General features: G+C 72.1%; 45 protein-coding genes (1 of these 45 cut by a window edge). 17 read left to right on the forward strand and 28 right to left on the reverse strand.

Features of this window, described 5'->3' with window-relative positions; all coding sequences use genetic code 11:
• From ACFYW7_RS16580 to ACFYW7_RS16610, 7 genes are all read right to left on the reverse strand, one after another.
• Positions 1 to 1,600, reverse strand: partial view of a GH92 family glycosyl hydrolase gene (locus ACFYW7_RS16580; protein WP_389502600.1) — the 5' portion only. 1,679 nt of this gene lie to the left of the window's left edge; 1,600 of the gene's 3,279 nt are visible here — the first part of the coding sequence; it begins with the start codon at positions 1,598 to 1,600; the stop codon falls past the left edge of the window.
• 500 nt (positions 1,601 to 2,100) lie between these two features.
• Complete coding sequence (locus ACFYW7_RS16585) at positions 2,101 to 3,177, reverse strand: lytic polysaccharide monooxygenase (protein WP_389502602.1); 1,077 nt, start codon at positions 3,175 to 3,177, stop codon at positions 2,101 to 2,103.
• A 737-nt stretch (positions 3,178 to 3,914) separates the two neighbouring features.
• The gene (gene acnA / locus ACFYW7_RS16590) at positions 3,915 to 6,629 is read right to left on the reverse strand and encodes an aconitate hydratase AcnA (RefSeq protein WP_389502604.1); all 2,715 of its coding nucleotides are present in this window, start codon (positions 6,627 to 6,629) and stop codon (positions 3,915 to 3,917) included.
• A gap of 414 nt (positions 6,630 to 7,043) precedes the next feature.
• A complete protein-coding gene (locus ACFYW7_RS16595; RefSeq protein WP_389502606.1) occupies positions 7,044 to 7,826 on the reverse strand; it encodes an ABC transporter permease in 783 nt (260 codons plus the stop codon).
• Positions 7,823 to 8,839, reverse strand: a complete 1,017-nt coding sequence (locus tag ACFYW7_RS16600) for an ATP-binding cassette domain-containing protein (RefSeq protein WP_389502757.1) — start codon at positions 8,837 to 8,839, stop codon at positions 7,823 to 7,825. Before ACFYW7_RS16600 ends, ACFYW7_RS16595 begins: the two co-directional genes overlap by 4 nt.
• A 347-nt stretch (positions 8,840 to 9,186) precedes the next feature.
• A complete protein-coding gene (locus ACFYW7_RS16605; protein ID WP_389502608.1) occupies positions 9,187 to 10,044 on the reverse strand; it encodes a DUF4097 domain-containing protein in 858 nt (285 codons plus the stop codon).
• A gap of 164 nt (positions 10,045 to 10,208) precedes the next feature.
• The gene (locus tag ACFYW7_RS16610; protein WP_389502610.1) at positions 10,209 to 10,745 is read right to left on the reverse strand and encodes a hypothetical protein; all 537 of its coding nucleotides are present in this window, start codon (positions 10,743 to 10,745) and stop codon (positions 10,209 to 10,211) included.
• Positions 10,746 to 11,732: 987 nt separating this feature from the next.
• Between ACFYW7_RS16610 and ACFYW7_RS16615 the strand changes: the two genes are divergently transcribed.
• The 7 genes from ACFYW7_RS16615 (at position 11,733) to ACFYW7_RS16645 (ending at position 18,135) form a co-directional block, all read left to right on the forward strand.
• Entirely contained in the window at positions 11,733 to 11,927 is a 195-nt protein-coding gene (locus ACFYW7_RS16615) for a DUF4236 domain-containing protein (protein ID WP_389502612.1), read from the forward strand.
• A gap of 228 nt (positions 11,928 to 12,155) precedes the next feature.
• The gene (locus ACFYW7_RS16620; RefSeq protein WP_389502615.1) at positions 12,156 to 13,685 is read left to right on the forward strand and encodes a helix-turn-helix domain-containing protein; all 1,530 of its coding nucleotides are present in this window, start codon (positions 12,156 to 12,158) and stop codon (positions 13,683 to 13,685) included.
• Positions 13,686 to 14,001: 316 nt separating this feature from the next.
• The gene (locus ACFYW7_RS16625; RefSeq protein WP_389502617.1) at positions 14,002 to 14,619 is read left to right on the forward strand and encodes an NUDIX hydrolase; all 618 of its coding nucleotides are present in this window, start codon (positions 14,002 to 14,004) and stop codon (positions 14,617 to 14,619) included.
• Between the two features lie 409 nt (positions 14,620 to 15,028).
• Positions 15,029 to 15,634 (forward strand): RNA polymerase sigma factor, encoded by a 606-nt coding sequence (locus ACFYW7_RS16630; protein WP_389502619.1) that lies wholly within the window; start codon positions 15,029 to 15,031, stop codon positions 15,632 to 15,634.
• Between the two features lie 11 nt (positions 15,635 to 15,645).
• Entirely contained in the window at positions 15,646 to 16,602 is a 957-nt protein-coding gene (locus tag ACFYW7_RS16635) for a CU044_5270 family protein (protein WP_389502759.1), read from the forward strand.
• 318 nt (positions 16,603 to 16,920) lie between these two features.
• Positions 16,921 to 17,448 (forward strand): hypothetical protein, encoded by a 528-nt coding sequence (locus ACFYW7_RS16640; protein ID WP_389502621.1) that lies wholly within the window; start codon positions 16,921 to 16,923, stop codon positions 17,446 to 17,448.
• A 288-nt stretch (positions 17,449 to 17,736) separates the two neighbouring features.
• Positions 17,737 to 18,135, forward strand: a complete 399-nt coding sequence (locus tag ACFYW7_RS16645; RefSeq protein ID WP_389502623.1) for a hypothetical protein — start codon at positions 17,737 to 17,739, stop codon at positions 18,133 to 18,135.
• Positions 18,136 to 18,243: 108 nt separating this feature from the next.
• Here ACFYW7_RS16645 and ACFYW7_RS16650 read toward each other — a convergent pair whose 3' ends face one another.
• On the reverse strand, positions 18,244 to 18,669 hold the full coding sequence (locus ACFYW7_RS16650; protein WP_389502625.1) for a DUF6299 family protein: 426 nt from the start codon (positions 18,667 to 18,669) through the stop codon (positions 18,244 to 18,246).
• Between the two features lie 281 nt (positions 18,670 to 18,950).
• On the opposite strand from ACFYW7_RS16650, the gene ACFYW7_RS16655 reads away from it, so the two are divergent.
• Positions 18,951 to 19,145, forward strand: a complete 195-nt coding sequence (locus ACFYW7_RS16655; protein WP_389502627.1) for a DUF5999 family protein — start codon at positions 18,951 to 18,953, stop codon at positions 19,143 to 19,145.
• A 19-nt stretch (positions 19,146 to 19,164) separates the two neighbouring features.
• Here the strand turns inward: ACFYW7_RS16655 and ACFYW7_RS16660 are convergent, their stop codons facing one another.
• Positions 19,165 to 19,563 (reverse strand): RidA family protein, encoded by a 399-nt coding sequence (locus ACFYW7_RS16660; protein WP_389502629.1) that lies wholly within the window; start codon positions 19,561 to 19,563, stop codon positions 19,165 to 19,167.
• On the reverse strand, positions 19,560 to 20,708 hold the full coding sequence (locus ACFYW7_RS16665) for an acyl-CoA dehydrogenase family protein (RefSeq protein WP_389502632.1): 1,149 nt from the start codon (positions 20,706 to 20,708) through the stop codon (positions 19,560 to 19,562). The genes ACFYW7_RS16660 and ACFYW7_RS16665 overlap by 4 nt, the downstream gene beginning before the upstream one ends.
• Before the next feature lie 149 nt (positions 20,709 to 20,857).
• Here ACFYW7_RS16665 and ACFYW7_RS16670 point away from each other — a divergent pair, with 149 nt between their 5' ends.
• Together ACFYW7_RS16670 and ACFYW7_RS16675 are read left to right on the forward strand one after the other, a co-directional pair.
• Entirely contained in the window at positions 20,858 to 22,561 is a 1,704-nt protein-coding gene (locus ACFYW7_RS16670; protein ID WP_389502633.1) for an AMP-binding protein, read from the forward strand.
• Between the two features lie 15 nt (positions 22,562 to 22,576).
• On the forward strand, positions 22,577 to 23,419 hold the full coding sequence (locus ACFYW7_RS16675; RefSeq protein WP_389502635.1) for a PaaX family transcriptional regulator C-terminal domain-containing protein: 843 nt from the start codon (positions 22,577 to 22,579) through the stop codon (positions 23,417 to 23,419).
• Between the two features lie 72 nt (positions 23,420 to 23,491).
• Here ACFYW7_RS16675 and ACFYW7_RS16680 read toward each other — a convergent pair whose 3' ends face one another.
• Positions 23,492 to 25,945 (reverse strand): bifunctional salicylyl-CoA 5-hydroxylase/oxidoreductase, encoded by a 2,454-nt coding sequence (locus tag ACFYW7_RS16680; protein WP_389502637.1) that lies wholly within the window; start codon positions 25,943 to 25,945, stop codon positions 23,492 to 23,494.
• Positions 25,946 to 25,952: 7 nt separating this feature from the next.
• Positions 25,953 to 26,780, reverse strand: coding sequence for an enoyl-CoA hydratase family protein (locus tag ACFYW7_RS16685; protein ID WP_389502639.1), 828 nt, complete (start codon positions 26,778 to 26,780; stop codon positions 25,953 to 25,955).
• 501 nt (positions 26,781 to 27,281) lie between these two features.
• Between ACFYW7_RS16685 and ACFYW7_RS16690 the strand changes: the two genes are divergently transcribed.
• Entirely contained in the window at positions 27,282 to 27,737 is a 456-nt protein-coding gene (locus ACFYW7_RS16690; protein WP_389502641.1) for an ATP-binding protein, read from the forward strand.
• Here the strand turns inward: ACFYW7_RS16690 and ACFYW7_RS16695 are convergent.
• From ACFYW7_RS16695 to ACFYW7_RS16705, 3 genes are all read right to left on the reverse strand, one after another.
• Positions 27,694 to 29,151 (reverse strand): amino acid permease, encoded by a 1,458-nt coding sequence (locus ACFYW7_RS16695; protein WP_389502643.1) that lies wholly within the window; start codon positions 29,149 to 29,151, stop codon positions 27,694 to 27,696. The two genes, ACFYW7_RS16690 and ACFYW7_RS16695, sit on opposite strands and share 44 nt — an antisense overlap.
• A gap of 139 nt (positions 29,152 to 29,290) precedes the next feature.
• Positions 29,291 to 30,298, reverse strand: coding sequence for an ornithine carbamoyltransferase (gene argF / locus ACFYW7_RS16700; RefSeq protein WP_389502645.1), 1,008 nt, complete (start codon positions 30,296 to 30,298; stop codon positions 29,291 to 29,293).
• Positions 30,299 to 30,661: 363 nt separating this feature from the next.
• Positions 30,662 to 31,885, reverse strand: coding sequence for an arginine deiminase (locus ACFYW7_RS16705; protein WP_389502647.1), 1,224 nt, complete (start codon positions 31,883 to 31,885; stop codon positions 30,662 to 30,664).
• 162 nt (positions 31,886 to 32,047) lie between these two features.
• On the opposite strand from ACFYW7_RS16705, the gene ACFYW7_RS16710 reads away from it, so the two are divergent.
• The gene (locus tag ACFYW7_RS16710; protein ID WP_389502649.1) at positions 32,048 to 33,127 is read left to right on the forward strand and encodes an SPFH domain-containing protein; all 1,080 of its coding nucleotides are present in this window, start codon (positions 32,048 to 32,050) and stop codon (positions 33,125 to 33,127) included.
• Entirely contained in the window at positions 33,124 to 34,017 is an 894-nt protein-coding gene (locus tag ACFYW7_RS16715) for a hypothetical protein (RefSeq protein ID WP_389502651.1), read from the forward strand. Before ACFYW7_RS16710 ends, ACFYW7_RS16715 begins: the two co-directional genes overlap by 4 nt.
• A 473-nt stretch (positions 34,018 to 34,490) precedes the next feature.
• Here the strand turns inward: ACFYW7_RS16715 and ACFYW7_RS16720 are convergent, their stop codons facing one another.
• The 3 genes from ACFYW7_RS16720 to ACFYW7_RS16730 all read right to left on the reverse strand — a co-directional run bounded on the left by ACFYW7_RS16720 (position 34,491) and on the right by ACFYW7_RS16730 (position 39,435).
• On the reverse strand, positions 34,491 to 37,034 hold the full coding sequence (locus ACFYW7_RS16720; protein WP_389502653.1) for a polynucleotide kinase-phosphatase: 2,544 nt from the start codon (positions 37,032 to 37,034) through the stop codon (positions 34,491 to 34,493).
• A complete protein-coding gene (locus tag ACFYW7_RS16725) occupies positions 37,031 to 38,506 on the reverse strand; it encodes a 3' terminal RNA ribose 2'-O-methyltransferase Hen1 (RefSeq protein WP_389502655.1) in 1,476 nt (491 codons plus the stop codon). The genes ACFYW7_RS16720 and ACFYW7_RS16725 overlap by 4 nt, the downstream gene beginning before the upstream one ends.
• A 287-nt stretch (positions 38,507 to 38,793) precedes the next feature.
• Complete coding sequence (locus tag ACFYW7_RS16730; RefSeq protein WP_389502657.1) at positions 38,794 to 39,435, reverse strand: TetR/AcrR family transcriptional regulator; 642 nt, start codon at positions 39,433 to 39,435, stop codon at positions 38,794 to 38,796.
• An 87-nt stretch (positions 39,436 to 39,522) separates the two neighbouring features.
• On the opposite strand from ACFYW7_RS16730, the gene ACFYW7_RS16735 reads away from it, so the two are divergent.
• Together ACFYW7_RS16735 and ACFYW7_RS16740 are read left to right on the forward strand one after the other, a co-directional pair.
• The gene (locus tag ACFYW7_RS16735) at positions 39,523 to 40,236 is read left to right on the forward strand and encodes an SDR family oxidoreductase (RefSeq protein WP_389502659.1); all 714 of its coding nucleotides are present in this window, start codon (positions 39,523 to 39,525) and stop codon (positions 40,234 to 40,236) included.
• 338 nt (positions 40,237 to 40,574) lie between these two features.
• A complete protein-coding gene (locus ACFYW7_RS16740; RefSeq protein WP_389502661.1) occupies positions 40,575 to 41,498 on the forward strand; it encodes an LLM class F420-dependent oxidoreductase in 924 nt (307 codons plus the stop codon).
• Positions 41,499 to 41,545: 47 nt separating this feature from the next.
• Here the strand turns inward: ACFYW7_RS16740 and ACFYW7_RS16745 are convergent, their stop codons facing one another.
• The 4 genes from ACFYW7_RS16745 to ACFYW7_RS16760 form a co-directional block, all read right to left on the reverse strand.
• The gene (locus ACFYW7_RS16745; RefSeq protein ID WP_389502663.1) at positions 41,546 to 42,025 is read right to left on the reverse strand and encodes a DUF6099 family protein; all 480 of its coding nucleotides are present in this window, start codon (positions 42,023 to 42,025) and stop codon (positions 41,546 to 41,548) included.
• A 192-nt stretch (positions 42,026 to 42,217) separates the two neighbouring features.
• A complete protein-coding gene (locus ACFYW7_RS16750) occupies positions 42,218 to 42,550 on the reverse strand; it encodes a nucleotide pyrophosphohydrolase (RefSeq protein ID WP_389502665.1) in 333 nt (110 codons plus the stop codon).
• Positions 42,547 to 43,740, reverse strand: coding sequence for an AAA family ATPase (locus ACFYW7_RS16755; protein WP_389502667.1), 1,194 nt, complete (start codon positions 43,738 to 43,740; stop codon positions 42,547 to 42,549). Before ACFYW7_RS16755 ends, ACFYW7_RS16750 begins: the two co-directional genes overlap by 4 nt.
• A gap of 116 nt (positions 43,741 to 43,856) precedes the next feature.
• Entirely contained in the window at positions 43,857 to 44,246 is a 390-nt protein-coding gene (locus tag ACFYW7_RS16760; RefSeq protein ID WP_389502669.1) for a cell division protein SepF, read from the reverse strand.
• A gap of 175 nt (positions 44,247 to 44,421) precedes the next feature.
• Here ACFYW7_RS16760 and ACFYW7_RS16765 point away from each other — a divergent pair, with 175 nt between their 5' ends.
• Positions 44,422 to 44,841: a molybdopterin-binding protein gene (locus tag ACFYW7_RS16765; protein ID WP_389502671.1), complete on the forward strand. Its 420-nt coding sequence runs from the start codon at positions 44,422 to 44,424 to the stop codon at positions 44,839 to 44,841.
• Between the two features lie 222 nt (positions 44,842 to 45,063).
• Positions 45,064 to 45,861, forward strand: a complete 798-nt coding sequence (locus tag ACFYW7_RS16770) for an SDR family NAD(P)-dependent oxidoreductase (protein ID WP_389502673.1) — start codon at positions 45,064 to 45,066, stop codon at positions 45,859 to 45,861.
• A 36-nt stretch (positions 45,862 to 45,897) separates the two neighbouring features.
• Here the strand turns inward: ACFYW7_RS16770 and ACFYW7_RS16775 are convergent, their stop codons facing one another.
• The 6 genes from ACFYW7_RS16775 to ACFYW7_RS16800 all read right to left on the reverse strand — a co-directional run bounded on the left by ACFYW7_RS16775 (position 45,898) and on the right by ACFYW7_RS16800 (position 53,392).
• Complete coding sequence (locus ACFYW7_RS16775) at positions 45,898 to 47,160, reverse strand: VWA-like domain-containing protein (protein ID WP_389502675.1); 1,263 nt, start codon at positions 47,158 to 47,160, stop codon at positions 45,898 to 45,900.
• Entirely contained in the window at positions 47,157 to 48,497 is a 1,341-nt protein-coding gene (locus tag ACFYW7_RS16780; protein ID WP_389502678.1) for an AAA family ATPase, read from the reverse strand. Before ACFYW7_RS16780 ends, ACFYW7_RS16775 begins: the two co-directional genes overlap by 4 nt.
• A gap of 275 nt (positions 48,498 to 48,772) precedes the next feature.
• Entirely contained in the window at positions 48,773 to 50,227 is a 1,455-nt protein-coding gene (locus ACFYW7_RS16785) for a hypothetical protein (RefSeq protein ID WP_389502679.1), read from the reverse strand.
• Between the two features lie 237 nt (positions 50,228 to 50,464).
• On the reverse strand, positions 50,465 to 51,787 hold the full coding sequence (locus ACFYW7_RS16790; RefSeq protein ID WP_389502681.1) for a hypothetical protein: 1,323 nt from the start codon (positions 51,785 to 51,787) through the stop codon (positions 50,465 to 50,467).
• Between the two features lie 215 nt (positions 51,788 to 52,002).
• A complete protein-coding gene (locus ACFYW7_RS16795; RefSeq protein ID WP_389502683.1) occupies positions 52,003 to 52,536 on the reverse strand; it encodes a hypothetical protein in 534 nt (177 codons plus the stop codon).
• A 370-nt stretch (positions 52,537 to 52,906) separates the two neighbouring features.
• Positions 52,907 to 53,392 carry a DUF2867 domain-containing protein gene (locus ACFYW7_RS16800; protein WP_389502685.1) on the reverse strand — a complete coding sequence of 162 codons (486 nt, stop codon included), beginning with the start codon at positions 53,390 to 53,392 and terminating at the stop codon, positions 52,907 to 52,909.
• Positions 53,393 to 53,594: the final 202 nt, after the last annotated feature.

Raw genomic sequence — 53,594 nt, forward strand, 5'->3', positions numbered from 1 at the left:
AGATCGCGAAGTCCGCGCCGGACATCTCCAGGGTCTCGGCCGCGCCACCCCAGGCGTTGGACACGGACGGCATGTAGTGGTGTTCCAGGTACTTGTCGAGCGAGGGCCGCTGACCGGCCGAGAGCACGGGTTTGCCCGCCGGGGAGAGGTCCCCCTCGGTCGGTACGGTCGCCGCCTTCACCAGGGAGGCGAGCGCGCCGCGCAGGTCGAAGTCGCTGCCGCCGAAGGCGCGGATGCCGGCGAGGGCGGCCGGCGAGGGGTCGCCGTTCATGACGTGCGTACCGCTCGCGCCGTGCAGCCAGCGGTCCCAGACTCCCCCGTTCTGCCGGGCGAGTTCGAACAGGGACTGCGCGATGTCGGATCCGATGTCGGGGTTGAGCAGGGTCAGCAGCTGGACCTGGGAACGGTAGACGTCCCAGCCGGAGAACGTGCCGTACTGCGCCTCGTGGCCCCGTCCGACGGTGTGCACCTTGTCGTCGGAGCCCCGGTATCTGCGGTCGGCGTCGCTGATGACGTTCGGGTGCAGGAGCGCGTGGTAGAGCGCGGTGTAGAAGGTGGTGCGGTCGGCGTCGGTGCCCCCGCCGACGCCGATCGCGCCGAGCCGCTCGCGCCAGTCGCGGTGGGCGGCCCGCCGGACCGAGTCGAAGGAGCGGGACGGCGGGTTCTCGGCCGCGAGGTTGGCGGCCGCGCCGTCCTGACTGACGTACGAGATGCCGACCTTGACGTTCACCGGGTCGGCGGAGGGCTCGAACTCCACATAGCCGCCCGCGCCCTTGCCCGCGACGGGACGGCCGCCCTGCCCGAAACCACCGGTCCCGCCGCTCGCCTCGGTGCTCCCCGGACTCAGCCGGTCGTCCTGCCAGGTGCCGGTGGCCGCGAAGTCGCGGTCGAAGCGGGCGGTGAAGTAGAGCGTGTAGTAAGAGCGTTGCCCCTCGGGGTCGAGGTAGCCGCAGAAGTTGCCGGAGGTGACGGACCCGGAGACCGTGCGGGTCTCGGGGTCGATCCGCACCGTGGAGTCGGTCGATCCGACCTCGGAGTTGGCGGTGCGGATCAGCAGCGAGGCGGGCTTGTCGGCCGGGAAGGCGAAGCGGCCCGAGCCGGTGCGCGCCGTGGCCGTGAGGTCGGCGCTCACTCCGGAGGCGAGCCCGACCTTGTAGTGGCCGGGTTCGGCCTGTTCGTCGGCGTGCGCGAAGCCGGACGCGTAGACGGCGTCCTTGGTGTCGCTCGCCGGGGAGGACGTGACCGCACCGGAGAACGGGAAGATCGGGATGTCGCCGCTGCCGCCCGCGCATCCCGTTCCGGACATGTGGGTGAGGCTGAAGCCGCGGATGCGCGGGGCGTCGTACTGGTAACCGCCGGGCGCGGCCGTGCGGGTGGCGTCCCCGCGGGTGTTCTCCGGGCTCCAGGAGAGCATGCCGAAGGGGGTGACGGCGCCCGGGAAGACGTTGCCGCCGTTCTTCGTGCCGATGAGCGGGTCGACGTACGCGGTGGGGTCCTGGACGAGTTCCGGTGGACCTGACGGGGGTGCGGCGAGCGCCGGAGTGGCACCGGCCACCGTCAGGACGACGGCCAGCAGGACGGATGACGGACGGAAACGCATGACGCGGCCCCTCCTCCTTCGGACGGGTCGCGCACCACAGGTCGCACAAGCCGCAGGGACAGTAACGTGCGCCACGGGTACCACGGAAGAGCGCCTGCCCGGCCGGGGACGCGCCCGCCGTACCCCCCGATGGCCAGGACCGCCCGACCTCACCGGACGCGCCTGCTGCACCCGCGACGTCCATGCCCCCCGACCTCCACGGACACGCCCGGCCCGCACCGACGCCCCGTCCGTCCGTACGGCCGCGGTCGCGCCCGGCGCCGCCCCGACGCGTTCGGCGTGCCCCGGCGCCCCGACTTCTGGGCGTTCGGCCGTCAACTTGCTTGACATCGTTGTCCGTTGAGGCGATAGAGTCGTGACCAGACCGTACGACAACGTTGTCGCACACCACGGTCGACACAAGCCGTACCATCCCGGGCCGGGCCTCCCCCGACCTGTCCGGGCTCGCGGACCGGGCGGGTCGGAACAACACCCGCCCGGTCCGCCCCGAGCCGGCCCGTTCAGCCGACCCGACAGGGCAGGGCCGTCGACGGATCGTCGCCCGAGCCAGAGACGACGTATCCGAACGTCGTGCTCGCGCCCGGACTCAGCGAGCCGTTCCAGTCGGCGTTGTGCACCATCACGTCCTGGCCGCCGTAGGTCGCGTTGCCGTTCCACAGACTGGCCACCGACTGACCGCCCGGCAGCGACCAGTCGACCATCCAGCCGAGCATCGGGACGTCACCCGTGTTGGTGACGGTCACCTCGGCCTGGTAGCCGCCGGACCAGCTGTTGGTGGTGCGGCGGGTCGCGGAGCACACGCCCGGCGGGGGCTCGGTCGAGTCGCCGGGGTCGTGGATCCCCGTGACCTCCCCGTTGCCGCCGTCGAAGACGACGTCGGAGCAGGAGTAGAAGGTCTCCGCGCTGTCCGAGCGCTGCCAGACCATGTAGACGATGTGCCGGCCGGTCTTGCCCGCCGGCAGCCGGCCGCTCCAGGAGTAGTTCGCCGCGACCGTGCCCGGGGTGCCGTTGAGCGCCGGGTGGTCGACCGTGAGGAACGGCTGGTCCTCCATGGCGTCCCAGGTGAGCGTCCGGGCCGGGTCGAAGCCGTCCTTGGTGATGTAGACGTAGAACCAACCGGGGTGCGCCGCCCAGGCGTTGTACGCGAAGTCGACGGTCGCGCCCGAGGTCAGGTGGGTCAACGGCCAGTCGGAGCGCGGCAGGTCGAAGCCCGTGAAGTTGGGGTTGCCGCCGCTGCAGAGCGAACCGTCGGGCACGAAGCCGCGGGTGCGCCCCGCGCCGTCGGAACGCAGGACCGAGAACCAGTTGTAGAACGGCGTGGTCCCGCTGACCTGTTGAGCCGCCTTGCAGGCGGGGTTCACGGGTTTGATCTCCCCGGTGTCGGTCAGCCCGTCCTGCCAGCACAGGAACGTGCGGCTGCCGGGCTTCATGGGAGTGCCGTGCGCCTCCGCCCGGCCGCCGGTCACGACGATGAGGGTGAGGGCCGGAAGAGCGGCCAGCAGGGCGAGGAGGACCAGGAAGGGGGTTCTGCGACGGGCGAGGCGTTGTAATCGCGGGGACAGGATTGTAAGGCGCATGACAAAGATCTCCTTCGTCGAGTGCCGTGCGGATGCGGGGCGAGGCGGGAGCGGCCCCGGGGCGGGTTCCGGTCCGCCGGATGGGAGCGCTCCCACCTCACTCGGAAATTAGCGCGCACGGGAACCCCTGTAAACGCCTCGCACACGGCGCGCGCGTCGGGGCCGGGATCACATCGCGGTCGTAGCCGCAGGAATCAGGGCGCACCGCCCGCCCGAACGTGGGGCACTCCGTCCGGGACTGGGCACTCCGTCCGGGGTCCGTGGCGCCGGGGCGGTGCCGTCCGGGGGCGCCGTCCGCCCGGATGCCCGCGAGGGCGGAGCGCTGGACGGCGTCGAGGCCGCGCGGGGAATCGGCGGCCCGCGGGGAGCCCTTGCAAGGGCAGCCGGTTCGGGGACGGTTGATGCCGGTGTTGCCAGTGCCGGTTTTGCCAGTGCCGGGGTTGCCGGGACGTGGGCAGGCGGGGTGGGGGGAAGACGCCGACAGGGATCGTGTGCGGACGGATCGCTGCGGCAGGGATCGGCCGCGCGGGTGTCCGGTCCACAGGCGGCCGGTCGGGGAACCCTGTGTTCCACCTGCGCACGGCCGATGTCCTGGGACCGGCGGCGGGGCGACGGCGAAGGGCCGCACCCCCGGCTACCGGGGATGCGGCCCCAGGCCGCCTCGGGCCGTCCGGAGACCGCCCTACCGCGTCCTGCTGCTGCAGTACTGCCGTACCTCTACCGCCCTACCGGACCGCTTACTTGCGGATCAGGTTGCGCAGCACGAACTGCATGATGCCGCCGTTGCGGTAGTAGTCCGCCTCGCCGGGGGTGTCGATGCGGACGACCGCGTCGAACTCGACGCCGGTGTCGGTGGTCACCTTCACCGTGCGCGGGGTGGTGCCGTTGTTGAGCTCCTCGACGCCGGTGAAGGAGAAGGTCTCCTCGCCGGTCAGACCGAGGGACTCGGCCGTGACGCCCTCCGGGTACTGGAGCGGCAGGACACCCATGCCGATGAGGTTCGAGCGGTGGATGCGCTCGTACGACTCGGCGATGACGGCCTTGACGCCGAGGAGCGCGGTGCCCTTGGCGGCCCAGTCGCGGGACGAACCGGAGCCGTACTCCTTGCCCGCCAGGATGACCAGCGGGATGCCCTGGTCGATGTAGTTGCGCGAGGCGTCGTAGATGAAGGAGACGGGGGCGCCGTCCTTCGTGAAGTCGCGGGTGTAGCCGCCCTCGGTGCCCGGCGCGATCTGGTTGCGCAGGCGGATGTTGGCGAACGTGCCGCGGATCATGACCTCGTGGTTGCCGCGGCGCGAGCCGTAGCTGTTGAAGTCACGACGCTCGACACCGTGCTCCGTGAGGTACTTGCCTCCGGGGGTGTCGGCCTTGATCGCACCGGCCGGGGAGATGTGGTCGGTGGTGACCGAGTCGCCGAGCTTGGCGAGGACGCGCGCGCCGGCGATGTCGGAGACCGGGGTGGTCTCCATCGTCATGCCCTCGAAGTAAGGGGGCTTACGGACGTACGTCGACTGCGGGTCCCACTCGAAGGTGTTGCCCTCGGGGATCGGCAGCGCCTGCCACTGGGCGTCGCCCGCGAAGACGTCCTTGTAGGACTTGTTGAACATGTCCTCGCCGATGGCGTTCGCCACGACGTCGTTGACCTCGGCCTCGGAGGGCCAGATGTCGGCCAGGAAGACCGGCTTGCCCTCGGTGTCGGTGCCGAGCGCGTCGCGGGTGACGTCCACCTTCATGGAGCCCGCGAGGGCGTAGGCGACGACCAGCGGCGGGGAGGCCAGGTAGTTCATCTTGACGTCGGGGTTGATACGGCCCTCGAAGTTCCGGTTGCCGGAGAGGACCGAGGTGACCGCGAGGTCGTGGTCGTTGACGGCCTTGGAGACCTCGTCCGGCAGCGGGCCGGAGTTGCCGATGCAGGTGGTGCAGCCGTAACCGACCAGGTTGAAGCCGACCTTGTCGAGGTAGGGGGTGAGCCCCGCCTTGTCGAAGTAGTCGGTGACGACCTTGGAGCCCGGGGCGAGGGTGGTCTTGACCCACGGCTTGCGGGTCAGGCCCTTCTCCACGGCCTTCTTCGCGACGAGCGCGGCGGCGACCATGACGTACGGGTTCGAGGTGTTGGTGCAGGAGGTGATGGCCGCGACCGTCACCGCGCCGTGGTCGATCTCGTAGGTCGAGCCGTCGGGGGCCGTGACCGTGACCGGGTTGGACGGGACGCCGTTGGCGGCCGCCGGGGAGTCGGAGGCCGGGAAGGACTCCTTGCCCGCCTCGTCGTCGTCGGCGACGTAGTTGCGCACGTCGCTCTTGAACTGCTCGGCGGCGTTCGCGAGGACGATGCGGTCCTGCGGGCGCTTCGGGCCGGCGATGGAGGGGACGACCGTGGAGAGGTCGAGCTCCAGCTTCTCGGAGAAGTCGGGCTCGGCGGCCGGGTCGAGCCAGAGGCCCTGCTCCTTGGCGTACGCCTCGACGAGCGCGAGCTGCTGCTCGGAGCGGCCGGTGAGCTTGAGGTACTTGATGGTCTCGCCGTCGATCGGGAAGATCGCGGCGGTGGAGCCGAACTCCGGCGACATGTTGCCGATGGTGGCACGGTTGGCCAGCGACGTGGCGGCCACACCCTCGCCGTAGAACTCGACGAACTTGCCGACGACACCGTGCTTGCGGAGCATCTCGGTGATGGTCAGCACGAGGTCGGTGGCGGTCGTGCCCGGGGTGAGCTCGCCGGTCAGCTTGAAGCCGACGACGCGCGGGATGAGCATGGAGACCGGCTGGCCGAGCATCGCGGCCTCGGCCTCGATGCCGCCGACGCCCCAGCCGAGCACGCCCAGGCCGTTGACCATGGTGGTGTGCGAGTCCGTACCGACAAGCGTGTCGGGGTACGCCTGGCCGTTGCGGACCATGACCGTGCGCGCCAGGTGCTCGATGTTCACCTGGTGGACGATGCCGGTGCCCGGCGGGACGACCTTGAAGTCGTCGAAGGCGGTCTGGCCCCAGCGCAGGAACTGGTAGCGCTCCTTGTTGCGGCCGTACTCCAGCTCGACGTTCTGGCCGAAGGCTTCCTTCGTGCCGAACTTGTCGGCGATGACGGAGTGGTCGATGACCAGCTCGGCCGGGGAGAGCGGGTTGACCTTCGCCGGGTCGCCGCCGAGCTCCTTGACGGCCTCGCGCATGGTGGCGAGGTCGACGACGCAGGGCACGCCGGTGAAGTCCTGCATGATCACGCGGGCGGGCGTGAACTGGATCTCCTGGCTCGGCTGCGCCTGGGAGTCCCAGTCGCCGATGGACCGGATGTGATCGGCGGTGATGTTCGCGCCGTCCTCCGTGCGGAGCAGGTTCTCCAGCAGCACCTTCAGGCTGTACGGAAGGCGAGCCGAGCCTTCCACCTTGTCCAGCCGGAAGATCTCGTACGACTCGTCGCCCACCTGCAGCGTGCTGCGGGCGTCGAAGCTGTTCGCCGACACGACAGTCTCCTTCATTGATGTGCGCGTTCCCACCGCATCCTGCCGCCACGGCGCCATGGACGATCCGCTAAGGTAAGGCTAAGTTAGGTAACCCTTACCGTTGGATGGACGACGCAGTGCGGCTGCGGTACGCCTCGGCAGATATCTCGATGTCGAGATAACTCTAATACATGGGGGCGGGGAGGTCATGTCTGGGCGCCCTCGCACGCCGTCATCCGATCGAGTCGTTCGCGCGGGTCACCCGGTCCAACGGGCCTCCCCGGAGCCCACCCGGTCGTACGACCGCACGGGCGCCGGAGGCCTGAGCCACCGACACCCGTGCGGTTGTACGGACGGAGACCGGCCTCCGCTCACTTCGTGCCCTCCGCCCGCGGGCGGAGGGCACGGGATCCGGCCGGGGCCGTGCGGCGGGCCTCAGCGCTTGGTGGTGCTGTTGAACAGCGAGCGCGACCAGAGGTAGCCGACGAGGGCGATACCGGCGCACCAGGCGAGCGAGATCCAGCCGTTGGCGCCGATCTCCGAGCCGGAGAGCAGGCCCCGCAGGGTCTCGGTCATCGGAGTGAACGGCTGGTTCTCGGCGAACCAGCGCAGGCCCGGCGACATCGACTCGGCCGGCACGAACGCCGAGCCGAGGAACGGCAGGAACTGGATGAGCAGCGGCTTGTTGCTCGCGGACTCGACGGTCTTGGAGATCAGGCCGAGCGCGGCCGACAGCCAGGTCACCGCGAACGCGATGGCCACGAGGAGGCCGGCGGCGGCCAGCCACGCGAGCGGACCGGCGTCCGACCGGAATCCGACGGCGACCGCCACCCCCACGACCAGGACGGCACTGAGCATCGTCTGGATGACGCTGCCGATGACATGACCCGTCATGAACGAGGAGCGGGTGATGTTCATGGTGCGGAAGCGGTTGATGATGCCTTCGGTCATGTCGGAGCAGATCGCGATCGAGGTCGACATCGACCCGGCGGCCACCCCCATGATGATGATGCCCGGCGTCAGGTACTCCAGGTAGGCGTCCCGGCCGCCGCCCATGCCCGCGCCGATCGAGTCCCCGAAGGCGTACACGAACAGCAGCAGCATCAGGATCGGGGTCATGGCGGCGCCGAACCCCACGGCCGGGTAGCGGATCGCGTGCTTGAGGTTGCGCCGCAGCATCGTCATCGAGTCGTGCACGGCGTACGTGAGGGTGCTCATCGGAGGGTCTCCTTGACGTGAAGCGGGGTGCTGTCGGCGGTGTCCGTGCCGGTCGTCGTGGCGCCGTCGCCGGTCAGGGCGAGGAACACGTCGTCGAGGTCGGGGGTGTGCACGGAGAAGTCGGCTGCCCGGATGCCGGCGGCGTCGAGCCGGTCGAGCAGGCCGCGCAGCGCGTCGAGTCCGGCGTCGCCGGCCACGCGCAGGGCGAGGTTCTCGTCGTCGCGGGCCGCTCCGGGGAAGGCGGCCGCCGCGTTCTCGTAGTCGTCGGGGTCGGTGAACCGCAGCCGCACGTGACTGCCGGGAATCTGCGCCTTGAGCTCCTCGGCCGTACCCTCGGCGACGATCCGGCCGCCGTCGAGCACGGCGATCCGGTCGGCCAACTGGTCGGCTTCCTCCAGGTACTGGGTGGTGAGGAAGACGGTGGTGCCGGCCGCCACCAGAGAGCGCACGGTCTCCCACATGGTGCGGCGGCTGCGTGGATCGAGACCGGTCGTCGGCTCGTCGAGGAAGATCACCCGAGGGTCGCCGACCAGGGTCATGGCGAGGTCGAGCCGGCGCCGCATGCCGCCGGAGAAGGTCGCGGCGCGCTTGTGCCCGACGTCCGCGATGCCGAACCGCTCCAGCAACTCCTCGGCCCGCCTGCGTCCTTCGCGCTTGCCGAGGCGCAGCAGGTCGGCCATGAGGAGCAGGTTCTCCTCGGCGGTGAGCAGGTCGTCGAGCGCGGCGAACTGTCCGGTGACGCCGATCGCGGCGCGCACCCCGTCCGGCGCCGCGGCGACGTCGTGGCCCGCGACCTGGGCCTGCCCGGCGTCGGCGCCGATGAGCGTGGACAGGATCTGCACGGTGGTGGTCTTGCCGGCGCCGTTGGGCCCGAGCAGCGCGAACACGGACCCGGCCGGGACCCGCAGGTCGATGCCGTCGAGGACGACCTGGTCGCCGTACGACTTGCGCAGCCCGACGGCGGAGACGGCGGCGGGCGACTGGTGATCGTCGCCCTGGCGGGGGGTGGGCAGAGGAGGGGTCGACATGGGCATGACAGAAGAAGGCATGAGGCTTTCCTGTTCGAAGTCATGAGGGCTTGAGGGCTTGAGGGCTTGGGCTTGGGCTTGGGCTCCGAGAGGCTGCCGCGTGGAGGGGCTGGGCCTAGGGGGCCTGGGGCCTGGAGGCTTGAGCCTGGAAGGACTTGAACCTCGAGGGCCTGGGGCGCTCGGGTCTGGCAGGGCTTGGGCCTGGAGGTCTCGAAAGGGCGACTGCGGCGAGGCGCGGCCGGTGGTCGCCCCTTGGGCGGTCGGACCGGGCCCGGCGGGGCGGATGGCCCGAGCGGGCCGGCCCGGGCGCGACGGCCCGGGCCTGGGCGGCGTCAGCCGCGGGCGCGGCGGATGTCGATGTTGCCGTAGCGGGTGCGGGCCTTGATCTCCACGGTGTCTTCGGACTTGTCCGGGTCCTCGGAGGCGGTGAGCGTGTTGCGGACCTGTCCGTTGCCCGAGCTGACGTCGAGCCAGGCGGCGGTGCCCTGGCGGATGCCGATGTCGATGGCGCCGTAGGAGGTCTCCAGCTGGACGGTGCCCCTGGCCACGTCGCCCAGCCGCAGGGTGCCGTGGGCGGTGGTCGCGGTGACCGAGCTCTCGGCGCGCCGGATGTCGATGTCGCCGTTGGCGCCGCTGACCCGCAGCTCGCCGATCGCGGTGCCGACGGTCGTGGAGCCGTGCGAGTTCTTCAGAACGGCCGAACCGTCGACGACGCCGACGCGCAGGCTGCCGGAGCTGGTGGTGATCTCGGCCGGGCCCTCGACGTGGTCCACAGTGATCGAGCCGTGCGAAGCGGTCAGCTGGAGCGGGCCCGTCACGTCGAGCCGGACATCACCCGACGACGTCTTCACGCGGACCTCGCCGAGCCGGCCCTCACCGAGCACCTGGGTCCAGGAGCCGGTGGTGTCGACACGCGAGCCGGTGGGCAGTTCGACGATCACGTCGACGCTGCCGGTGGGGCCGATGAGGTAGCGCCCCTTGGGCGTCCTGACGGTCAGCACGCCCCCGGCGTAGGAGACCTCGGTCTGCTCGGCGACCCGCCGGTCCTTGTCCTTCTTCGGGTCGCGGGGCCGCACCTCGACGAGGGTGTCGAGGCGGTCGCTCGCGGAGAACTGGATGGAACCGGCGGCCACCTCCGCGGTGACGGAGATCGGCTGCGGAGTGTCGAAGGAAACGTCGGAAATGGGCATGGCTGTCCCGTCCTCTTGGGTCTTCGCGCGTCCCCGCTGGTGGGACGCGGTGTGGGTGAAGTGGTTCGGGTGCTGTGGGATGGATGTCGTGGGGCGAGTGCCGTGAAGGGTGCGCCGTGGACCGGGCGCTGCGGAGCGGGTGTCGCGGAGCGGGCGGGGCGCGGTTAGCGCACCCAGCCCGTGAAGCTCTGCCCGACGGTGCGGGTGGGGCGGCTCTTCTCCGCCGTACGCGGCAGGGCGCCGCCGTCGACCGCAGCAGCGACCGCCCGCACCAGCCACGCGTTGACCGACAGGCCCTCGCGGCCGGCGGCTTCCTCGGCGCGCGCCTTGAGGTGGGCGGGCAGGCGCAGATTGACGCGGGCGGTCGCGCTGTCGTCGCCGTCGGCCGGGGCAGGCGCCGGTGCCAGCGCCTTGAGCGGCTCGGCGGGCCCGTCCGTCTCCCCGTACACCTCTTCGCGAGGCGGCGGCGTCACCACGAAGTCGGGGTCGAGCCCGCGCAGTCGCACGTCGACCGAACCGGGCGCGAGGTCACGGGTGATCTCGTCCATCGCGGCGGAGAGCACGTTGAGCATCGTCAGGCGGGTCGCCGACTCCAGGGGAGCGGTGAGCCGTTCGGCGAGCTCGCGGGCTTCTTCGCCGCCGGCTTCGGCGGCCACCGCGAGTTCGCGGCGGAGGTTGTCGACATACGGCGTGAGGTCCATGTCGCAATAGTGGCACCACTATGGCGCCATCCGCAAGCCCGAATGGCGCCCTACGTCGGGTCATCGTGACGAGCACGCACCCCACCTGCGGAAACACGGGAAAATTGACCAACACCACCGTGGCACCACGCGTGTTCACGCACTTCCAGGTGACACGGAACGGCGCGTCGCGGGGCCGCATGACACCAAGCGGCACCACATGGCACCACCGGGTGCCACCGGGTGCCACGGAGTACCACCTGAATGCCGCCCGGCCTGCCGGGCGCCGGCCTTCGGCGAACCACGGGCCACACCCCGACCCATGGCGACCGGCACGGCGGTGTCCGACCTCCTGACGGCCGCCGACCGATCCACCACGGCCGAGGCGACGACCGGCCGGCCCGGCGGCGACCGACTGTCGCGACCGGCCGTCCGCCAGTTCGTCCGCCCGTCCACTCGTCCGCCCATCCACTCGTCCACCCATCCACCCGTCCGCCCGTCCGCCCGTCCGCCCGTCACGAGGCGGTACCGACGGGGCGAAAGGGTGGGCACCGATCACCACCCGTGGGCGCCGGCGCCATGGCGGGAGGCCGGCGGCCACGAACGGGCGACGACGACCACAGGTGGACATGACGACCGCGGACGGCCGGACACCCCACGACCGGACGGCGATGCCCCTGAGCGGGCGGCCGCCACCACGGACAGACCTCACGGTCACGGACACGGAAAGGGCAGGACGGCGGCCACGGATCGGACGTCGACCTCGACCCTCACCGCCGGGGGCGGTCCGCCGACGACAGCCGGACCGACCCGCGCCCAGAACGCCGCACAGGTCGGCTCCTCAGCCCGGGGGCAAGGTCCACCCCGCTGCGGAACGGGAGACAACTCGGCACCTCGCGGAAGAGGTTGACGTCCCGAAACAGAAGAGGCAGGAACATCGGAGCCTTTTCGGGGTACCCGGTCGACGGCCGCCGGGAACGCCCCGGCGGGCATGACGCAGGGGGCACCATGCCGCTCACGTTCCGCAAGAGCTTCCGCATCCTTCCCGGCGTGCGGCTCAACATCAACCGCAAGTCGTGGTCCATCACCACGGGCGGACAACACGGGCCGAAGCACACGCACAGCAGCACCGGACGCAGGACGACGTCGATGGACCTGCCGGGCCCGTTCGGCTGGCGCAAGACGACCCGCAAGGCAAAATGACCCAATAGCGACAAAAAGTCGCCCTGCAGACGAACCATCACGGAAGCGCCGCTTCACGGCATTCGGGAACGGCGACACCGACCACGACGCCTTCGCGCCGCCCCGGTCGTCGCCGCCCCGCCGCCCCCCGGCACCCGAACTCCCCCTCGAACGCGACCCGATGGAACCGGCCACCCGGAAGGCGGCCCTCCATTTCTCTTTATCTCACATCCGATATACGGTCGCGCCATGGCAGACGACTACCTCGTACGTATCGGCAAGCTCATCCGTGACGCCCGGCAACACCGGGGCTGGACACAGTCGCAGCTGGCCGAGGCACTCGCCACCAGCCAGAGCGCGGTCAATCGCATCGAGCGCGGTCATCAAAACATCAGCCTTGAGATGATCGCTCGAATCGGTGAGGCCCTGGACAGCGAGATCGTCTCGCTCGGCTATGCGGGTCCGATGCACCTGCGGGTGGTCGGCGGACGTCGTCTGTCCGGTTCGATCGACGTCAAGACCAGCAAGAACGCCTGTGTCGCGCTGCTGTGCGCCACACTCCTGAACAAGGGGCGCACCGTGCTGCGCCGGGTGGCGCGCATCGAAGAGGTGTACCGCCTGCTGGAGGTGCTCGGCTCGATCGGCGTCCGCACCCGGTGGATCAACGACGGCGTCGACCTGGAGATCGTGCCGCCGAGCGAGCTGGACATGGACGCGATCGACGCCGAGGCGGCCATCCGTACGCGGTCCATCATCATGTTCCTCGGCCCGCTGCTGCACCGCCTGGACGCCTTCAAGCTGCCGTACGCGGGCGGTTGCGACCTGGGCACCAGGACCATCGAGCCTCACATGATCGCGCTGCGCCGGTTCGGCCTCGACATCGCCGCGACCGAGGGTCTTTACCACGCCCAGGTCGACCGGTCCGTGACGCCCGGACGGCCGATCGTGCTGACCGAGCGCGGGGACACGGTCACCGAGAACGCGCTGCTCGCCGCCGCACGCCATGACGGTGCCACCGTCATCCGTAACGCCTCCTCCAACTACATGGTCCAGGACCTGTGCTTCTTCCTTGAGGCCCTGGGCGTACGGGTGGACGGCATCGGCACCACCACGCTCACCGTGCACGGCGTGCCGAACATCGACGTCGACGTGGACTACTCGCCCTCCGAGGACCCGGTCGAGGCGATGAGCCTGCTCGCCGCCGCCGTGGTCACGGAGTCCGAGCTGACGGTCCGCCGGGTGCCGATCGAGTTCCTGGAGATCGAGCTCGCGGTCCTGGAGGAGATGGGCCTCGATCACGACCGTACGCCCGAGTACTTCGCGGACAACGGGCGTACGCGGCTGGTGGACCTGACCGTCCGGCCCTCCAAGCTGGAGGCGCCGATCGACAAGATCCACCCGATGCCGTTCCCGGGCCTGAACATCGACAACGTCCCGTTCTTCGCGGCCATCGCGGCCTCCGCGCAGGGCAAGACGCTGATCCACGACTGGGTCTACGACAACCGGGCGATCTATCTGACGGACCTCAACCGCCTCGGCGGCCGGCTCCAGCTCCTCGACCCGCACCGGGTCCTGGTCGAGGGCCCGACCCGCTGGCGCGCCGCCGAGATGATGTGCCCGCCGGCGCTGCGACCCGCCGTGGTCGTCCTGCTCGCGATGATGGCGGCCGACGGCACCTCGGTGCTGCGGAACGTGTACGTCATCAACCGCGGCTACGAGGACCTCGCCGAGCGCCTGAACTCGATCGGCGCGCAGATCGAGATCTTCCGGGACATCTGACGCGACGGTGCCGCGGCACTCGCCTGACCTGCTGCTGTGGGGGTCATGTGCGGGTGCGGCGGCACCTGCGTCCGGGGGACTTCCCTGATCCTCGGCGCCCGGAGCGACGACTCCGGAACGTGCCGGCCTCTCCTGTTTCCTCCCCAGCACTACCGCGTTGCCGCGTCACCGCGATACGGATTGACGCGAGGACCGGGTCGACGGCGGCTCTGCGCGCCCACCCGGCCACGTGCCCTCGGGATGAGCACACCGGCATCCCCACCGGGCGGTGGGTCCGTCGAGCAGGGGTGTCAGTGACTCCTGCCAGCATGGACGGATGACCCCAGTCGACCCCCCGCCGACCACCCCTGACGATCAGTCGCGTGCCCTCCTTCTGGAAGTGGTCGGCGCCATCGAACCGTGGGACGACCTGGAGCGTTCGCACCTGGAGACCGCCGCACGGTGGGTCGCCGGTGGGGCCCCGCTCCACCGGGTGTCCAAACCGGACGTTCCTGAGATGCACCTGGTGTGCTACTTCGTCGTCCTCGACGCGACGCGCGGGCAGCTCCTGCTCGTCGCGCACCGCGGGGCGGGCCTGTGGCTGCCGACCGGAGGCCACGTGGAACCCGGCGAGGACCCGTGGGCCACGGTGGTCCGAGAGTGCCGTGAGGAGCTGGGCATCGAGGCCGTGGCATCGCCCGTCACCGGCGAGCGGCCTCTCTTCCTCACCGTCACCCGGACCCGGGGACACGGCCCGCACACCGACGTCTCCCTCTGGTACCTCCTCGACGCCGACGTCCACGCCATCACCTCTTACGACGAAGGCGAGTTCAGCGCGATCCGGTGGCTGACGGACTCGCAGGTGTTCGAGCTGTCGGAGGAGTCGCTCGACCCCCACATGCACCGCTTCACCCGCAAGCTGCAGCACGCCCGGATCTCGGGGCGTCGCAGGTAGCCGCGACGTGCACGGCCCCGCCGCGCCGAGGACCGGCCGGACCACGGGAGGGGTGGGTCGCTGGACCTGCCGAGGCAGCCGACTCGGCCCGGTCCCTGACCGCATTGCCCCTGAATCAGACGCGCGCCGCCAAGCCCAGATGAACGGTGTCGAACGGGCCTGACCCCGGGGCGGTGGCGCTACGGCCCGCGCACGCGAGCGGGTGTGCAGGGTCAGCGGTGCGGCCGCCTGCCCGGCGGCGGGCGGCCTGTGAAGCGGGGCACGCGCGGGAGGTGCCGAGGCGGGTGATTCTCTGGTCGCCCGCGTATCTCACCAGTGGTGCGACGAGTTTCGCGAAACCGTGAACTCTTCGGAGCCCGTCGGGGAACAGCAGGTGACACGCACTCGCCGACGAGTCAGGGGAAGCATTGTGAGCGGACCACCGCCGTCCACGGCACGGACGGAGGACGACGCGGAGATAGTCGCGCAGTCGTTGGAGCAGTCGGAGCTGTTCGCCCTGCTCTACGACCGGTACGCTCCCGACATCCACCGCTACGTGGCCCGTCGCCTGGGCGACGCCGTCGCCGACGACATCACCGCCGACACCTTCCTGGTCGCCTTCCGGATCCGGTCCCGCTACGACCGTACGCGCGCCAACGCGCGCCCTTGGTTGTACGGCATCGCAGGAAACCTCATCGGCAAGCAGCGCCGCGCCGAGGTGCGGGCGCTCAAGGCGCTCGCCCGCACCGGCCACGATCCGCTCGCCGCGTCCGGCGGCGGGTCCTGGGTCGAGGACACCGACGACCGGATCGCGGCGCAAGGCCCACTGGCCGGCGCCCTCGCGGGACTGTCGGCGCCTGACCGGCACGTCCTGCTGCTCGTCGCCTGGGCCGAACTCACCTACCAGGAGGTCGCGGAGGCGTTGGACATACCGATCGGCACGGTTCGTTCGCGGCTCAACCGCGCGCGACGCAAGGTACGTACAGCGCTGGGTGCCGATCCCGCGTTCGTGATCGACGTGGCGGAGGTGGCATAGCCGTGGACGAGATGACCGAAGTGCGCGAGCTGCGCGCCCACGTGCCGGTTCCCGACCGGGCCCGGCTCGCACCGGGACGGGCCCGGCTCACCGAGGCCGCGCGGGCCGGGGAGGCGCGCCGCGCGTTGTGGCGACGGCGGGAGTTCGCGATCGTCGCGGTCGTGGCCGCGGTGACTGCCGTCGCCATCACCGCCACCCTGCTGGTGGGCGGGAAGGGCACGGGACGCACGGTGCAGCCCGCGGCCACGCCGAGTGTGAGCTTCAAGGGGGTGAGCGCGGCCGAGTTCCTGCGGCAGGCCGCCGACGCGGTCCAGGCGCAGCCGGACGGCGCCGCTCCGACGGCGAAGCAGTGGATCTACACCAAGTCGGCGCAGGAAGCGTTGGAGAAATCCCGCCGTCTTATGGGCGATCAGGAGAGCTGGATCCGGTTCGACGGCTCCGCCATCGCCTCCCGGACGGGGAACGAGCCGCTCGACATCAGCAAGACGCACCTGGAGAACGGGGCCGAGGGCGACGACCGCTCGGCGCGCGAGATGTACCGGGTCCTCATCGCTTTGCCGGCCGACGGCAAGGGGACGCTGAAGGCGCTCCGCGAGCGGAATGCCATCGCAGACTCCAAGGAACTCTCACAGGCACGTAACGACTACTTCGAGATCAAGGTCCTGCTGTCGGCCGGCGTGATGCCGGCCAAGGGCCTGGCCTCGCTCTATCGCGCCCTCGCACTCGTACCGGGCGGAAAGGTCACCGACCACCTGGTCAAGACCGCCGCCGGACGCCGGGTGATCGCTGTGGACTACAGCCGCGGGAAGAACCCCAGGTCCGGTGAATCGATGGCTGATCAGTTGCTGATCGACCCGCAGACCTACCGGGTCGTCGGCATGCGGATCGTCGCAGGAGACGGCAAGGTCCTCGGCGGCGACTCGCTCGTCGCGACGGCTGTGGTGGACCGGGCGGGCGACCGCGGCTGACCGGCCACGATCCCGGGCGGCCCGCACCACGGGGGCGGGCCGCCCGTATCCCGCCCCGGCCGCCACCGTCGGCCCGTCCCACGAGCCCATGACCGAACCTCAGGCCGGCGACGACCACCAGGTCTCGGGCGAGCGGCAGTACGCCGATCATCACCTGTGCGCCTCACTTGCCCGCATCGCCCGCACGCCGGCCTACGGCGTGCTCCCGCGTTCCACGCGACACAGTGAGGGCGGTCCGGGAGCCACGGGATCGCCCCCCGAATCAGGTGTCGTGACGCGCCCTCGACAGAGGTCGGGGCCTCGTCGACACTGATCGGCATGGGGGACAGCGCGGTGTGGGTCGCGGCCTTGACCGGGGGTACGGCCGTGTTCGCGAGCTGGGTGACCACGCTGGGGAACACGCGGGCCGCCCGCGTTCAGGCCGAGGCGTCGGCGCAGGCCCAACACCGTGAACAGGTACGCGCGTTGCGGCGGGTCGCCTATCTGGAGCTGATGGAACACGCTCACGTGGTCGGTGAGTTGTACCGGAGGGTCCTCGACGCCTTCCACCAGATGTCCGACCGGGATCAACAGATGGCGCGCTTCGAGGAGTTGCGTACGGAGCTGCGCGAGGCCTACGACCCTCTCATGCACAGCGTCCGTGTCGTCGTCCTGGAAGGTCCGTCCGCCACCGCCGAAGCGGCCCAAGCCGTCCTGGACGCGGCACGGGAGACCAGCCGGTGCTTGTGGCGCGTCACCCGCGACGACGCGGACGCGCGTGCCCGCTTCGACGTGGTGCAAGGGTCGTATCTGCGGTGTCTGGGACGCTTCGTCGACACGGCACGCGTGACGATGGAAGCGTCCTGATCGGTGCCCGTGCGCATGACCGGCGGTCGCCTCTGTCTCCCGAAGGCCTTGAAGAGCGTCGCGCACGACCGGGGCACGGCATCCCGCGTCCCGGTACCGACGCCGTCTCCCACGGACCGCCCGGGCACGTGAGCGGTCGACCGGCTGACGGACGGACGGGCCGGCCGACCGACCGACCGGCCGCCCCGGGAAACTCCCTGTCACAGGTTCGTCACCACGAGTGCACCCGCCGGATGCGTCTGCCAGCCTGACGCCTGATCATATTTCTAGGTATTTCGGGGAGAACCTGTGCACCACCGTACGTTCCCGGCCGTCCTCGCGCTGGCCGCCCTCGCGTTCGTCAGCGGCTGTTCCGGCGATGACACGGGGAGCCCTTCCGGCACCGGAGGACGGCAGACACCGAGCGCCCCGGCCGGTCCGGGACTGCCCGGCCCGTCCGCCGCGGCCGCGGACCCGGGAACTCCCGGCGCACCGGACGAGGCGGCGGGTCAGGACGAGGGGGACTCGGGGTACGCCGCTCCCGTCGACCGGTGCGTCACCGCGCTCCTGGCGTACACGAGCGGCGGTCTGCCCGACGCGTGCACGGGCCTGTCGCCCGAGGAGCTGAACGAGGCGATCGAGAACGCCGGAGACTCCATGGAGCGCGACCAGCAGGCACGAAGGGCCGCCATCGACCTGATCGGCTGACCGGCCGGCCGGTCGATCAGCCGGAGCCGGGCGCGTCCGTGGCCGTCCGACCCCGCTCGCCGCAGAGCAGGGCCGCCGACCCGCACGGTCGGCGGCCCCCTCGTCCGCTCAGTTCCCGGCCACCGTGATGTCCTGTTGGCGGGCGGCGCGGATCGTGGGAAGCGGGAGGCCGGTGCCGCTCAGTTCCAGGAGTGTGGCCTCCACGTGCGCCGGGCCCCGGACGAGGGTCTTGGGGTCGCGCTTCTCGGAGTTGGTCCAGCGGTGGTCCGCGCCGTCGCAGGTCGCCGTGGAGCCGCCGATGCCGTGGCGGATCCCGGGGTCGCCCTGGGACACCGAGGAGGACACGAAGACGGGTCCGCCCGAGCCCGTGCAGCGGTAGGTGCCGGAGAGGGTGATGGTGCCGTCGGCGGAGACCGTGCCGGTGGGGTCGACGGTCACCTCGTCGGACGGGGCCGTGCGGGCGACGGCGGACGGGGCGAGGAGCAGGAGCAGCGCGGCGGCGGATGCCGCGCCGAGGGCCTGGCGCACGAGCATGGGGTACCTCCTGGAGCGGGGGTCTGGGGACCGGGTCGGGAAAGAGGGCCGGGAAAGGGCGCTCAACAGGTACCGGTCCGACGCCCCGAAGGCCGTGATCATCACCCCTTTGGTGGCGAGTTGGCACCGTCCGTCTTGGGGACGTCCGAGAGTTGTCCTCGTGTTGTCACGCTTCGCGGCCCGGGGTTCCTATGCGTTCGCCGCGAGCGCATGGTCTGTTCATGCGAGGTCGACGACGACAACCGCGCCGCCACTCCTCGCATCCGACGTGGAGGTGCGCCATGTGTTCACACCGGTCTTCGTGCCCGTCCGCTGACGCCGTCGCTCCGCACATCGTTTCGGCCCACCCCGAGCAGGGCTGGAACCTCCTGTGCAACGGCGCGATCGTGTTCGACGACAGCGGTGAACTGCTCCCCGACGGCAGCGTGATCGCTCCGCACCGGGTGTTCGCCGAGCGGCTCGTCGTCGCGGCCTGATCTCCGCCTCGCCGAAGGTCTACGGCAGCACGGCGAAGCCGTCGAGTTCGACCAGCGCCCGCTCGTCCCAGAGGCGGGCGGCGCCGATGACGGCCATCGCGGGGTAGTCGCGGCCGGCCAACCGGTGCCAGACGCGCCCGAGTTCGGGAGCATGGCGGCGGTAGTCGGCGACGTCCGTGGCGTAGACGGTGACCCGGGCGAGGTCGGCGGGCTCGCCGCCCGCCGCGCGCAGCGCGGTCAGCAGATTCGCCAGCGCCCGCTCGAACTGCCGGGGCAGCGTCTCCCCGACCACCTTTCCGTCCGCGTCGAGCGCGGTCTGTCCGGCCAGGAAGACGACACGGGAGCCGGTGGCGACGACCGCGTGGGAGAAGCCGGTCGGCGGGGAGAGCTCGGGCGGGTTGAGACGCTCGGCGGTCATGCGGTCTCCGCTCCCTCTGCGTGTTCGGCGGCGGCTCGGTACAACTCCTTGGCGATGACGGCCCGTTGCACCTCGCTGGCCCCCTCGTAGATGCGCGGCGCGCGCACCTCGCGGTAGAGGTGTTCGAGGAGATGGCCGCGGCGCAGGGCGCGGGCTCCGTGCAGTTGGACGGCCGCGTCGACGACGTACTGGGCCGTCTCGGTCGCGAGCAGTTTCGCCATCGCCGCCCGCCGGGGTACGTCCGGGGCGTCCTCGTCGTACGCCGACGCGGCCGCGTACACCATCAGGCGGGCCGCCTCGGTGCGCAGCGCCATCTCGGCGACCTGGTGGGCCACGGTCTGCAGGTCCCGCAGCGGACCGCCGAACGCCTCGCGTCGCGCGGTGTGGGCGAGGGTCGCGTCCAGCGCGGCCTGGGCCATGCCGACGGCGAAGGCGCCGACGCTCGGCCGGAAGAGGTTGAGGGTGCGCATGGCGACCCGGAACCCGTGCCCGGGCTCGCCGAGGACGTCGTCCGCCGTGACGGGTACGGCGTCGAAGGCGAGGGCGCCGATGGGGTGCGGGGAGAGCATGTCGAGCGGGGTGCCGGTGAGGCCGGGGCGGCCGGCGGGCACGAGGAAGGCGGTGACACCGCGGGCTCCGGCGTCGGACCCGGTGCGCGCGAAGACGGTGTAGAGGTCGGCCTCGGGGGCGTTGGAGATCCAGCACTTCTCGCCGGTCAGCCGCCAGCCGTCGGCGCCGTCCCCGTCCGCCCGGAGGGCCAGCGCGGCCGCGTCCGAGCCGGCGCCGGGCTCGCTCAGCGCGAAGGCCGCCACCGCGGTGCCGTCCGCGACCCGGGGCAGCCAGTGGTCGCGCTGGGCGGCGGTTCCGTAGGCGTGGACCGGATGGGCGCCGAGACCCTGAAGGGCCAGCGCGGTCTCGGCCTCGGTGCAGACCTGGGCCAGGGACTCGCGCATGAGGCAGAGGTCCAGGGCGCCGGAGGTGAACAGGCGGGACAGCAGGCCGAGTCGGCCGAGTTCGGCGACCAGCGGGCGGTTGACGTGGCCCGCCTCGCCCTTGTCGGCCAGCGGTCGCAGGCGGTCCGCGGCCAGGGCGCGCAGTTCGGCACACCAGGCGGTCTGCCCCGGATCGAGCGAGAATGCGGTCATTGCCCGTCCCCTCTCCCCTTCGGACACTCCTCACGTTATCGCGAACCGTTGACTGTCGTCACCAACACGATACGCTCCTTGTGCGAGCCCACCACGACGCCCATCTAGGCAGCCCGTCAAGGCAAGTCAAGGCAAGGGGGCGAACCGCCATGGACCTTGTGGATCCCCTGGATCCCGCAGGAACCCCGGGGCCGGCACGTTCGGCCCATGTCGACACCTTCGCGCGCGACCACCTCCCACCCCCCGGCCAGTGGCCCGAACTCCGCTTCGACCTGCCCGGGCTGCGCTACCCCGCCCGGCTGAACTGCGCCGCCGAGCTCCTCGCCGGCACCGACGCCGGACGCCCGGTGTTCCGTACTCCGTCCGGCGCCCCCTGGACCTACGGCGAGCTGCGCTCCCGCGTCGACCGCATCGCCCATGTCCTGACCCGCGAGCTGGGCGTCGTCCCGGGCAACCGGGTGCTGCTGCGCGGCCCCACCACCCCCTGGCTGGCCGCCTGCTGGCTGGCGGTGCTCAAGGCGGGCGCGGTCGCCGTCACGGTGCTCGCCCAGCAGCGGCCCCACGAACTGAGCACGATGTGCGGGATCGCCCGGGTGACCCACGCCCTGTGCGACATCCGCTCGGTCGACGACCTGGCCAAGGCCGAGATCCCCGGACTGCGGGTCACGACGTACGGCGGTGACGCGTCCGACGATCTGCTGCTGCGGATCACCGGCGCGCCGGACGAGCCCTTCGCCGCGGTGGACACGGCCGCCGACGACGTGGCGCTGATCGCGTTCACCTCGGGCACCACCGGACGGCCCAAGGGGTGCATGCACTTCCACCGCGATGTGCTGGCGATCGCGGACACCTTCTCCGAGCACGTGCTGCGGCCGCACGAGGACGACGTCTTCGCGGGCAGCCCTCCCCTGGGCTTCACCTTCGGGCTCGGCGGCCTCGTCGTGTTCCCGCTGCGCGTCGGCGCCTGCTCCCTGCTGCTCGAACAGGCGGGTCCCAGGCAGCTGCTGCCCGCGATCGCCGAGCACCGTGTCTCCGTGCTGTTCACGGCGCCGACCGCCTACCGGGCGATGCTGGCGGAACTGGCGGACTCCGACGGCCACGACATCGGGTCGCTGCGGCGCTGCGTGTCCGCGGGCGAGAACCTGCCGGCGGTGACCTGGCAGGACTGGCACGGGCGCACCGGGCTCGGCATCATCAACGGCATCGGCGCCACCGAACTGCTGCACATCTTCATCTCCGCCGCCGACGGTTCCATCCGCCCCGGCACGACGGGCCTGCCCGTCCCCGGGTGGCACGCGCGCGTGGTCGACGCGGACGGGACGCCGGTGCCGGACGGCGAACCCGGCCTCCTCGCCGTGCGCGGCCCGGTCGGCTGCCGGTATCTCGCCGACCCGCGCCAGCGCGAGTACGTGCGCGACGGCTGGAACATCACCGGCGACACCTACGTACGCGACCCCGACGGCTACTTCCGCTACGTGGCCCGCGCCGACGACATGATCATCTCGGCGGGGTACAACATCGCGGGCCCCGAGGTCGAGGACGCCCTGCTGCGGCATCCGGACGTGGTCGAGACGGCCGTCGTCGGGCGGCCCGACGAGGACCGGGGGCACGTCGTGGTGGCCTACGCGGTGCTGAAGGAGGGCGCCCGCCGGGACGCGGACGCGCTGCGCGCCTTCCTCAAGTCCGAGCTGGCGCCGTACAAATGCCCCCGCGAGATCGTCTTCCTCGACGCGCTGCCGCGGACCGCCACGGGCAAGCTCCAGCGGTTCCGGCTGCGCGCGGAGACCGGCGCCGACGCCCCGTCGCCCACCGCGCCGCAGGGCGACCTGCCCACCGGCGGCGATCCCAAGTGATCTTCGCGCACTAGAGTGATCGACGTGTCAGAGCAACACGCCCCCCGGTCCCTCATCGTCACCTTCTACGGCGCGTACGGCCGTTTCGTCCCCGGCCCGGTGCCGGTCGCCGAGCTGATCCGGCTCCTCGCCGCGGTCGGTGTGGACGCGCCCTCGGTGCGGTCGTCGGTGTCCCGGCTCAAGCGCCGCGGACTCCTGGAGCCGGCGCGCACCGTCGGCGGCTCGGCCGGATACGCGCTGTCGCCGGACGCGCGGCAACTGCTCGACGACGGCGACCGCAGGGTGTACGCGTCGGCGCCGCCCGAGGACGCCGGCTGGGTGCTCGCCGTGTTCTCCGTGCCCGAGTCGGAGCGGCAGAAGCGGCACATCCTGCGCTCGCGGCTGGCCGGTCTCGGCTTCGGCACGGCCGCCCCCGGGGTGTGGCTCGCCCCCGCGCGACTGTACGAGGAGACCCGGCACACCCTGGAGCGGCTGCGGCTCGATCCGTACGTGGAGCTGTTCCGCGGCGAGCACCTCGGGTTCGCCGCGACGGCCGACGCGGTGGCGCGCTGGTGGGACCTGGCGGCGATCGCCAAGGAGCACGAGGCGTTCCTCGACCGGCACGCACCCGTGCTGAACGGCTGGCAGGGCCGCGCGGACACCCCTCCCGAAGAGGCCTACCGCGACTATCTGCTCGCCCTCGACTCCTGGCGGCACCTCCCGTACACCGACCCGGGACTGCCCGCCGCGCTGCTGCCCGCGAACTGGCCGGGCGCCCGCTCGGCCGGCGTCTTCCAGGCCCTGCACGAGCGACTGCGGGACGCGGGGGCGGAGTTCGCCGGGGTGTCCCCGTGGTCCGGGCGGCCGCACGAGGGATGACCGGGCCGGGTGCCCCCGAGGAGGCCCGCGACTGTCCTGCGGCGAATGCCCCTCAGAGGCGTCGCGAAGTCGTCAAGTGCCCAAGGAGAGACGGGGTTTGGGGGCGTCGGTGCGTCCGGTCCGCGGAGGACGGCTGCCGGCCCGGTAGGGCGCGGGCCAGCCGGCTCCCGGGCCCTCGTAGCCCTGTTCGGCCGCCGCGTGCAACGTCCAGTGCGGGTCGTACAGATGAGGACGTCCGAGCGCGCACAGGTCGGTCCGCCCCGCCAGGATCAGGGAGTTGACGTCGTCCCAGGAGGAGATGGCGCCGACGGAGATCACCGGGAGCCCGGTCTCGTGACGGATCCGGTCGGCGTACGGCGTCTGGTACGAGCGGCCGTACTCGGGGCGCTCGTCGGCCACCACCTGGCCCGTCGACACGTCCACCGCGTCGGCGCCGTGCGCCGCGAAGGCCCGCGCCATCGCCACCGCGTCGTCCCCGGTGGTGCCCCCCTCGGCCCAGTCGGTGGCCGAGATCCGCACGGTCATCGGCCGCTCCTGCGGCCAGACGGCCCGCACCGCGTCGAACACCTCCAGCGGGAACCGCAGCCGCTTCTCCGGTGATCCGCCGTAGGCGTCGGTGCGCAGGTTGGTCAGCGGCGAGAGGAAGCCGGAGAGCAGGTAGCCGTGGGCGCAGTGCAGTTCGAGGAGGTCGAAGCCGCAGCGGGCGGCCCGGGAGGCGGCAGCGGTGAACTGCTCGCGCAGATCGGTGAGCTGGGCGCGCGACAGCTCGCGGGGCCTCTGGCCGCCCGGCTTGTACGGGAGCGGGGAGGCCGCCACGAGCGGCCAGTTGCCGTCCGGCAGGGGCTCGTCGATGCCCTCCCACATCAGCCGGGTCGACCCCTTGCGGCCGGCGTGGCCGAGCTGGAGGCCGATCGCGGTGCCCGGTGCCTGCCGGTGCGTGAAATCGACGATCCGCCGCCAGGAGTCGGCCTGTCGGGAGGTGTAGAGGCCCGCGCAGCCGGGCGTGATGCGGCCCTCCGCGCTCACGCACACCATCTCGGTCATGACCAGTCCGGCGCCGCCGAGAGCCCGCGCGCCCAGGTGGACGAGGTGGAAGTCGCCGGGGACGCCGTCCACGGCCGAGTACATGTCCATCGGCGAGACGACGACACGGTTGCGCAGGGTCAGGCCGCGCAGTCGCAGCGGGGTGAACATCGGCGGGGTGCCGGGCGGGCAGCGGAACTCCCGCTCGACGGCGGCCACGAAGTGCGGATCGCGCAGCCGCAGGTTGTCGTGGGTGACGCGGCGGCTGCGGGTGAGGAGGTTGAACGCGAACTGCCGGCTGGGCTGGTCGAGATAGCGGTCCAGGTTCTCGAACCACTCCAGACTGGCGCGGGCGGCCCGCTGGGTCGAGGCGACGACGGGGCGGCGCTCCTCCTCGTACGCGGCCAGCGCCTCGGCCGGCGAGGGCCGCTCCTCCAGGCAGGCGGCCAGCGCGAGCGCGTCCTCGACGGCGAGCTTGGTGCCGGAGCCGATGGAGAAGTGGGCGGTGTGGGCGGCGTCGCCGAGCAGCACCAGATTACCGTGCGACCAGCGGCCGTTGACGATCGTACGGAACCTCGTCCACGCCGACTTGTTCGCGCGCAGCGGGCGTCCGCCGAGCGCGTCCGCGAAGATCTTGCCGCACCGCTCGACGGACTCGCGCTCGTCGAGGTCCGCGAACCCCGCGGCCCGCCAGACCTCTTCGCGCATCTCGACGATGACGGTGGAGGCGTCGGCCGCGTAGGGGTAGCCGTGCAGTTGCATCACGCCGTGTTCGGTCTCGGCGATCTCGAAGCGGAACGCGTCGAAGGCGAAGTCCGCGGCGAGCCAGATGTAGCGGCAGCGGTGTTCCTCCACGGACGGCCGGAACACCTCGGCGTACGCGGCGCGGGTGAGGCTGTGCACCCCGTCGGCGGCGACGACGAGGTCGTACGAAGCCATCAGGCTGTCGACGGGCGGGGCCGCCACCGTGAAGCGCAGGTCGACACCGAGCGCGAGGCAGCGCTCGTGCAGGATCTCCAGGAGCCGGCGCCGACCGAGCGCGGCGAATCCGTGGCCGCCGGAGGTGTGCCGCACCCCTCGGCGCACGATGTCGATGTCGTCCCAGCGGACGAACTCGGCCTGGAGCGCCGCGTGGACGACCGGGTCGGCGTGCTCGATGCCGCCGAGGGTCTCGTCGGACAGGACCACGCCGAAGCCGAAGGTGTCGTCGGGGGCGTTGCGTTCCCAGAGGGTGACCTCGCGGGCCGGGTCGAGGCGTTTGAGCAGGGCGGCCGCGTACAGTCCGCCGGGCCCGCCGCCGATCACCGCGACGCGCAGCGCACCGCCGGCCGGCCGTCCGGTCCGCGCGGGCCCGGTGCTCGCGTCCTCGGACCTCGTACGCCCGGACCTCGCGAGCCCGTCCCGCCCGACCCCGTCGCGGCCCTCACCGCCGGTTCCGGAGCCGGTTCCCGCTTCGGAGCCGGCGAGGGGATCGCGGCCCCCGGTGTCGGTGTCCACGCGCATCCCGCGCTCACCTCCCCCGCCATTTCGGGGCCCGCTTCTCCGTGAAGGCCGCGTGGAACTCGGCGTAGTCCTCGCCGTTCATGAGCAGGGCCTGGGTCGCGGCGTCCAGTTCGACGGAGGCGGCGAGCGGCATGTCCAGTTCGGCGGTGAGCAGCGCCTTGGTCTGCGCGTACGCCAGGGCAGGTCCCTCGGCGAGGCGGCGGGCCAGCGCCTGCGCGCCCACGTCGGCGTATCCCTCGTCGGTGAGTTCGCTGATCAGGCCGATGCGCTCGGCCTCGGGCGCCCGCACCGGCTCGCCGAGCATCAGCAGCCGGGTGGCGTGTCCGAGCCCGACCACCCGGGGCAGCAGATAGGCCGCTCCCATGTCGCCGCCGGACAGCCCGACGCGGGTGAAGAGGAAGGCGAAGCGGGCGCTGGGGTCGGCCACCCGGAAGTCGGCGGCCAGCGCCAGTACGGCTCCGGCGCCCGCGGCCACCCCGTGCACCGCCGCGATCACGGGGAACGGACACTCCCGTACCGCTCTCACGACCTGCCCGGTCATCCGGTTGAAGTCGAGGAGCTGGGCGGTGTCCATGGCCAGGGTCGCGCCGATGATCTCGTCGACATCGCCGCCGGAGCAGAATCCGCGGCCCTCGCCCGCGAGCACCAGTGCGCGGACGGAACGCTCCCGGGACAGCTCGGCGAGCAGGTCGCGCAGGTCCGCGTAGGCGCCGAAGGTGAGCGCGTTGAGCTTCTCGGGGCGGGCCAGGGTGACGGTGGCGACACCGTCGGCGAGCTCGTGTCTCAGATGCCGCCAGTCCGGCGTGCGGGCGGCGGAACCGGTGAAGGGACTCATGACGTGCGGCCTCCTCGGGCGGGGGGCGACGCGCTGCGGCTGTCCCACCAAGTTATCACTCATCCGTGACTGTCGTCACGAGTGCGCGATACATGACGGGTGAGAGGCCCGGCGCGGCGGGACGGTGTCGGCACAGGACGTGACCGTCGCGATGTGACATGACCCACCGCGATGGCTTTGAGTCGTGAAGTGACGTCCGCGCTTCGTGAAGCGACGGCTGCACGTCGTGAAGGGGCGGTCGTGCGTCGCGAAGGGGCGGCCCGCGAGGGGAACCCGGGCCGTCATCGCGTCACGGATCATCGATAGCCGTGTAACGGCGGGTGCACACACGGGAGACGGACCGTTCACCTGGGTAGACACCCCGTACCGGACCGAACGCCCCGAAAGGAGACAGCCACGCACCCCTGGACACACCGTCCGATGTCCAGAGAAAGCCCACCGAGCACATTTGCCCGGTGTCGCCGTACCATTCCTAAGGTTGAAAGCAGGACCGCCTGCTCCATGAACGGACCCGCCTTGCACGACACCCCAGCACCGGCCTCCTGGCGCATCGCGCTGCCGCACACCGTCGCGGCCGTGCCCGTCGCCCGCGCCCTGGTCCGCACGGCACTCGCCGAGCGGGAACACGGGGCGGACTGCGACACCGCCGAGCTGCTCACCGCGGAGCTGGTCGCCAACGCCGTCGAGCACACCGCGGGCGACGGACCGATAGAGCTGGTCGTGGAGCTGATGCCGACCGGCTGCCGGGTCGAGGTGCACGACCCCGACCCGAAGCCGCCCGTCGACCTCACGCTCCCGCATCCGCCCGGGGAGCCCGATCCGTGGCAGGAGCACGGGCGCGGTCTGCTGCTGCTCCGCGCCCTCAGCGCGGCCTGCGGGCACCGCCCCACCGACTCCGGCAAGGCGGTCTGGTTCAGACTGCCTGTGGTTCCCGCTCAGCGGCGTCCGGCCCTGTAGCGGCCCGGGCGTCGGCACCGGCGCGGGCCAGCCGGGAGTTGCGGCGCCCGTACAGGACGTACACCAGGAACCCGGCCGTGAGGAACGCGGCGAACTGGATCCAGGTCGTCCAGCCGGTCTCGTACATCAGATAGAGGCAGAAGCCCACACCGAGCACCGGCACCACGGGGTAGAGCGGCACCCGGAAGGTGCGGGCGAGGCCCGGTTCGCGGCGGCGCAGCGCGATCACCGCGACGTTGACGGCGGCCATCACGGCGAGTGTGCCGATGGTGCACAGGTTGACCACGGAGTCCAGGGACGCGAAGGCCGCCGGGAGCGCGAAGACGAGCGCGACGATCAGCGTGCCGGCGACCGGTGTCGAGGTCCTGGGCGAGACCTTCTCGAAGACGCGCGGGACCAGGCCGTCGCGGGACATCGACATCAGGATGCGGGTCTGGCCGTACATCACGGCGAGCACGACCGAGGCGATGGCGACGACCGCGCCGAAGGCGATCACTCCGCCGCCGACGGCCGAGCCGGTGACCTCGTCGACGACGTAGGACAGCGCGGCCGGCCGGCCGCCGACCCTGTCGCCGCCGATGGCACCGATGGCGGCCAGGGCGACGGCGCAGTAGAGCACCGTGACCAGGCCGATGCAGACCAGGATGGCGACGGGGATGTCGCGGCGGGGGTTCTTGGCCTCCTCGCCGGCCGTGGTGATGGCGTCGAAGCCGATGTACGAGAAGAACGCGGCCGTGGTGCCGGCGCCGATGCCGCCGAGCCCGGCCGGGGAGAACGGCGTGAGGTTGCCGTCCTTGAAGGCGCTGAACCCGATCGCGCAGAACAGCACGAGGACGACGAGCTTCAGGACGGCCATCGCGGCGGTCGCCCGGGCGCTGTCGCGCACGCCGCGCACGAGCAGGAGCGAAGCCAGCGCGATCACGACGACGGCGGGGAGGTTGACGATCCCGCCGTCGGAGGGGCCCGCGGAGAGAGCCGCGGGCAGCTGCGCGCCGGTGAGGCTCTCCAGCAGTTCGTTGACGTACTGGCTCCAGCCGACGGCCACGGCCGACACGGAGACGCCGTACTCCAGGAGCAGGCACCAGCCGACCAGGAAGGCCGTGCCCTCGCCGAGTCCGGCGTAGGCGAAGGAGTACGAGGATCCCGAGACCGGGATCGCGCCGCCCAGCTCCGCGAACGCGAACGCCGTGAAGACGCAGGTGATCGCGGCGAGGACGAAGGAGACGACCACGGCGGGTCCGGCCTGGGCGACCGAGTCGGAGAGTCCGACGAAGATGCCGGTGCCCACGATGGCGCCGACGCCGAAACAGATGAGCTGGAAGAGCCCCATCGTGCGCTTGAGTCCGTTGCCTTCGAGGTCGGCACCGGACTCGGCGATCAGCAGAGCGGGGGATTTGATACGGGGAGCGGACATGCGGGGTGGTGCTCGTTTCTGGTGGTACGGGTGCGACCGGAGGGGTGCCCCCCGCTCGAACGGGGTCGAGAGGCCGGGGGAGGTCGCGCGGCGGTCCCGGAAGGGATGGCTCCGGGGCCGCCGGACATCGTACGGAGGTTCAGGCCAGCGTGGCGACCATGATCGCCTTGATCGTGTGCAGCCGGTTCTCGGCCTGGTCGAAGACGACGGAGTGCGCCGACTCGAAGACCTCGTCGGTCACCTCCAGCGAGTCGAGGCCGTAGGCCGCGTGGATCTCGCGGCCGACCTTGGTCCCGAGGTCGTGGAACGCAGGGAGGCAGTGCAGGAACTTGACGTCCGGGTTGCCGGTGGCACGCAGCACGTCCATGGTCACGGCGTACGGGGAGAGGGCGCCGATGCGTTCGGCCCACACCTCCTTGGGCTCCCCCATGGAGACCCAGACGTCGGTGGCCACGAAGTCGGCGCCCCGCACACCCTCGTCGACGTGCTCGGTGAGGGTGACGCGGCCGCCGCTCTTCTCGGCGAGCTCGCGGGCCCGCGCGACGATGTCGTCGGCGGGCCAGTAGGCCTGCGGAGCGACTATCCGGACGTCCATGCCGAGCAGTGCGCCGGTGACCAGGTACGAGTTGCCCATGTTGAAACGGGCGTCGCCCAGGTAGGCGAAGGCGATCCCGTCGATCGGCTTGGCGCAGTGCTCGGTCATCGTGAGGACGTCGGCCAGCATCTGGGTGGGGTGCCAGTCGTCGGTGAGGCCGTTGTAGACCGGCACTCCGGCGTGGGCGGCCAGTTCCTCCACCGCGGCCTGGCTGTCGCCGCGGTACTCGATGGCGTCGAACATGCGGCCGAGGACCCGCGCGGTGTCCTTCACGGACTCCTTGTGGCCGATCTGCGAGCCGGACGGGTCCAGGTACGTCGTCGAGGCGCCCTGGTCCGCGGCCGCGACCTCGAACGCGCAGCGCGTGCGCGTCGAGGTCTTCTCGAAGATCAGCGCGATGTTCATGCCCAACAGGTGCCGGGTCTCCGCCCCGAGCCTCTTGTCCGCCTTGAGCCCGGCGGCCAGCTCGATCAGGCCACGGAACTCGTCGTCCGTGAAGTCCAGTTCCTTGAGGAAGTGGCGGCCCGCGAGGGCGGTCGGGACTGTCGCCATGGGGGCGCTCCAGGGAAGACGGGACACGGGGACGGGGAGGGACGCTGGAATTCTATACGATGCTCAGCATTTATATACGGCCTCCCGTTCGACTCCGGGCGAAACCCGTGCGGGGGCTGCGCGGGGCTCCGCGCCGGACCCCGCGCGGGGCCGCTCGGGGTCCACGCCGGAACCCGCGCAGGAGGCCCGCGCGGGGGCTCCGCGTCGGAACCGCCGCGGGGCCCGCCTGGACTCCACACCGGAACCCGCGCGGAGTCCCGTGCAGACCCCGCACAGGATCCCAGGGACGCCGAGCGGACTCCACGACCCCACACCGACTCCACGACCCCGGGGAATCCCGGCGCGGGACCTCCCCGCCTCGGGCTACACAGGCCCCCGCTCGACGGGGCAGCTCATGCAGCGCGGACCACCCCTTCCCCGGCCCAGCTCGCTGCCCGGGATCTCGATCACCTCGATGCCCTGCTTGCGCAGGTGCGTGTTGGTGGTGGCGTTCCGCTCGTAGGCGATGACGACGCCGGGCTCGACGGCGAGAACGTTGCAGCCGTCGTCCCACTGCTCCCGCTCGGCGGCGTGCACGTCCTGCGTGGCGGTCAGGACGCGGATCTCCCCCAGGCCCAGCGCCGCGGCGATGGCCCGGTGCATGTGCTCCGGAGGGTGGTCGGTGACCTTCAGCTCCTTCTCCCCCACGCCCGGCTCGATGGTGTACGAGCGGAGCATGCCGAGGCCGGCGTACTGCGTGAAGATGTCGCCGTCGACCATCGTCATCACGGTGTCGAGGTGCATGAGCGCCCGCCGCTTGGGCATGTCCAGCGCCACGATCGTGCTCGCCGAGCCCGCCGCGAACAACTTGTGCGCGAGCATCTCGACCGCCTGCGGCGTGGTGCGCTCGCTCATGCCGATGAGCACCGCGCCGTTGCCGATGACGAGCACGTCGCCGCCCTCGATGGTGGACGGGTAGTCGGCCTGCCCCTCCGACCAGAGGTTGAAGCCCTCCTCGCGGAAGAGGGGATGGTGCCGGTAGATCGCCTCGAAGTGCACGGTCTCGCGCTGCCGGGCCGGCCAGCGCATGGCGTTGATGGAGACACCGTCGTAGATCCAGGCGGAGGTGTCCCGGGTGAAGAGGTGATTGGGCAGCGGCCGCAGCAGGAAGTCGTCGAGGTCCATGACGTGGAAGCGCACGGAGGTGGGTTCCGCGTGCGCTTCCAGGAACTCGCGCTTGGTCATGCCGCCGACGAGCACGGACGCCAGTTCCGGGGCGGGCAGGGTCTCGAAGGCGGCCCGGAGATGGTCGGTGGCGAGCGGCCCGTACTCCTTCTCGTGGAAGACCCGGTCCAGGACGAGCGACCTGGCCGCCGGGATCTCCAGGGTCTCGGAGAGCAGGTCGCCGAAGAGATGGACGACGACCCCACGATCGCGCAGCACATCGGCGAACCCGTCGTGTTCCGCGCGTGCCCGCCGCACCCACAGCACGTCGTCGAAGAGCAGCGCGTCCTTGTTGCTGGGGGTGAGCCTCTTGAGCTCGAGATCGGGCCGGTGGAGGATGACGCGGCGCAGCCGCCCGGCCTCGGAGTCGACATGGAATCCCATGCCTCCATCCTGACCATCCGGACGCGTGTTCACCCGTGGATCTCCCGAGCCGCACCGCATTCATTTCGTCCCCTTGACGATAACCAGGGCTTTCTATTATCGTCTCACTGACGACAAGGAAGCCGAGGAGCCGCCGGGACCGCCCGGCGCGAGGGGGAACTCATGGCCGACATCACACGACGTCTCGGCTGGCGCCATCTGCGTGGGGCGCCCACCGCCCATGTGCGGCACCACCGTTCGGGAGTCCTGGTGCACGACGGTCCCGGACTCAGCTTCTGGTACCGCTCGCTGACCGCCACCCTCTCCGAAGTGCCGGTCGACGACCGCGAGTTGGCGATGACCTTCCACGCGCGCACCTCCGACTTCCAGGATGTCGCGGTGCAGGCGACCGTCACCTACCGCGTCAGCGACCCCACGGTCGCGGCCACCCGCCTCGACTTCTCCATCGACCCCGACACCGGCGCCTGGCGCGGCACCCCGCTGGAACAGCTGGGCTCGCTGCTGACCGAGACCGCCCAGCAGCACGCGCTCGACGTCCTGGCCCGTACGTCGCTGGCGTCCGCCCTGGTCGACGGCGTCGCGGCGGTACGGGAGCGGATAGCCGCCGGTCTCGCCGCCGAACCCCGGCTGCCCGCGACCGGCATCGAGGTGGTCGCCGTGCGGGTCGTCGCCCTGCGCCCGGAGCCCGAGGTGGAACGCGCCCTGCGCACACCCGCCCGCGAGCAGATCCAGCAGGACGCGGACAAGGCGACGTACGAACGCCGGGCGGTCGCGGTCGAGCGGGAGCGCGCCATCGCCGAGAACGAACTCGCCAGCCAGATCGAACTCGCCCGCCGCGAGGAGCAGTTGGTCGACCAGCGCGGCACGAACGCGCGCCGCGAGGCCGAGGAACTGGCGGCTGCGGACGCGGTGCGCGCCGGAGCGGAGGCGGCCCGTACGGTACGGCTCGCCGAGGCGGAGGCCACCCGGTCGCTGCGGCTGGCCGAGGCGGAGGCCACCAAGAAGGTGCGGCTCGCCGGGGCCGAGGCGCAGGCGGCGCGCGAGGTCGGCGCGGCGCGGGCCGAGGCGCAGGCGGCGTGGCTGCGGGTCCACGGTGACGCGGACGCCGCCACGCTGAACGCCCTGACCGGCGCCCGGCTCGCGGAGAACCTGCCGCGGATCGACAGTGTCACGGTGTCGCCGGACGTCCTCACCGGGCTGCTCGCCAAGCTGGGCAACGGGGCGGGCGGGGACCCGGCGTGAGTCTCGCGCCCCGGGTCGTCCTCGTCCATCGGACCACCGAGTACGAGGAGTTGGTGGCCCGGCACGGTACGCACGGGCAGGCGGCGTTCTTCCTGTCCTCGCGCGGCCGGGACATCGCGGAGGTCGCCGAACGGCACCGCAGGGCCCGTGAGGCCCTCGCCGAGGTGGTGGCGGCCGTTCCGCTGACCTGGCGTCAGGCGCGGGTGGAGCGGGCCGACCTGGACCGCTTCCTGTTCGCCCCGGAGGACGTCGTGGTCGTGGTCGGGCAGGACGGGCTCGTCGCGAACGTCGCCAAGTACCTGGCGGGCCAGCCGGTGGTGGGGATCGACGCCGACCCCGGCCGCAATCCGGGCGTGCTGGTGCGGCACCGGCCCGGGGACGCGGGCGCGCTGCTCGGCTCCGCGCAGGGGGGCGCCGCCGATGAGCTGACCATGGTCGAGGCGGTCGCGGACGACACCCAGCGGCTGGTCGCGCTCAACGAGATCTACCTCGGAGCCGCGGGCCATCAGACGGCCCGCTACCGGCTGGGGCTCGACGAGTACGGGGGTGCCGTCGAGCCCCAGGCGTCCTCCGGCGTGCTGGTGGGGACCGGGACCGGGGCCACCGGCTGGCTCCGCTCGGTGTGGCAGGAGCGGGGCGGGGGGCTGCCGTTGCCGGGCTCCACCGACGAGCGCCTGCTCTGGTTCGTCCGCGAGGCCTGGCCTTCTCCGGCCACCGGGACCTCGCTCGTGGCCGGCGAGCTCACCGCCGCCGGCCGGCTGTCCCTCACCGTGGAGTCGGACCGGCTCATCGTGTTCGGCGACGGGATGGAGGGGGACGCGGTGGAGCTGCGGTGGGGGCAGACCGTGCGGGTGGGGGTGGCGGGGGTTCGGCTCCGGCTGGTGGGTTGAGGTTCCTGGCCCCGGAGCCTTGACCGGGGCGCCGATTCCGGCCGGGGCGCGACGGTCCCGGTGCCGGGGTCTCGCCCGACCTCGGCGGGGCTCGCCGCGCTCCCCGCCCGGGGATCGTGTTCGGCCGCGGCCCGGCGGGGTCTGGGCGCGCCGTTCCCCGCGCCCCTGACCAAACCTCCCCGCCCCTGCCGAGCAGGCCGACCACGCCCCGGACACGACCCTGATCTCGGCTCGGCCCGCACCGCGCCCTCCGCCAGGAGACCCGTTCGGCCGCGGCCCGGCGGGGGCCGGTCGCGCCGTTCCCCGCGCCCTTGACGGGGCCTTCTGGCACCCCCGCGGAGCAGCGCGGTCACGGGCAGGGACCGTCCTGACCCCGGCGAGTCGGTCACCGCGCCCCCGCCGGGGGACCGTTCGGCCGCCGGCACGCCGGGGGTGGGCGTGCCGGCTTCGCGGGACCGGTGGAAGGCGCCCCCCTACAAGCGGGGGTCGACCGGTTCGGATTCCAGGGAGAGGATTCCGAACACCGCCTCGTGGACGCGCCAGAGGGGCTCGCCCTCCGCGAGGCGGTCCAGCGCTTCGAGGCCGAGCGCGTATTCGCGCAGGGCCAGGGACCGCTTGTGGTTGAGGAAGCGGCCGCGCAGCCGGGCGAGGTTCTCCGGGCGGGTGTACTCGGGGCCGTAGATGATCCGCAGGTACTCACGCCCCCGGCACTTGATGCCGGGCTGCACCAGCCGCCCCTGACCACCGCGCACCACCGCGCCGACCGGCTTCACGACCATGCCCTCGCCGCCGCGGCCGGTCATCTCCAGCCACCAGTCGACACCCGCCCGCACCGACTCCGGGTCGGCGGTGTCGACGAAGAGCCGCCGGGTGGTGTGCAGCAGACCCGTCCCGTCGTTCTCCACGAGCCGGTCGATCAGGGCGAGTTGCTCGTCGTGCGGCAGCGCGGCGAGGCTCCGGCCCTGGACGGCCAGGATCTGGAACGGCGCGAGGCGGACACCGTCGAGCCCGTCCGTCGCCCAGCAGTAACGCCGGTACGCGTCCGTGAACGCCTCGGCGTCCGCGGCCCGTTCACGCTGGCGCCCCAACAGGTCCGCCACGTCGATGCCCCGTGCCGCCGCCCCTTCGAGCGCGGTCAGCACTCCGGGGAACACCGCTCCGGACGCGGCGCCGACAGCGGCGTACTGACTGCGCAGCAGCCCGGACGCCTTGAGCGACCACGGCATCAGCTCGGCGTCGAGCAAAACCCAGTCGGTGCCCAGTTCCTCCCACAGTCCGGCGGCGGTCACGGCCTCCCGGAGCCGCAGCAGGATCTCCTCGGTGACGGCGTCGTCGTCGAAGAACGGGCGGCCGGTGCGCGTGTACAGAGACCCCGTGGGACCGTCGACACCGAACCGCTCGCGCGCCGCGGCCGCGTCCCGGCAGACCAGGGCGACCGCCCGCGACCCCATGTGCTTCTCCTCGCACACGACCCGGGCGACCCCGTCGTCCTTGTACTGGGCGAACGCCTCGGCGGGGTGCTCCAGGTAGCCCTCGACGTGCGAGGTCGCGGTCGGCGCCATGGTCGGCGGCAGGTACGGGAGCAGCCGGGGGTCCACCGCGAAGCGGCTCATGACCTCCAGCGCCGCCGCCGCGTTCTCCTCACGCACGGCCACCCGGCCGGCGTACCGGGTCTCGACGACCCGGCGGCCGTGCACGTCCGCGAGGTCCAGCGGACGGCCCTCGTGACCGCCCGGCGCCTCGGTCGCCAGCGGCTTGGCCGGCTCGTACCAGACCCGCTCCGCCGGTACGTCGACGAGCTCGCGCTCCGGCCAGCGCAGCGCGCTGAGCTTGCCGCCGAAGACGGCACCGGTGTCCAGGCAGATCGTGTTGTTGAGCCAGGTGGCGGTGGGAACCGGGGTGTGCCCGTAGACCACGGCGGCACGGCCCCGGTAGTCCTCCGCCCACGGGTAGCGCACGGGCAGCCCGAACTCGTCGGTCTCCCCGGTCGTGTCGCCGTACAGCGCGTGCGAGCGCACCCGGCCCGAGGTGCGGCCGTGGTACTTCTCGGGCAGGCCGGCGTGGCAGACGACGAGCCGGCCGCCGTCGAGCACGTAGTGGCTGACCAGTCCGTCGACGAACTCCCGGACGCTGGCCCGGAACGCGTCGTCCTCCCGGTCCAGCTGCTCGATGGTCTCGGCGAGGCCGTGGCTGTGCTGGACGTTGCGGCCCTTGAGGTAGCGGCCGAGCTTGTTCTCGTGGTTGCCGGGCACGCACAGGGCGTTGCCCGAACCGACCATGGACATCACCCGGCGCAGCACGCCGGGCGAGTCCGGGCCCCGGTCCACGAGGTCGCCGACGAAGACGGCGGTACGGCCCTCGGGGTGCGCGCCGTCGACGTAGCCGAGCTTGCCGAGCAGGGTCTCGAGTTCCGAGGCGCAGCCGTGGATGTCGCCGACGATGTCGAAGGGGCCGGTGAGGTGGGTGAGGTCGTTGAACCTCCGCTCGGTCACCACCGACGCGTTCTCCACGTCGGCGACACCGCGCAGGACGTGCACCTTGCGGAACCCCTCGCGCTCCAACTGGCGCAGGGAGCGGCGCAGTTCGCGGATGTGGCGCTGGATGACACGGCGCGGCATCTCGGCCCGGTCGGTGCGTGCCGCGTTGCGCTCGGCGCAGATCTCCTCGGGAACGTCGAGCACGATGGCGATGGGCAGCACGTCGTGCTTGCGGGCGAGTTCGATCAGCTGCCGCCGGCTGTCCTGCTGGACGCTGGTCGCGTCGACGACGGTCCGGCGGCCGGCCGCGAGCCGCTTGCCCGCGATGTAGTGCAGCACGTCGAAGGCGTCGCCGCTGACGCTCTGGTCGTTCTCGTCGTCGGCAACCAGGCCCCGGCAGAAGTCGCTGGAGATGACCTCCGTCGGCTTGAAGTGCCGTCGGGCGAAGGTCGACTTGCCGGAACCGGACGCGCCGATCAGCACCACGAGGGAGAGGTCGGTGACGGGCAGCACACGCCCCTGATAGGTCTCGTCGCTCATGCCGCCTTCTCCTCCTTCGCGGTCGGGGTGGTCGTGGCCAGGGTGAAGACGGCCATCTGGGTCGGCGGGCCGACCTCGGGGTCGTCGAGGCCGACGGGGGTGAACTCCACGTCGTAGCCGTGCCGTCGGGCGACGGTACCGGCCCAGGCGCGGAACTCCTCGCGGGTCCATTCGAAACGGTGATCACCGTGCCGGGCGTGTCCGGCGGGCAGGGTCTCCCAGCGGACGTTGTACTCGACGTTCGGCGTCGTCACGAGGACGGTCCGGGGTCGCGCCGAACCGAACACGGCGTACTCCAGGGCGGGCAGCCGGGGCAGGTCGAGGTGCTCGATGACCTCGCTGAGCACGGCGGCGTCGTACCCCTTGAGCCGGCGGTCGGTGTAGGCGAGCGAGCCCTGGAGGAGCTGGACGCGCGCGGCCTGACGCTCGCCCATGCGGTCCAGCTTGAGCCGGCGGGAGGCGATGGTGAGCGCGCGCATCGACACGTCGACACCGACGATCTCGGTGAACCGGGTGTCCTTGAGCAGCGCCTGCACCAACTGGCCCTGTCCGCAGCCGAGGTCGAGGACCCGGCTCGCACCGGAGGTGTGCAGCGCGGCGAGGATCGCGTCCCGGCGCAGCACCGCGAGCGGTATCGGCTTCTCCTCGGTGTCGCTCTCCTCGTCGACCGCGTTGTCGATCTCCGCGACGTCGGAGTCGTCGGTCTCGGCGAGCCGGACGAGTTCGAGGCGCTCCAGCGCCTCGCGCGTCAGCGACCAACGCCGCGACAGGTACCGGCTGGTGATCAGCTTCTGCTCGGGGTGGTCCGACAACCAGCCCTCGCCCGCCCGCAACAGCTTGTCGACCTCGTCGGACGACACCCAGTAGTGCTTGGCGTCGTCGAGCACCGGGAGGAGCACGTACAGGTGCCGCAGGGCCTCCGCCAGCGTCAGCTCCTCCGCCGCCAACTCCAGGCGTACGTAACGGGAGTCGCCCCACTCCGGGAACCGCTCGTCGAGCGGCACGGCCTCGGCCGTCACGGTCCAGCCCAGCGGTTCGAAGAGCCCGCGGACCAGGGCGACGCCACCGCGCGCTGGCAGCGCGGGCACCTCGACGCGCAGCGGCCTGGGCTCGGCGGGCAGCTCGGGCCGGGCGGTGCACTGTCCCTTCATCGCGCTGGAGAAGACGGCGCTCAACGCGACCGCGAGCAGCGAGGAAGCGGCGTACGGGCGGTCGTTGACGTACTGCGCGAGCGCCGCGTCGGGGGCGCCGCCGCGGCCCTTGCCCTTGCCCCGCCGGACCAGTGCCACCGCGTCGACCTCGAGCAGCAGCGCGGCCGTGCACCGCTCGACGGTCGCCTCCGGGTACAGGACGTGGGCCGTGCCGTACGACGTGGAGAACGTCTGCGCGTTGTCGGGATGCTTGTGCAGCAGGAAGCCGAGATCGGTCGCGGGGCGTTCTGGGGTACCGGTGGTGGTGATCGTCAGGAACACAGGTGATCTGCCTCGAAACGTCTTCTGAGCCGTGGGAATCGATCGGGTCGACCGGCCGGTGCGCGGAGGTGCGCGACGGCCGGACACCGATGAGCCACGGCGGTGGGCGAACGCACCCCGGCGGTCGCCGCTCCTGGCTCCGTCCCGGCTCTCGCGGCCGTGGCCACGCCGCGCCGCGGCCGACCGCAGGGGCGACGCCCGACCTCGGCGCGCTCCCCCCAACGTACAGCGAACACCCCAGGTGGGCCCCGGGTTTTTCGCCCGCCCCGCAGGGCGGACGGCCGGTGTCAGCCGGAGGTCCGCCGCTCCGGACCTCGCGCCTCGCCGGGCCCGTTCGGGCCCGCGCCGTCGAGCAGACCCGCGCCGTCGAGCAGGGCGGTGGCGGTGGCGACGGCGAGGCCGTCGAGACCCACGCCCTGCATGACGGCCCGGACGCCCGATCCGTCGAAGGCGACGGTCAGTTGGCGGGCGAGGAGCTCGGGATCAGCGGCTCCGCAGCGCTCCGCCTCCTCACGGAAGAACGCCGTCAGCGCGTCCTTGCAGCGGCGGGCCACCAGGCTCGCGGGGTGATCCGGCGCCTTCAGCTCCGTGGCCGTCGCCACGAAGGGGCAGCCGCGGAAATCCGGGCGGGCGGCGAGCTCTTCGAGCCGTTCGAAGACGTGCAGGACGCGGGCGCGCGGCGGCCGGTCGTCGGCCGGGGGCAGCAGGAACGCCTGGTGGGCGGGTGCGCTGCGCTCCAGGCTCGCCGCGAGTACGCCGTCCTTGCTGTCGAACAGCTGGTACATCGAGCGCTTGGAGACACCGGCTCGTCTGCACAACGCCTCGACACCGACACCGACGCCCTCGCGGTAGAAGAGCTCGGCCGCGGCGTCGAGCAGCCGTTCGCGGGTCGAGGGCCCGGCGGTCGCGGCCGGTGTCGCCCGTGTCATGCGCCCAGCCTACGTTCTCCGGCCGCTTCGGGGAAACCGATCGGTTTACGGTCTTGGAAACCGATCGGTTTACAGGAGGATGAGCCCATGACCAGGATCGAAGGTTCGGTAGCGCTCGTGACGGGCGGCAGTCGCGGTATAGGCAAGGCCCTCGTGGAGGCCCTCTACGAGCGCGGCGCCCGGAAGGTCTACGCGACCGCCCGCGACCCCCGGAGCGTGTCCCACCCCGACGCGGTGCCGCTGGCGCTGGAGGTCACCGACCCGGCGTCCGTCACGGCCGCCGCCGCGCAGGCCCAGGACGTCACGATCCTGATCAACAACGCGGGCTCGACCGCCCCCTCGAACTTCCTCGAGTCCCCCGTCGAGGACATCCGCAGGGAGTTCGAGGTCAACTTCTTCGGACCCCTCCTGGCCACCCGGGCGTTCGTCCCGACCCTGGAGCGCAACGGCGGCGGGCACATCCTGACCCTGCACTCGGTGCTGTCCTGGCTCGCGCTGCCCGGGGCCGACGCCTACAGCGCCGCCAAGGCCGCCCTGTGGTCCCAGAGCAACGCCCTGCGCCTGGAGCTCCGGCCGCGCGGAATCAACGTCACCGGGCTGCACGTCGGCTACGTCGACACGGACCTGAGCGCGGACCTCGACGTCCACAAGGTCACCTCGCACAGCGTCGCCGGACAAGCGCTCGACGGCATCGAGACGGACGCCCACGAAGTCCTGGCGGACGCGATCACCCGCCAGGTCAAGGCCGGCCTCTCCGGTGAACTGAGCGCCCTGTACCCCCAGCTCGCGGGCTACCAGTAGCCCGCGCGGCGCGCCTCGCGGACGGTGTCGGAGGTGCCGGGCGATGCCGGGCCGTGACGGGGGTGCCCGGTGGTGACGGGGGTGACGGGGGTCCCGGGCGGTGTCGGGCGAGTTCGCGGAGTTCACGGTGAACGCGGTGAGCACGGAGTCCGGGGGGGCTCACGGAGTCCGGGGGCTCACGGAACTCGTGGCGCCCACGGCGGTCGTCGCGTCCACGGAGCCGGTCCGGGCACCTCGCCCCCACCCCGTCCGCACTCCGTCCGGATACTTCCCGATAGGGAAAGGAGCGCCAGCGGTTCGACACGGGGCGCCTGTTGTGACCGGTGCATGATGGATACATGGATCTTCGAGTTTTCACGGAACCGCAGCAAGGCGCCACCTACGAGACGCTGCTCCGCGTCGCCAAGGCCGCCGAGGACCTCGAATACGGAGCCTTCTTCCGATCTGATCACTACGTGCACATGGGTTCCGTCGACGGACTTCCCGGGCCCACCGACGCCTGGATCACCCTGGCAGGCCTCGCCCGCGAGACGAACCGGATCCGCCTGGGCACCCTGATGACTGCCGGAACCTTTCGCCTCCCCGGTGTCCTCGCCATTCAGGTCGCGCAGGTCGACCAGATGTCGGGCGGCCGGGTGGAACTGGGCCTGGGTGCCGGCTGGTACGAGATCGAGCACACCGCCTACGGCATCCCGTTCCCGAAGGAGAAGATCGGCCGGCTGGAGGAGCAACTCGCCGTCGTCACCGGGCTGTGGTCCACACCGATCGGCGAGCGGTTCACCTTCGACGGGACGTACTACCGGCTCAAGGACTCGCCCGCGCTGCCCAAGCCCGCGCAGGCCAAGGTGCCCGTCCTGATCGGTGGCCACGGAGCGAGGCGGACCCCGGCGCTGGCGGCACGCTACGCCGACGAGTTCAACATCCCGTTCGCCTCCGTCGAGGACACCGAGCGGCAGTTCGGCCGGGTACGCGCGGCCGCGCGAAAGGCCGGGCGCGAGCCCGGGGAACTCGTGTACTCCAACGCCCTGGTGGCCTGCGTCGGCCGGACGGACAGCGAGGTGAGGCGACGGGCCGACGCCATCGGACGCGATGTCGACGAGCTGAAGGCCAACGGGCTCGCGGGCTCCCCCGCCGAGGTCGTCGAGCGGATCGCCCGGTACGCGGCGGTCGGCTCGCAGCGGATGTATCTCCAGATGCTCGACCTCGACGACCTGGACCAACTGGAGCTGATCGCCTCCGAGGTGGCCCCCCAGCTCGGCTGACCCGCTCTCCCGCGCCGTGGCATGCGGACCCTCGTCCCTCCCCCTCCCTACCCCGGCGCCGGATCCCGCTCGACCAACCGCTTCTCGTCTCGTACCGCCAGGCGTCTCAGCATCTCCAGGACGCGGTCCCGGGACTCGTCCGCCGCGTCGATCGCCTCCATGCACTGCCAGTAGGTCCCCTCGTCGTCGGCCGCGCAGGCGGTGCCGACCAGGGCGATCCCGACCTCGCCCAGCAGGCCGCCGAGGCAGAGCAGGGATTCACGCGCGTCGCCCAACTCGGTGAGCTGGGCGGCGCGTAACGCGTCGAGCCCCTGGGCGGAGGTGCCGAGGACTCCGCAGCCACGGCCCGCCAGTTCGGTCAGACCGAGGGCCTCGCCCCGGAGTTCGGGAGGTCCGGAGACGGCCAGCCGACTGCCGATCGCCTGGGCCAGGGAATGCGCCTGCCACGCCTCCGCCATGACCTCCGGGGCGTCGCCGCTCTCGGCCAGGGCACGTCTGCTCGCCACGATGAGCCGCACCGCTTCCATGCGCTGCCCCCGTCTGTCCGACGCGCTCTCGCACGTCCGCCCGAACTCCCTTGTTCACTACCCAGAGTGAAGTCCCTTGAGACGAAAAGCCAGAGGAAGACCGAAATCTGTGGACACAGAATTACATCGGGACAACTCATCGACTCCGTAGAGTGACGGGTTCCGATTTCGCGGCGCGCGGTGGTCCCGCCGTCAGGGGTTCTTCGGTGCCGGGAACCTCCGCTCGTTCCGGTCGATCTTCGCGTCGAGGGCGGCGAGCGGGTCGATCCCCAGCACTTCGCAGAACTGGAGCAGATACGCGAGGACGTCCGCGACCTCGTCCGTGACCCGGTGCGCGGTGTCCGTGTCGTCCATGACGCGGGCCGACTCCTCCGGTGTCAACCACTGGAAGATCTCGACGAGTTCGGAGGCCTCCACGCTCAGCGCGGCGACCAGGTTCTTGGGGGTGTGGTACGGCTGCCAGTTCCGCACGGCCGCGAACTCGGCCAGTCTGCGCTGCAGCGTCGCTACGTCCAGTTCACTCACGGCGTCAGGTCTACCACCGTGGCTCCGGCCGTCCCGTAGGCGTGGGCCCCGTCGCCGACGGTACCCACCAGCCGGATGTGTCCGCGCTCGCACATCCGCGCCGCGAGCCGCACGAGCTCTCCGGCCTGCCGGGCGTCCAGCCCACGGTCGAAGCCGTCGGCCAGGACCGTCAGCGACTGGAACGCGGCCGGGACCTCGCCCGCCGGATCCACGTCGAGGACGCCGGGCCCGGTGAGCAGGACCAGGACCAGCGCGAGGTACCGCAACTCGCCGTCCCCCAGCAGCCCGAGCGGCGTACGGACGCCGTCACCGCGGTCGAGGAGCGCCCGGACGGTGCCGTCGCCCAGCACCTCGGCCAGCACGTCCGTGACCGGGCCCGCGCAGCCGGCGCGGGCCGCGCCGACCAGATGCGCGTAGCGGTGGCCGCACTCCGACCGCGTACGCCACAGCACTTCGGCGAGATTGCCGCAGCCGCGCGACAGCCGGCCGGAGCCGAGCGGGGCGGGGGCCCGCATGGAGTCCGGGCTCGGGTCGCAGACGTACACGGAACGCAGCGCGAGCACCATCTGCTCGGCCGCCGCGAGGACTTGGCACTCACCGGAGGTGCGGCCCGCGACGCGCAGGGGCAGCAGCGCGGTGCCGAGGCGGTCGTCGGGGAGTGGGACCCGGGTCACCGCGGAGGCGCCTCCGGTGTGCCAGGCCGCCTGGACGAAGGGGCGGCCCGGGTCGCGCAGCGCCGTTTCCAGCAGGGTCCGCCCGCCCGCCGACAACCGCTCGCCCACGATGCGCAGTTCGGGTTCGGCCTGGACGGCGACATCGAGCCGGACCGGGCCTTCGGGGCCGTCCACCGTACAGCCGATGCGGAAGCCGCGGCGGTGCTGCGCGTCGGGCCGGGACCGCTCGGGCACGCAGGTGACGGGGTCCGGGAACACCTCCCCGAGTTCGGCTCCGGCGCTGAGCCGCGCGAGCGCCTCGTACGCCCGCAGGACAGCCGTTTTTCCGCTGCCGCTGGGGCCGGTGACCAGGGTGAGCGGTCCGAGCGGGAACCGGACACGGCGATGGGCGGCGAAGGCGGCGAGCCGCAGCTCGGTGACGCCCGGACGGCCAAGAGGGGCCTCCGCGGCCGTGCGGGTTTCCGGAGTCGGGGCAGCGTCCGGAGTCGTGGGGGCTTCCGGCGAGGACAGGGTCATATGCGGACCGTAGGCCTCCACCGCGGGGCGGACCGTCGAACCAGGGGGACCTTCCTACGATCGGGGGACGGACCGCGCCGCCCCTGACAAGAACTCCCCGGACGGCCCGCCCGGACTCAGGGTCCGGGGACGCCCACGCCCTCCATCAGCCCGCGCACCTCGGTCCCGGGCGGTGTCAGCAGGAACACGTTCCGGTCGACCCGGTGCATGCCGCTCGCCAGGCCGAAGACCACGCCCGTACTGAAGTCCAGGACCCGCTTGGCGACATCGGTCTCCGCGCCGGTCAGGTCGAGGAGGACGGGGATGCCGGACATCAGCGTCTCGGCGACGTCGCGGGCGTCCGCGAACACGTTGACCCGCAGGACCACGAAGCGGCGCCGCGTCTCCGTCTCCGCCTCGGGGATCGACCGGTGGCGGACCGCCGAGGGCCAGGCGTCCCGGCCGCGCAACGGAACGACCTGGGCGAGCCCTTCCCACTGTTCATCGGTGACGTCGTGGCCGCTCATCGATCCACCCCGTCCTGGCTCGCACTCGTTGTCTGCACCGGGCAATTCTTACGCATGGTCACCCGTTCGGCTCAACAGCGACACGGGCCGCCCCGCGGACGGTGGACCGAGGCGTACGGCAAGCTACGCGTAACCACCCATATCCATCACGCCCCACAGCGAGCGAGACCTCCCCATGAGCCTGAGCATCCGCAACCAACTCCCCGGCACCGTCACATCCGTCACCCCCGGTGAGGTGATGGCGACGGTGAAGGTCCGTCTGGACACCGGCCAGGAGATCACCGCGGCCGTCACCCTGGAGGCCGTACAGGAACTCGGCCTGACGTCCGGGTCCGCCGTGCGAGCCCTGATCAAGTCGACGGAGGTGTCCCTGGCGACCGCTCCCGTCACCGGGCTGAGCATCCGCAACCAGTTGCCGGGCACGGTCACCGACGTGGCCTCCGGAGGTGCCATGGCCCGGGTCAAGATCCAGGTCGCGGGCGGCGAGCTGACCTCCGCGATCACCAGGGACGCCGTCACCGCACTGGGTCTCGCGGCGGGCTCCGAGGTCGTCGCGCTCATCAAGTCCACCGAGGTGTCGTTGTCGAACGCCTGACCTGCCGGTGGGACGACGGGCGCCGACGGCGCGCGGCCGTCCGTGTGCGGTCCGGGGGACGGCCGCGCACCGCGGATCCGCGCGCGCACCTGTTCGGCGGGGACGGACCCGTGCTGGAATACCCCATCGCCGCCCGGTCGTACGAGGACGTGCGCACCCCCGGAACCCCGCCGGGGTCGGCGAAGCCCTGAAGGTCACCATCGCCGCTTCCCTGGGACTGTGATGTCGGAGACGTCGGACTTCTCGCGCCGGACGGACTACTCGAGCAGGAAGGGTGTCGCGCTCGTCGCCGGCGGAACCGGTGGCATCGGCACCGAGATCGTCCGGATGCTGGCCGAACGGGGCAGCGACGTGGCGTTCACGTACCGCTCCCGTGGGGACGCGGCGGACTCGCTGGCCTCGGAGGTCCGGCGGAGTGGGCGCCAGGTCCGTGCGGTACGGCTCGACTTGAGCGAGGAGCGCGCCGTCGCCACCACCGTGAGCGAGACGGCCGCGGCGTTCGGCGGCCTGCACACCCTCGTGTACGCGGCTGGCCCGCATGTGCCGATGGTGCATCTGAGCAAGGTCACACCGAGCCGGTACCGGGCCCAGCTCGACGCGGACGCGGGGGCGTTCTTCAATCTCGTGCACCCCGCGCTTCCCCTGCTCCGGGAGAGCCGGGGAAGCGTCGTGGCCGTCACCACCGTGGCCACCCGTCGGTTCCCCGTCCGCGACGGACTCTCCTCGGGCACCAAGGGAGCGGTCGAGGCGGTGGCGCGCGCCCTGGCCGCCGAGGAGGGCCGCTACGGCGTCCGGGTGAACTGCGTCGGGCCCGGCATGCTGACCGACGGCATCGCCGCCCGTCTGATCGATTCCGGCGAACTCGACGACGCGGCCCTGGAGATCGCCCGCCGGAACATCCCGCTGCGCCGCTTCGGCAGCGCGAGGGACATCGCCGAGGCCGTCGCCTTCCTGGCCTCGGACCGCGCGGGATTCATCACCGGACAGGCGCTGGGTGTGGACGGGGGATACAGCGTGTGAGGTTCGGCCCTGCCGCCGGACCGGTCCCCGGGCGGCTCACCGGCCCCCTGGGGCCGCCGGTCCGATCTCGACCACGCGGGCCCACCCGGGCGGTGCGTCCGGCACGTAGTCGGGGTCGTTCTCGTCCCATGAACTGTCCGTCCCCTGACGGGAGAAGAGGCCGACCACCGTCCGGCACGGCGGTCGGGCGTCCGGCCAGGGGGTCTGGCCGTCGGTGAGGACCACGACGACATCGGGACGCGGCTGCGCCCGCAGGGCCGCGGCGAATCCCGAGCGCAGATCGGTACCGCCGCCGCCCGTCAGCCGAATGCCCTCGGCACGGCACAGCGGGTGGGCGATCCGGGCCGCCGAGTCGCACGACACCACGCTGATCAGATCGCGACGGCCGCCCACGGCACGGGAGATGGCGGAGACCTCCAGCAGTGCGCTGCCCAACTCCGCGTCGCTGACGGACCCGGAGGTGTCGATGACCACCGAGACCCGGGGCGGTCTGCGACGCAGGCTCGGCAGGACGACGCCGGGCAGGCAGGCCGCCCGCCGTGACGGCCGTCCGTACGTGTAGTCCTCCCCCACGCCGGGTCCCGAGGCCGCCGAGCGGACCGCGGCCCCCAGCAACTCCCGCCACGGCTGCGGCGGATGGAAGGCCTCCTCCGCCCACCGCCGCCAGCCCCGAGGGCTCTTCCCGGGGCGGGCCTTGATGCCCTGCGCCACCCGGAACCGGACCGCGTCGCGTTCCTGCGCGCTGAGGCCGTGCGCGCCGTCCGGCCCGAGGTCCCACTCCCGTTCGCGTCCGTCGGCGCCGCTGCCGCAGTCCAGCCAGGCCAGGTCCTGCGTCCGCGGCCCGAGCCGGAACCGGGTGAGGTACTCCTCCATGAGTTCGCCCCGGGGCAGGTGCAGCGACTCCGGCGTGACGGCGCCCGCGGGCCGGGCGAGCCCGTCGCCGAACGCGTCGTCGTTGATCTCGCAGTCCGCGGCGATGTTCATCCGCAACCGCTCCCCCGGGCCGCTGAGTCCGCGCTCGCGGGCGACCCGTTCGCTGCGGCCGTGGTGGTCGCGCAGCAGGTGCGACACCTCGTGCACCCAGACGCCTGCCAGGTCCTCGACGGAGGCGCTGTCCACGAACCCCGGCGAGACGTAGCAGCGCCAGTGCCGGTCCACGGCCATCGTCGGCACCCACCGCGACTCGACGGTGTGCAGGGCGAAGAGCGCCGTCGCCAGGTAGGGCCGGGCCCGTGCGGCGTACAGACGGGCCGCGAAGAGCTTTTCGAGGTCCAGGCCCCCCGGTGCGGCCGCCGTCATCGTGCCGCCTTCGCGGCGAGCGGGGAGCGGACCGCCGCGTCGTCCGCCCGCCGGGACAGGGTCACCGCTCCGGCCAGCCGCTCGATGGAGGCCGGCACGTCCCAGTCCTCCCGTCGCAGCGTCGCGAGCGTGGTCGCCGGAACGACGACCAGGTCGGGGGCGCCGGTGTCCAGCGCCCTGACCAGCAGGGCCCAGGCCGCGTCCCAGCGGGCCTTCTCGGGACGTCCGCGGACGGCGGCCACGACACCGTCCAGGACCGCCTGGCGCAGATCCCCCCGCTCGGGCAGGACGGCCCCGGCCGGGTCGGCGAGCAGCGTCTCGGGATCGGGCAGGTCCATCCGGTCCAGACTCGCCAGCAGTTCCAGTCCCGGACCGTCCCCCACCGTGCCGCGCACCAGCAGGGAGAGCACTTCCCGTGAGGAGTCGGCGGCCGTCGCGAAGGCCACCAGACGCAGCGTCGTCTCCCAGCTCCGGGGGGAGGGCCAGGCGCCGCCCCGGCGGGTCTCGCCACTGGGCAGCCGGTGCACGAGTCCGGGGCGGGCTGCGAGGAGACCGCACACCGCGCGGCGGGCGAAGTCCACGGCCTCCGGCAGTTTCCGCGCGTCGAGCCGTGGCAGGGTGGCGCGCGGCCAGGTGCCCCCGAGGCCGCGGACGACGACCTCGTGATCGTGGACCCACTGGAGGTGGACGAACCGGTTGGCGAGCGGCGGGCTCAGTTCCCAGCCGTCGGCCGCGGAGGAGCGCGGGTTCGCGGCCGCCACGATCCGCACGCCGGGCGGCAGTCGGAGGGTGCCGATCCGCCGCTCCAGGACGAGCCGGAGCAACGCGGCCTGAACGGCCGGGGGCGCGGTGGACAGTTCGTCCAGGAACAGCAGTCCCCGGCCCGCGCGTACGAGTCGTACCGCCCAGTCCGGCGGGGCCATGGGAACGCCCTGTTCGGCGGGATCGTCACCGAGGACGGGCAAGCCGGAGAAGTCGGACGGCTCGTGGACACTGGCGATCACCGTGGTCAGGGGCAGGTCCAGGGTCTCGGCGAGCTGGGTCAGGGCCGCGGTCTTGCCGATCCCCGGCTCGCCCCACAGCAGGACGGGCAGGTCGGCCGCGACGGCGAGGGTCAGGGCCTCCAGCTGACTGTCGGGGCGCGCCTCGGTGTCGGTGTCGCGGAGCAGGGTCAACAGCGCGTCGGCGACGTCTAGTTGGTCGGCTTCGGTCGGGTCGGCGGAGATGCCGGTCGCGGTGTCTGCACCGGCGACGGCCGCGGACTTGGTCTCCGTTTCGGTCTCCTTTTCGGACTCGGTCCGGGGCTCGGTCTCGGCGGACGGGGTCAACGTGGGCATGGGTGATCACCTTTGGGTTCGTGGTGGCCGCGTGTGCTGGGACAGGAGAGCCCCGAGAGCGGCCAACCGGCTTTTAGAGCAAGGTTTTTGGGCGCCGCGGATCACTGGACCTGAGGAACAGCGGGTCAGCCGGGCAACCGGGTCGGTGGATCAGTCGGCCTGTCGGTCGGTCGGCGGATCAGCCGGGTCGGCGGGTCGGCGGGTCGGCCGCTCAAGCCATCAGGCGTCAGGCGTCAGGCGTCAGGCGTCAGGCGGTCAGGCGGTCAGGCGACGGTTCAGCGGGGCGTCGTGTGGCGTGGGTGGGAGCGGTGGCTCCGGGGACGTTCTGGCCCTTGGAGGCCGCGACCCGGTACGGCACCGGTCAGGCCCGCTCTGAAGAGTCCGTACGCGAGGCGCCGCCGCGCCGCCGCCCGGAGTTCGTCCTGCAGGGCGCCGCTCCGCAGTACCGCGTCGGGGCCCAGGAGCCCCTCGACGACGGCCAGCGCACCGGTGGTGTCGCCGTGGTGCAGGCGTTCGCGGACACCGCTGAGGCAGTGCGGCCGGCGGTGCGCCTCGTCGATGGCCCGAAGGCAGGGAAGCGGCGTCCCGGTCAGTGCGACCAGCAGCTCCTCCCGGCGGATCTCGGCCGGATCGTGGTCGAGCGGCGCGAGGACACCGTCGACCAGACCGATCCGGTGCCGGGCTCCCCGGCACTCCACGAAGCGCGGCTGCCCCGCCGGATCCGGAGTCCGGGCGGACGCGGCCGGTACGTGGTCCGGCACCAGTGCCGAGGCCACCAGCGGATGCAGCCGCCCGGCCTCGATCGCTCCGGCACGGAGCAGTTCCAGGTCGGGCAGGACCCAGGTCGCGGCGTCGGGCAGGACCGGCAGCGCGGAGACGCCGCCGCCGTCGGGCGCCCGCGTGATCCGTGGGACGGTCGCCTCGAGGCCCGCCGGGTCGGCCGCCAGGTCCAGGAGCAGCCGCTGCCGGGACCCGATCCGCACGGCGACGGTGCCGGTCGTACGCCCCTCGTCACGGAGCAGGATCCCGGCCTCGGCCGCCCACCGGTCGACGGCGCAGCCGAGGTCCCGGGGCACGAGGCCCGAGGGATCCAGGTCCGAGGGATCCAGGTCCGTGGGATCCAGGCCCGAGGGACCGGTGTCGTCCGGCGGACGGTCGGCCCCGGACCTGAACCGCAGCTCATCGGTCCTGCGCGCGTCCCACAGGTGACGGTGCAGATCGAGGCGGTACCGCCGGCTGGGCCGAGGATGGGGATGCCCACGGGCGCCGGGGTCGACGGACGTACCGGAGCGGGCTCCGCCGTGGGGTCCGGCCCACAGGGCGAGGCTGACCCGCTGGCCGCCGTCCGCCCAGGCGGGCGGGGTGCGGACCACGAGGTGCACCGGGTGTCCGCCGTCCCGCCCGGCGTCGCCGTAGCGGGCCAGGGTGAGGGTGAGGCCGGGACGCAGCAGTCCGTCGGGGGCGACCCTGGGCAGGTGCCAGCGCAGCAGGTCGGGAGCCAGGTGGCGTAGATCGGCCCGGATCCGGGCCACGAGTTCGCGACCGTACGCGCGGGCCGACGAGCGCAGATCGAGGTCGACGTCGAATCCCGCGGCGGCGCAGGCCCCGGCCCAGTCCCCGCGACGGCGGCGGGCGGTCGCGGTCTCGATCATGGTGGGCGGCACGGCGTAGTCCCGCACGCGCGGCCAGAAGGCGAGGAGGGAGTCCTCGTACGCGGTTCGAGTGAGCATCAGCACTCACCTTGCGCGGACGGGTCCCCCGATCTGTTTTCGGAGGGAGTCATCATCGCGGGGAGCATAGCCCGCCGTTGGCGATCTGTCAGGTGTGTTCCGGTCGCGCGGCGGCGGTCGTGCGACCGGCCCGGCCGCGTGGTCGTGGGCCGGGCCGGACGCTCGTCCGCGGGTGGGGCCGGAGCCGTCCGGGCGGCGGCTTCCGGCCACCGCCCGGGCCCGACCCCCGGCCGTCTCTCAGGCCGGACTCTTGGCCATCGGTCCGGCGGCCGGGCCGTCGGGAGCGTCGGTCAGGTGGGGGGTGCCGTCGTCGTCGAGGAACTCGACCACGGCCAGGGCCAGCAGGGCCAGCACGGCGATCCAGACGGTCACGGCGGCCGTGGGGTAGCTCCAGGTCAGCAGGATGACGGCGGCGACCGCGACCACGGTCCAGTTCAGCCAGGTCTTGGCCCGGTGCACCCACGCCCCGACCGCTCCCAGCTCGAACCCGGTCGCGTGGCGCACGGCGCCGATACCGCCGGTCCAGGCCGCCAGGACCCGCGAGGCCGCCCGGCCGCTGCCGGTGAGCCAGGCCGCAAGGGCCACGATGATGCCGAGGGTGATCACCATGCGTACGGTCGTCCGCAGGTAGCGCACCAGGGTGTCGAAGACCGCCCCCGCGGCGGGCTGGGAGACGTTCGACGGCAGGCCGTCGAGATAGATCTCCCGGAAGATCCAGAGCGCGATGCCGAGGACCGCGGCACCCGCGGCCACGGCGAGCGCCGCCGTGACGAGGGCACGGCGTCTGCGGACGGCGAGCAGCACACCGCCGGCCGCCAGCAGGAGGGTCAGGACCGGAAGCCAGAACCCGACGAGTTCGAGCAGGCGGTAGAGCTTCTTGGTCTTGCCGATGGAGTCGGAGGTCATCACCGTGAAGTCGGTGTGCACCTCGGGGATCTTCGCGGCGACACCGAGTCCCCGGTCGACGAGGGACTGCTTGACCTGTTCGATGACGGGGGCGAGGTCGATGACGACGGCGTCGTTGGTGAGCTTCACCGCGCCGCCGCCCTTACCCGTCAGCGCCTTGTCGACGGCGGCGTGGGCTCTCCTGTTCAGCTCGGTCCACAGGGTCGCGAAGGCGTCGCTGCTGACGAACTTCAGCGTCACGCTGTGCACGAAGTCGGTGAGACCACTGGTGATGGGACCGCTCAGCGGCCCCAGTGCCTTGGTCAGCGCGGGCCGGTCGGCGGGGGCGACCGAGGAGAGCAGCGTCTCGATGTCGATACGCTTCATCACCTCGCCGGTCACCCGGTTCGCGACGGCGTTCTGCACATCCGGGTCGGAGGCGAGCGGCTTCATCGTGGCCACGTACCGGTCGGTGTCCCCGACCAGGTCGCTCGTCCAGGCCGACACGGCGCTCAGCGGAGTGAGCACCGCCGCGACGAGAATCAGCAGGACCGCGAAGAACGAGCGGACGCGGTGGTGCTCGGCCCTGGGCCGCCGCTGCTCCAACTCGGCGACCCTGGCGCGCAGTTCGGCGATCTCCCGCGCGTCACCGCCGCCCGCTCCGTCGCCGCTCACGACGCTTCCAGGTCGCTGGTCGTTCCCGAGGTGCCGCGGGCCGGACGGGCCGCCGGCCCGAGAGTCTGTCGCGCGAACCGTCGACCGGTCCGCCTCCAGTCGGTCACGTCATCCATGGCGCGTCTCGTTCCGCTCGGTCCGGTGCGTGGGGTTCGACGGCATGCGGCAGCCCTTTCTCGGCGGCGCCCGCTCGGCGACGGGTCGGAAGGGGTACGTCAGCGCGGTTGCCGGGCCTCGGGCCGGTAGGAGGCGAGCGCCCAGATCACGAACACGTCGATGGCGATCACGAGGATCGCCCAGATCGGCGCGTACGGCAGGAACATGAACTGGAAGATCATGTTCAGCGAGGCGATCAGGATGCCGGTGAGGCGGGCCCACCCGGCGCCCCTGAGGATTCCCCAGCCGACGACGGCGGAGATCACGCCGAGCATCAGCAGGATCCAGCCCCAGCCGGTGAGGTTGATGCGGTAGATGTAGTCGTTCACACGCGCGTAGACATCGTCCTTGGCGATCGCGGAGATGCCCTGGAGGAAGTGGAGGCAGCCGTTCACCACCATCAGGACGCCCGCGAAGGTGACCCCACCGGAGGCCCAGCCGCTGCTGCCCGAGGGCGGCGGGCCGAGACCCCCCGCGGCGGGCGCGGCACCGGACCACTGGTCTCCCCACAACGGCATGTCGCCGCCGCTCGGCTGGGCTCCCGTGCCGCCGCCGGGCGGAGGACTCGGAGGCTGCGAAGAGTCCTGGCTCATGCTCGACCACCTCGATGCGCTGTCGGCCGCTGGCCGTCCCCGAGCCGGAAGCATCGGGGAGTTCGAGCGTCCGCCCACCTCCCGCCACCCGCCACGGGGGTTGAACCGATCGGGTGACGGCCGGCGCCGCCCCGTACGACCGCCCGGAACCGTCGGCGAACGGGCCGGCGAGCCCCGCCCACCCCACCGAGCGGATCACGTACGCGTACCAGCGCCCCGCCCGATGGCGTGAGCCGCTCGTCGTGCGTGTCGTCGGCGGGTGGGAGGCGGACCGTGTCGGCCGGCGCCCGAGCTCCCCTGCCCGACCAGCAGCCGAACGCCCCCGGGGGATCCGTTCAGCCAGGAGCGCGTCCCCGAGGGGTCCGGCCGGCTAGGAGCGGGCGCGGGCCACGACCCTCGGGATGATGAGGTTGTGGAACGGCTGGATGGCCTTGAAGTACAGGTACCCGGCGCGCCGGTGGAAGCGCACCACCGTGGTGCAGACGCCCTCCAGGCCCCCGGCCCCCTCTCGGACGGCGAAGGAGGTGCGGAAGTCCAGGTGCTTGTCGTCGTCGCCGGCGAGCACCTCGTCGTCCGAGACCGCCAGGACGTGGAAGGGGCCCAGCCGCGCTCCGGGTTCGACCCGGATCTCATCGGGGGCGACGCGTTTCTGTACGTGCAGCCCGAACGGCGACATCACCTTGTCCCGCACGGTCAGCAGCCCGTGCACCCATTCCGGTGTCCCCACCAGTACGGTCCGGGCGAAGTCGGCGGCACTGGTCCCCGGGGCCAGGTCCACCGCGACCGCGTCCACGTGATCGCAGCCCCCGAGGCTCGCCACCGCCGCGTCCACGACGGGCGCCACGCCCTTGCGCACGCGCGTTCCTGTCCTGTGCCCCATGGTTCGTCCCCGTCCCTCGTAGACATGGCCGCGGCCACCGCGCACGGCCACGACGCGGTTGCGACCGTATCGCTCGTCCCTTGTTCAGTCCTTGATCTCGCAGATGGGGGCTCCGGAGGTGACGGAGGCGCCGACCTCGGCGCTGAGGCCCTTGACGGTGCCCGAGCGGTGCGCGTTC

It is taken from the genome of Streptomyces sp. NPDC002580 (genome assembly GCF_042889485.1).
Lineage (GTDB): Bacteria > Actinomycetota > Actinomycetes > Streptomycetales > Streptomycetaceae > Streptomyces.

Excerpts from the sequence above, each read along its gene's own strand:
- ACFYW7_RS16765 (WP_389502671.1), top strand. The coding sequence starts at position 44,422 with ATGAGCCTGAGCATCCGCAACCAACTCCCCGGCACCGTCACATCCGTC.
- ACFYW7_RS16650 (WP_389502625.1), bottom strand. The coding sequence starts at position 18,669 with ATGCTCGTGCGCCAGGCCCTCGGCGCGGCATCCGCCGCCGCGCTGCTC.
- ACFYW7_RS16785 (WP_389502679.1), bottom strand. The coding sequence starts at position 50,227 with ATGCTCACTCGAACCGCGTACGAGGACTCCCTCCTCGCCTTCTGGCCG.
- ACFYW7_RS16670 (WP_389502633.1), top strand. The coding sequence starts at position 20,858 with ATGGACCTTGTGGATCCCCTGGATCCCGCAGGAACCCCGGGGCCGGCA.
- ACFYW7_RS16615 (WP_389502612.1), top strand. The coding sequence starts at position 11,733 with ATGCCGCTCACGTTCCGCAAGAGCTTCCGCATCCTTCCCGGCGTGCGG.
- ACFYW7_RS16685 (WP_389502639.1), bottom strand. The coding sequence starts at position 26,780 with ATGAGTCCCTTCACCGGTTCCGCCGCCCGCACGCCGGACTGGCGGCAT.
- ACFYW7_RS16655 (WP_389502627.1), top strand. The coding sequence starts at position 18,951 with ATGTGTTCACACCGGTCTTCGTGCCCGTCCGCTGACGCCGTCGCTCCG.
- ACFYW7_RS16585 (WP_389502602.1), bottom strand. The coding sequence starts at position 3,177 with ATGCGCCTTACAATCCTGTCCCCGCGATTACAACGCCTCGCCCGTCGC.
- ACFYW7_RS16610 (WP_389502610.1), bottom strand. The coding sequence starts at position 10,745 with ATGGACCTCACGCCGTATGTCGACAACCTCCGCCGCGAACTCGCGGTG.
- ACFYW7_RS16705 (WP_389502647.1), bottom strand. The coding sequence starts at position 31,885 with ATGGGATTCCATGTCGACTCCGAGGCCGGGCGGCTGCGCCGCGTCATC.
- ACFYW7_RS16625 (WP_389502617.1), top strand. The coding sequence starts at position 14,002 with ATGACCCCAGTCGACCCCCCGCCGACCACCCCTGACGATCAGTCGCGT.
- ACFYW7_RS16735 (WP_389502659.1), top strand. The coding sequence starts at position 39,523 with ATGACCAGGATCGAAGGTTCGGTAGCGCTCGTGACGGGCGGCAGTCGC.
- ACFYW7_RS16665 (WP_389502632.1), bottom strand. The coding sequence starts at position 20,708 with ATGACCGCATTCTCGCTCGATCCGGGGCAGACCGCCTGGTGTGCCGAA.
- ACFYW7_RS16760 (WP_389502669.1), bottom strand. The coding sequence starts at position 44,246 with ATGAGCGGCCACGACGTCACCGATGAACAGTGGGAAGGGCTCGCCCAG.
- ACFYW7_RS16620 (WP_389502615.1), top strand. The coding sequence starts at position 12,156 with ATGGCAGACGACTACCTCGTACGTATCGGCAAGCTCATCCGTGACGCC.
- ACFYW7_RS16730 (WP_389502657.1), bottom strand. The coding sequence starts at position 39,435 with ATGACACGGGCGACACCGGCCGCGACCGCCGGGCCCTCGACCCGCGAA.
- ACFYW7_RS16660 (WP_389502629.1), bottom strand. The coding sequence starts at position 19,563 with ATGACCGCCGAGCGTCTCAACCCGCCCGAGCTCTCCCCGCCGACCGGC.
- argF (WP_389502645.1), bottom strand. The coding sequence starts at position 30,298 with ATGGCGACAGTCCCGACCGCCCTCGCGGGCCGCCACTTCCTCAAGGAA.
- ACFYW7_RS16690 (WP_389502641.1), top strand. The coding sequence starts at position 27,282 with ATGAACGGACCCGCCTTGCACGACACCCCAGCACCGGCCTCCTGGCGC.
- ACFYW7_RS16795 (WP_389502683.1), bottom strand. The coding sequence starts at position 52,536 with ATGAGCCAGGACTCTTCGCAGCCTCCGAGTCCTCCGCCCGGCGGCGGC.
- ACFYW7_RS16745 (WP_389502663.1), bottom strand. The coding sequence starts at position 42,025 with ATGGAAGCGGTGCGGCTCATCGTGGCGAGCAGACGTGCCCTGGCCGAG.
- ACFYW7_RS16780 (WP_389502678.1), bottom strand. The coding sequence starts at position 48,497 with ATGCCCACGTTGACCCCGTCCGCCGAGACCGAGCCCCGGACCGAGTCC.
- ACFYW7_RS16740 (WP_389502661.1), top strand. The coding sequence starts at position 40,575 with ATGGATCTTCGAGTTTTCACGGAACCGCAGCAAGGCGCCACCTACGAG.
- ACFYW7_RS16755 (WP_389502667.1), bottom strand. The coding sequence starts at position 43,740 with ATGACCCTGTCCTCGCCGGAAGCCCCCACGACTCCGGACGCTGCCCCG.
- ACFYW7_RS16695 (WP_389502643.1), bottom strand. The coding sequence starts at position 29,151 with ATGTCCGCTCCCCGTATCAAATCCCCCGCTCTGCTGATCGCCGAGTCC.
- ACFYW7_RS16680 (WP_389502637.1), bottom strand. The coding sequence starts at position 25,945 with ATGCGCGTGGACACCGACACCGGGGGCCGCGATCCCCTCGCCGGCTCC.
- ACFYW7_RS16720 (WP_389502653.1), bottom strand. The coding sequence starts at position 37,034 with ATGAGCGACGAGACCTATCAGGGGCGTGTGCTGCCCGTCACCGACCTC.
- ACFYW7_RS16640 (WP_389502621.1), top strand. The coding sequence starts at position 16,921 with ATGGGGGACAGCGCGGTGTGGGTCGCGGCCTTGACCGGGGGTACGGCC.
- ACFYW7_RS16770 (WP_389502673.1), top strand. The coding sequence starts at position 45,064 with ATGTCGGAGACGTCGGACTTCTCGCGCCGGACGGACTACTCGAGCAGG.
- ACFYW7_RS16595 (WP_389502606.1), bottom strand. The coding sequence starts at position 7,826 with ATGAGCACCCTCACGTACGCCGTGCACGACTCGATGACGATGCTGCGG.
- ACFYW7_RS16605 (WP_389502608.1), bottom strand. The coding sequence starts at position 10,044 with ATGCCCATTTCCGACGTTTCCTTCGACACTCCGCAGCCGATCTCCGTC.
- ACFYW7_RS16635 (WP_389502759.1), top strand. The coding sequence starts at position 15,646 with ATGACCGAAGTGCGCGAGCTGCGCGCCCACGTGCCGGTTCCCGACCGG.
- ACFYW7_RS16775 (WP_389502675.1), bottom strand. The coding sequence starts at position 47,160 with ATGACGGCGGCCGCACCGGGGGGCCTGGACCTCGAAAAGCTCTTCGCG.
- ACFYW7_RS16710 (WP_389502649.1), top strand. The coding sequence starts at position 32,048 with ATGGCCGACATCACACGACGTCTCGGCTGGCGCCATCTGCGTGGGGCG.